The organism is Crocosphaera sp. XPORK-15E, from assembly GCF_034931425.1.
In the GTDB taxonomy this organism is placed as follows: Bacteria; Cyanobacteriota; Cyanobacteriia; order Cyanobacteriales; family Microcystaceae; genus UHCC-0190.
This window is the reverse complement of record NZ_JAYGHQ010000016.1, coordinates 1-53,838: the sequence shown is the minus strand read 5'-3', so window position 1 is coordinate 53,838 and position 53,838 is coordinate 1. Positions and strand designations below refer to the sequence as shown.

Below are 53,838 nucleotides of genomic sequence, written 5' to 3'. Positions count from 1 at the left end.
TTCTGACAATGATTATTAGGCAAGAATAAATGATGTATTTGTATTTCTATTCAATATCAACCAACCAAAACACCCACTGGCCAACCACTCCCCCCTTTCCAAGGGGGGTAGGGGGGGATCTCAGATCCCTTGAGGATGAGATTAGAGCCGATTTTGATACTTTGGAGGGAATGCTGGGATGAAAGCAACTTTTATTGAGGATGCTTGTGAACTAATCACAGACGGAACTCACTACACTCCTCCCGATATTGGTGAAGGGTTTCCTTTTCTAACAGTAAAAGACATGAGTGTGAAGGGTTTGGATTTTGTTCACTGTTCACACATATCGCCTAGTGAATATGCCAAAGCTGATACGGGGAAGTCGTCACCAAAAATTGGTGATGTCCTATTCTCTAAAGATGGGACTGTGGGAAAAGTTCACGTAGTTTCGGAGAATAATGAGTTTGCAATCCTATCTTCTATCGCTATTCTAAGACCTAAGAAGGATGTCTTAGATAGTAACTATTTTGGTTATGTGCTTCGCTCTCCTATTACACTAGACCAAGCAGTTCGGCGAAAAACTGGTTCAGCAATTCGTAGAATAATACTCAAAGACTTGAAAAGGGTTAAAATCCCCCTACCACCCCTCGACGAACAAAAGCGAATTGCTGCAATTCTGGATAAAGCTGATGCTATCCGACGCAAGCGAAAAGAGGCGATCGCACTCACTGAAGAACTTTTGCGATCGACCTTCCTCGATATGTTCGGCGATCCTCTTTCTTGTCATTCAGATTCAATTTCGCTCGGAAAATGTGCTGATGTAATTATGGGTCAATCTCCACCAGGTACTTCGTATAATCGTGAGGGTTATGGAACGCCTCTGTTAAATGGTCCAACTGAATTTGGTAACGTTCATCCTATCGAACAACAATGGACAACGAAGCCAAAAAAGTTATGCTTTGCTGATGATGTTTTATTTTGTGTGAGAGGTGCAACGGCTGGACGTTTAAATGTTGCAGACAAAAAATATTGTATTGGTCGAGGTATTGCCGCGATTCGTCCAAAAGTAGAAAGCACTTATAATGCAAGCTTTCTGTATGCAATCTTAGAGAGATATTACAATTACTTTCAACAACGTGGAGTTGGTAGTACGTTCATTAACATTTCCTACAAGGAGTTAACTGATTTACCTATTCCAAAGTCCAATATCTCTACTTTGAGAAACTTCAATTTAATATATGGCGAAACTCAAAAAAACATGAATAAATTAAATCATCATCTTCATCAGTCTGATAACCTTTTCAACTCATTGCTGCAAAAAGCATTTTGTGGGGAACTCTAATGTAAGAGCAACAGGAGCATTTACATGACATCTAATTTTGATTTTCTCAAAGAGCAGTTCCCCCAACTATTTACCCATGCTACCCATACCGAAAGCATGGCCTATTCTGCTCCCCGTGCCAGTTGCTTCTATGCTCGCTTTACCTTAGAACAAGCGGTTTTTTGGCTCTATGATAACGATGCTTACTTACAACCGCCCTACGATAACAATCTTGCCGCACTCATTCATGAACCAACTTTCAAAGATAATCTAAAACCAGGACTATTCCCCAAGATTAGGACAATTCACAAAATCGGGAATTTAGCAGCCCACAGTTCTAGTCAGATTACCACTATAGACTCACTTCGCATTGTTGAAGATTTATTTCACTTCCTTTATTGGCTTTGTCGCTACTATTCAGTTCCCCCCTTATCAAGGGGAGCTAGGGGGGATCGGGATATCACCTTTAACCGCCAATATATCCCCCACCCCGAAACCTCAAAGGATCTATCCAGAGAACAGCTTACCGAATTAGAAACCCAATTATCTCAAGCTTCGGAGATGAAGCAAATTGCTGAGAAAAGGCAGCAGCAAACAGAAGCCGAACTAAATGCCCTCAGACAAGAAATAAAGACCCTCAAGCAGCAAAATGAGGCAGTAGCGGATACCCATGATTACCATGAAGCCGATACCCGCCGTTACTTACTCGATATTCTCCTCAAAGAAGCAGGTTGGAATATTAACCATCCCGACGCAACAGAATTTGAAGTCCAAGGAATGCCCAATAATTCCGGTAAGGGTTATGTAGATTATGTCCTCTGGGGAGATGATGGTAAACCGTTAGCACTCCTTGAAGCCAAACGTACCAGCAGCAGCCCCACCAAGGGCAAACAGCAAGCCAAGCTTTATGCTGACTGTTTAGAAAAGAAATTCAGCCAAAGACCCGTTATTTTCTACTCCAACGGTTATAATCACTGGATTTGGGATGATTGTACCTATCCACCTAGAGAGATTGATAGTTTCCTCCAGAAAGATGAACTAGAACGGATTATCTTCCGTCGTAGCCACCGCAAAAGCCTTGATCTCGTTATGCCTAACAAAGACATTGCCGGACGAACCTACCAATTAGAAGCTTTAAAGCGAATCTCAGAAACCTTTAACCAGCAAAATGCCCGTAAATCCTTGCTAGTGATGGCAACGGGGACAGGAAAAACGAGAACCGCGATCGCCTTAGTTGATCTTTTAATGCGAGCTAATTGGGTCAAAAGAGTCTTGTTTCTGGCAGATCGTAACGCCTTACTAACGCAAGCTTTCCGTAACTTCAAAACCCATTTACCCACCGTTACCCCTGTTAACTTAATCGAAGATAAAAAGGTTAAATCAGTCAAAAACAAGAATGCAGGGAGTGCTAACGTCATCCTATCGACCTATCCGACGATGTTTAACCGCATTAGTAACCAAGAAGATGCAGAGTTTTATATGAGTCCTGGGTATTTTGATTTAGTCATTGTTGATGAAGCACACCGAGGCATTTATCAAAAATATCAGGCATTATTTCAGTATTTTGATAGTTTATTGGTAGGATTAACAGCCACACCGAGATCAGAAGTTCACCGCGACACCTATAAAATATTTGATTTAGAAGCAGGTGTCCCCACTTTTGCCTACGAATTACAAGACGCGATAAAAGATGGTTATTTAGTCCCCTCTCAAGGTATTACCGTCCCCTTTAAGTTCTTACGTCAGGGGGTTAAATACAGTCAGCTATCAGAAGAAGAACAAGAAGAATATGAAGAAAAATTCAGGGACGAAGAAACAGGAGAACTTCCCAATGAAGTCAACGCAGCCGCTATCAATAAATGGTTATTTAACAAAGATACCGTTGACCAAGCATTGCGGTTACTGATGGAAAAGGGGCTAAAAGTAGAAGCAGGGGACAGACTGGGAAAAACCATCATTTTTGCCCGAAATCATGACCATGCTGAATTTATTGTCAAACGCTTCGATGTTAATTATCCTCATTATCAGGGTAAATTTGCTCAAGTCATAGACAGTCACAATAACTATGCTCAAAGTTTACTCGATGAATTCTCCGAACCCCATAAAGAACCGACCATTGCCGTTTCCGTTGATATGCTAGATACAGGGGTTGATATTCCTGAAGTGGTCAATTTGGTATTTTTCAAACCCGTTTATTCTAGAGTAAAATTTAATCAGATGATTGGCAGAGGAACAAGGCTCTGTCCTGACTTATTTGGGATCAGTCAGAATAAAGAAAAATTCTTGATTTTTGACCTCTGTAGTAATTTTGACTTCTTTAACCAAGAAATTGAAGAAAAAGACCCCAAGCAAGCTGAAAGTATTAGTGCCAAACTGGTAAAAGCCCGTTTAGCGGTGAGTCAAATTCTTCTAGATAAGACTCTCATCACAGATTCCGAAACCTCTGAAACTGACAATAAAGAACTCCGAAACGCCTTATTAGACAATCTACATCAGCACGTTGCGACAATGGAGACAAATAATTTTCTAGTCCGCAGACATCTGCAACAAGTAGAAAAATTCTCAAAACGCGATCGCTGGAATCAGTTAAGTGAAAGTGATACCGAAGAAATAGCCGAATATCTAGCCAATTTACCCAATGGACTACCCAAAGAGGATGAACTAGCGAAACGCTTTGATTTACTTTGTCTCAAACTTCAGCTATCAATTCTCAAAAACACAAAAGACTTTATCAGTTTACGGGATAAACTGAGGGATTTACTCGACCGCCTGGAGGAAAAACAAACCATTCCAATGGTCAAAGAACAGCTTCCCCTGATCGAAGCAGTGCAGAATGAAACCTGGTGGTCGGATGTAACCCCTATGATGGTTGAGTCGATCAGGCTCAAAATACGCGATCTGGTGAAGTTTATCGACCGCAGCCAACAAACCATTGTCTACACCGATTTTAAAGATGAGTTGGGGGATATAGAATTAGTTGATGTTCCCTTACAGCAAACGGGCTTTAGCCCCTACCAGTACCGCAAGAAAGTAGAAGCCTATATCCGAGAACATGAAGATCACATCGCTATTTACAAGCTAAAGCGCAATGTTCCCCTGACCGACGGGGATTTATCAGAACTAGAAAAGATGTTATTTTCGGCTGAGGAGGTAGAAAGTCGCGATCGCTTCGAGCAGGTTTATGGTAAGGATTTGAGCCTAAAACTGTTTATTCGTAAAATAGTCGGATTGGATCGCAATGCTGCTAAGGATGCCTTTGCTCGCTATTGGGAGGATAGTAACTTCAGTGCCAATCAAATCCGCTTTGTAGAGAACATTATCGATTACTTGACCCAGAATGGCGTAATGAATCCAGGTTTACTTTACGAGTCACCTTTTACCGATATTCACCACGAAGGGCTAGATGGAGTTTTTAACGATGATCAAGCTGACGAAATTGTCACTTTAGTGAAAGTATTTAATCAAAAGGCTGATTATTCTCCTAAAGAAATTGCCTAGACTATACTTTAATCGCTTCTGATTTGACGTTGCTGATTGTGAAATTGATCTGCTACGAAATGATCAGGCTTTGAAGGCTAAGAGCAAATACTTATTCAACAACACCGATTTTTTGTCCTGTACTTAGGGCAAATTTATGCTTCCATTAAAAACTCATGGCAAATTTATACTTCTTTTTAACCAAGAGTAGTTTAAGATGTTTAACGTAAAACCGCTATTCTAGACCTTATTGTGGCAAAGTTATGGTTCTTATAATGGCAAAGTTATGGTTCCAGTGACACATAAAAATTCATGCCTGCGATCGCTCTTTTCCTAAACAACAGGATAAGAAACAATCACAGGCATAAAATAAAAGCTCAAGCTTCGTTTTTTTAGAACAGTCCCAAAGTCAAAGACTTGTCAATGGGGAAAGTCGCACCCGCACCTAACCATAAGGTAACAACTGTTCCAAAAAGGAAAACAGCAGTCGCAATAGGACGACGGAAGGGATTTTGAAACTTGTTGACATTTTCAATGAAAGGAATCAACATTAAACCGAGGGGAACTGCTGCTTGACAAGCAATTCCTAACAATTTGTTGGGAAGAACCCGTAAAATTTGGAAAACGGGATATAAATACCATTCCGGTAGAATTTCTAAGGGAGTGGCAAAAGGATCAGCAGGTTCACCAATTAAGGCAGGGTCAAGAACCGCTAAACCAGTAACTAACCCAATGGTACCTAAAATAACGATGGGGAAAACATAGAGCAGGTCATTAGGCCAAGCAGGTTCCCCATAATAATTATGACCCATGCCCTCGGCCAACTTGGCCCGCAGTTTAGGATCGCTTAGATCTGGCTTTTTTTCAGTAGCCATGATGATAGATTTCTCCTTATCGAAACAGCGAATCAGCAGGATTTTTATCTGAATATTCGGTGATCAGTGTTTAATTATCTAAGATTTACCGATAATTAACTGTTCACTGATCACCCTTGACAAGCTTTACAAGGGTCCAGAAATCCCTTGTTTGCGAATCATTAAAAAGTGTGCCAACATGAACACTGCAATCAGCCAGGGGAAGACAAAGGTATGTAAACTGTAGAAACGAGTCAAGGTTGCTTGTCCTACACTTTGACCCCCTCTGAGCAGTTCTACCATTTGATCACCAACGACGGGAATGGCAGCAGGTACACCGGACACGATTTTAACAGCCCAATAACCCACTTGATCCCAAGGTAAGGAGTATCCAGTTACACCGAAAGAGACGGTAATCACCGCTAAGATGACTCCTGTAATCCAGGTTAACTCACGGGGCTTTTTGAAGCCACCAGTCAAGTAGACGCGGAAAACGTGGAGGATCATCATTAATACCATCATACTGGCAGACCAGCGATGGATAGAACGGATCAACCAACCGAAGTTAACCTCGTTCATGATGTATTGAACGGAGGTAAAAGCTTCTGTTACCGTTGGTTTATAGTAGAATGTCATCGCAAATCCAGTGGCAAACTGAATGACAAAACAAACTAGAGTAATGCCACCCAGACAGTAGAAGATGTTGACATGGGGGGGAACGTATTTACTGGCAATGTCATCGGAAATCGCTTCGATTTCCAGACGATCATTAAACCACTGATAGACTTTGGAATCTGTGACTTGTTTAGTGAACATTGAAGCTATAATTCGCTATCGAATGAACGGATGGATGATTTGATGGAGTCTGACTCCTCCAGATTAAGACATCTGATGTTAGGAGTCAGGGTTGGCTTATATCAAGCGTACTATGCCATAGCTGTTTTTACTGTGTTTTCGCTACCACAGGATCATAATCTTGGAAGACTCACAAGGCTGTGGCCAGGGTGAAACCCCAAGAAATTTAACCCTTTTCATTTTAACTTGTTTTCTGCTTGTTAATGCAATGTGCTTCTCAAAGGATAAAATTAGAACGATTTTTATGACTCCTCCTACACCTGCACCCTTACAAGTTGCTCTAAAGCGTTACAAAACGGCTCTTAACCCTTTAGAAACTTCTAATATCTCTCTTAATAAAGAACAAATTTTAGAAATTCTGGCTGCTAGAGATGCGCTTCAAAAACAACTGGAAGCTGAGGCAAAAATTTCCATTAATATGTGGTCAAAGTTAATTGAACAAGATACCAGGTTAAAACAAAAAACTTACAAGATTACTCAAGTTATTGATTTGGCTGAATATCGAGAGTCTTTACCTATTTCTGAAGAAGCTTGGTGGTGGTATTTGGACAGTAGGGAATCTTTACACCCTTGCAATCGTTTTGATTGGCTATTTAGGGTTGGTAAACTTGTTTTTTTGGGAGTTAATTTCACTTTGATTGGAACTATTGCAACTCGTTTTTTTAGTGGGGGTTCTGGTTTAGTAGAAATAGGAGGGTTTATTTTTTCGACTTTTATCTCGTTATTACAAGTTGAAAATGCTCTGACAAAGGCGAGAAGTCATGGTTTTGTTAAGATAATGAACTTTTTTAAAATTCCTGAACATTGGTATGAAGAAATACAATTTTCTGTGACTTTCATTATTTTTGGTTTACTATTATCAATTTTGTTAAATTTTTCGTTTTTTTCTGATGTTTATAATAAAGAAGGAAAAAGATTTCAAGATTCTCATAATTTAGTGTTAGCAGAAAAAAACTATTTAAAAGCGATTGAATTAGATGGAGATAATGTAGATGCTCATTATAAGTTAGGGACACTTTATGAGGAGTTACAGGATATTAATAATGCAAAAAAACAATATTTAATTGCTGCTAAAGCGGGTTATTTAGATGCTTATAATAATTTGGCTTATTGGTATATTAGAGAAAATAAAAATGCAGAAGCAGTGGAATTATTAACAACAGCAACTAATTTATTAGCAGAACAAGATAAACAATCAGACCAACTTACTACAGATAAAAAACGTAATTTAGAAGTACAAAAATATAGTATTTATAAAAATTTGGGTTGGGCAAGATTTAAACAAAATCGTTATAAAGATGCAATTCCTAATCTTTTAATTGCTAAAAATATTGCTGACAATAAAGATTATCAACCATATATTCGTAATCCTGGGGCAGCTTATTGTATTTATGCTCAACTTTTACAAAAACAAGATAAACAATCATCTGAAGCTAAAGAAAATTGGTTACAATGTCGTCAATTAATTGAGTCTCGGTTAGCTGCTGGTGAATCAATTAATGCTGAAGAAGATCAATGGTTATATGAAGCTAAAAGAAAATAAAAAATCATAAAAAAACATATAATCTTATCTGATAATTTGATATTTTTTACATTTTTAGAAAAATTGTACTAAAACAATATCGCCTTTTTTTAGTGCCACTGAATAGGTTCTCCATCTTCAATAGTATAAATATCTGGTTCATCGTAAAGGAAATCAAATGCTCCCCCTATTTGAACTAAATTTTCTATTTCTTTAGCTGATGGATAGGAAATTTCCTCAGCTAATTTTTGTTCTAATAGTGTTCTTTCTTCTTCTGAAAGAAATTGAATAATTTGTATGAGAGATACCACTAATTTTGTATTCATTTGTGATTAATCCTGTTTGATTGAAAGTTCTGATGATGAATCATTCTCTTGGTTATTCTCTTAGTAAAGCACTAAATCCTTCTTGCTGAAAATGCTTATCAAAGGTTAATATTTCATTGATTTCTAGTTGTCTCATGATTTGCATTGAGGCACAATCTGTTAAACTGTAACCTTTATCTAAACGTCTTTGATAAAAATCAAAAGCTTGCTCAAATTGTTCACTGGTTTGAGGAATAATTAGGGTATTGTTATGATTACGTAATTTGCTGGTTAAGCGAATCGCTGATTGACGCAAAAATTGTCCTCGACTGCATAAAGCATTGAGTAATTCTGTGAGAACCATTTCGCTAGTAACACCTCTAAAATTGCCTAATCTTGTTGTCATCAGTGTAATAAACTCATGAGCATTATCTCGCGGATCTGCCAGAGCTTGTAGATAAAATGTATCTAGGAAAATTTGTCTCATTCTTCCTCATCTTCTCTCGGTGCGCCATACATATAATGTTCCGCATTACGCGCAAAGTCTGTAGGAAGATGTTTCCGCCATTCTGATTGAGGAACAACATTACCAATCGCCGCAATTCGCTCCCAAAAGGGTTTTTTTTGAAATTCTGGGTCATTTTCAAGAGCATCCCATTTAGCATTGAGTTCTTCCATTGATAACTCATTAGTATCGGTATTATAACGATCATTTAAGCTAGTCATAATTAGGTTTTAGTTTTGTAATTAATACCACAAATTAATTATAACAAAAATTCTCTTTATAGATGAAATCTATCTAGAAAAATTGGTTTTATTCTTCCTCATCTTCTCTCGGTGCGCCATACATATAATGTTCCGCATTACGCGCAAAGTCTGTAGGAAGATGTTTCCGCCATTCTGATTGAGGAACAACATTACCAATCGCCGCAATTCGCTCCCAAAAGGGTTTTTTTTGAAATTCTGGGTCATTTTCAAGAGCATCCCATTTAGCATTGAGTTCTTCCATTGATAACTCATTACTATCGGAAGTTGAACGATCATTTAAGCTAGTCATAATTAGGTTTTAAACTCTTGAGAAATGCCATCTTGCTCAATTTGCTTGATAACATCTCGTACCTTCATTGTATAAGAATAATAATGATTTTAACTGTTATTATAAGCTGATGCGGTTCTTAAGATAATTATTATGTTAAATCAACGCCTACAGACAGACAGACTAAAGTCTGATACTATAAAAACTAAGCATCCCTTCAGAGGCTAAATTAAACCCGCGTAGGTGGGTTTTGTCTTTATAGCTTAACCCTTTAGGGTTTAAGCCTATAATTTCTAACAGTTATTAAGTTATAATTATCAAAAAAAATCAACAATTCATGATTTTTACTATTATTTAAACTATGAATAAATCCTTAAACAATATTGCTTTTCTTGTCTTAATCTTAATTACTGTAGGATTTCCCGTTAAGCTTTTCTCTGGAAATGTTGGAATTAGTGTTATTTATGATGTAAAAGGTAACGTTATGGTTGAGAAAAAAAGCTGGAAAAAGCCTCAAATTGCTACAGTGGGACTGACTCTTACTTCTGATGATAAATTAAATGTTGCGGCGAATGCTTCTGTTAAGGTTTATTGTAGTAATCAACAGATATGGACTGTTACACCAGGAATTTATAATGTTTCTAGCGGTTGTCCTTCTGGAAACGCTGTTATACGAATACTAAATAGTAATAATGATACCCTTCGTCCACCAGGAATGAAAGAAGAAGCGTTATCAAAATTACCTTATTTAATTACTCCCCGTGAAACCTCTATTATTACTAATACGCCTCAAATTAGGTGGAATAATGTTTCAGGTGCAAGCAGTTATACTGTTAAAATAGATGGGGTTAATTGGGAGATGAAAACTAATAATACTGAGATAAATTATCCTGGTGAACCTCCCCTCAAAGCAGAAGAACGATATCGGGTAACAATAGAAGCTGATAATGGGACATCTTCTAAAAGTGATGCAGTTGTCGGGTTTAATGTGTTAAATGAACAGACTAAAAAAACTGTTTTAGATGCGGTTAAAACTATTCAACAGCAACCCTTATCCTCAGAGGAAAAGGGGTTAATTTTAGCCCATCTTTATCGAGGTTATAAGTTATATGGGGATGCTATTGATGTGTTGGAAGCATTGGTTAAACAAGGAAGTCAGGAGGTGACAGTTTATCAATTGTTGGGGGATATTTACCTTGATATCGGGTTGCCTCAATTGGCAAAAAAACCTTATGAGAAGGGATTAAACTTAGCTACTAATACGGATAATTTGTCAACACAAACAGAGATACAAGCAGGGTTAGGAAAAGCTTATCGTCTGTTGGGGAATGATAGTGAGGCGGTACAGTTGTTGAAGAAGGCAAAGGCTGGTTATATTAATTTGGGAGATGAGATAAAAGTACAGGAATTAGATAAAGAAATTAAGGCTATTTTGGGAGTGTAGGGGCATAATGAAGATTGAGGGTTTAACAGTGTTAAACCCCTACGAAAATATTATCGGCGTAGGGGCATAACACCGTTATGCCCTTCTCATTGGTTGAGGGTTTAAAACCATTATGACCTTCCCATAGGTTAAGGGTTTAACAGTGTAGGGACATAATACCGTTATGCCCTTATCATTGGTTTAACTTCCATAGCGCAATAATAAGATTTTGATGCGGAATCGTGATGATTGAATTTGTAGTGCTATAAATAAGTAAAGATAATGCTTTTGGATGGGTTATGAAAAGGTTGCTGAAGTCGGGGATAACAGTTGTTGCAGTTGCGGGAATATTAGGGTTAGGAATGGAAATGCCACCCCCAACGGTGGGACAAATTATCTCTCAGGTTTCAAGTCAAGATAAAGAAGCTTTAGCGGAAGCAGAAAGGCTAATTCAGCAAGCTATTGAATTGTATCAACAGGGGAAATATAACGAAGCGATACCTTTAGCAGAAAAAGCCTTAGCCATTCGTAAAAAGGTACTGGGAGACAACCATCCCGATACCGCAGGAAGTCTCAACAATTTGGCTGTACTTTACTATTCTCAAGGAAGATATAGTGAAGCAGAACCACTCTACAAACAAGCTTTAGCTATCAGAAAAGCCCAATTAGGTGACAACCATCCTGATACTGCACAAAGTCTCAACAACTTGGCAGGACTTTACAAATCTCAAGGAAGATACGCCGAGGCCGAACCCCTCTTGAAAGAAGCCTTAGCTATCAGGAAAAAACAATTAGGAGACAACCATCCTCATCCCCTTACTGCCACCAGTCTCAACAATTTGGCTTCACTTTACCGTTCTCAAGGAAGATATAGTGAAGCAGAACCCCTCTACAAAGAAGCCTTAGCTATCTATAAAAAACAATTAGGAGATAACCATCCCGATACCGCCACCATTCTCAACAATTTGGCATTACTTTACTATTCTCAAGATGATATCCCTCGCGCCATGGAATATTTGACTAAGGGAATTGAAGTAGAAGAAGTTAATCTCTCAGAAAACCTGAATATTGGGGATGAAAAGCAAAAAAGGGATTATATGGGGACGGTTTCAAAGGCAACTAATTATAGTATTTCCCTCAATCTTCAAGCTGCACCCAATAACCCAGAAGTAACCCGTCTTGCATTCAAAACTATTTTAGAACGAAAAGGACGCATTCTCGATGTCCTCACCAATAGCGCACAAATTCTGCGCCAACAAGTTAATGACCCCCAAAGTCAAGCATTACTAGACCAATTTATTCAAAAACAAACCCAACTCGCTAACCTAACTTTTCAGAAAACCGAAACTATTAAATCTGTTGAAGGTTATCGTCAAGAAGTGGCAAAACTTCAAGAAGAAACCAAAGAACTCGCAAACCAATTAAGTCGCCGTAGTGCAGAATTTCGTAATTTATCCCAACCCATTACCCTCGAAGGTATTCAAAAGTTAATTCCTGCTAATTCCGCTTTAGTTGAAATAGTCAGTTATCAACCTTTTAATCCTAAAGCAACAAAAGATAATGAAAAATTTGGTATTCCTCGTTATGCTGTTTATATTCTCTATCCAAATGGTGAAATAAAAGCCAAAGATTTAGGAGAAGCTAAACCCATTGACGACAAATTAATTTACTTTCGTGATAATCTTGCCGACAAAGAAACCCCCATTAAACAACTCAAAGAATCAGCCCGTCAACTCGATGAAAAATTAATGCAGCCTATCCGTCAATTATTAGGCAATACTCACACTATTTTACTGTCTCCTGATGCTGCCCTTAACTTGATTCCCTTTGAAGCTTTAGTAGATGAAAATAATCAATACTTAGTCGAAAATTATCATATTACTTACCTAACATCTGGACGAGATTTATTAAGAATTAACAATAAATTTGCGAGTCAACAACCCCCGCTTATTATGGCTAACCCACTCTATAATCAAGAAGGTAAAAAAGTTGCTCTTAACCCTAATTCTACCCGTTCTATTAACATATCTGATTACAGTTTTTCCCGTTTACCAGGGACTGAAGAAGAAGCAAAAGAACTTAAAAATATATTACCTCAAGCCACTATTTTAACTCAGTCTCAAGCGACAGAAAACGCCCTTAAACAAGTTAAAAAACCTCAGATTCTCCACATTGCAACTCATGGATTTTTCTTAGAATCACCCAAAATAAATAATAATATAAATGAGGGCGCAAGCGTTGCGCCCCTACAATTAAATGATAATCCTTTGTTACGTTCTGGTTTAGTTTTTGCGGGGGTTAAAGTTAGTCAAAGTGCGGGAAATGACGGCGTTTTGACAGCATTAGAAGCCACTAGCTTAAGCTTATTAGGCACTAAATTAGTTGTGCTTTCTGCTTGTGATACAGGAAGGGGAGATATTAGTATAGGGGATGGAGTTTATGGGTTAAAACGGGCTTTGGTTTTAGCAGGTAGTGAAAGTCAATTAATTAGTCTTTGGAAAGTGTCTGATGAGGGAACCAAAGACTTAATGATTAACTATTATAAACGATTACAAAAAGGAGAAAAACGCAGCGAAGCTTTACGACAAATTCAACTAGAAATGCTCAAAACTGAGAATCATAAACAGGGGTTAATAAAAGACTAGATAACTTAGATTTTACTAATCGCACCATTTTTGTTGCTATTGTTGCCGCACTAATGGCAGGATTAGTTAAGTTATTTTTCCCAAATTTTCCTACTAATCCTTAATTGTTTTTACAATTGATTTAAGTTATGAATAAATTTCTCAAAATCTTGGCCTTTTTAGGTTATTGTTAGCTTATATCCAACTCAGGTTAATTAGCTTTCCTTTGGGCTATTCTTAACTTAGCAGAACGAGAACGGGGATTTTTTGCTTGTTCTTCTGGTTGGGGAATTAGAGGCTTTTTAGTAATAATAATTAACTCAGGAGAGTCCCGAAAAGCATATTTAACAATGCGATCTTCCAGACTATGGAAACTAATAATAGCTATGTGTCCTCCTGGTTGCAACCAATGGGGGGCTTTTTCCAGAAATTTCTCTAATGACGATAATTCATCATTGACGGCAATGCGTAACGCTTGAAAAACGCGAGTAGCGGGGTGAATTCGTCCATAACGATACTTAGGGGGAACAGTTTGAGCGATCGCCTCAGCGAGTGCTGTGGTACTGTTAAAGGGGCGTTTTTGTACCAAATGACGAGCTAGAGGACGCGATCGCCTTTCTTCCCCATAGCGATAAAAGAGATCAGCCAGGTCTTTTTCTGACCAATAATTAATAATATCTTGCGCCGTAAGGGACTGTTGACGATCCATTCGCATATCTAGGGGAGCTTCATGGCGAAAACTAAAGCCCCTCTCTGGTACATCAAATTGAGGGGAACTCACGCCCAAATCAGCAATAATTCCTGAAAATTCCGCTTCTTGTCCTGGATAGTCCGCAAAATTACCCTGCCAAAATCTTAATCTATCTTCCCCGAAATGGCAGAGAGTCCCTTGGGTAGTGGCGATCGCCTCTTGATCTCGATCAATTGCGGTTACTCTGACATCGGGAAACCCTTCTAAGATTAAACCTGTATGGCCGCCACGGCCAAGGGTAGCATCTAAATAATGACCAGTTGGACAAATTTGTAAGCCAGAAATCAGTTCTTGAGACAAGACAGGAAGATGGAGGAATGGAGAGCTTGTAATCACAGAATTTTGAGGGGAAAAAACCCGACTAAGTTGAACCGAACAATTTTTAGGGATCGTAGCGACAAAACTGGCTGTTAACCCTAACTTTTTGAAGTTGTTTTCCAAAATTGTCCCTAACCCCTACCCCCTAACACCCGTCATCGATCTAAATTTTTTTTGGGGATCATAAGGAACTTATAATGCTTAAAATAATTCAAAAAAAAAGAAACCCAGGCGGGGATTTAGTTATTATCATATACTTGGCGGCTCAACGCATGGTGTTTATTCACTGTTCCCTCTTGAATTTGAACAGAACTTTGACTCGTTCTCTAATGTCTAGTTTACTAGCAATTCTCGGTATTCTTCATGGCTGTAATTTTGTTCCCATATTTTCCCCAAGAACTTCGCCGCCAGAGACAAACTTTAGTGATAAAGATATCACCAATTATGCCCAAACTGTCCTGAAGATAGAATCTCAGCGTCAAGCCGCTTATCAGCAAATTGAGGAAATTATCGGTGATCCCCCGCCGGAAATTGCTTGCGATCAACCAAAGACCCTAAAACCGTTACCAACAGATGCCCAAAAAGTTGCGGTTGAATTTTGTAATCAATCAAAAAAGATTGCCCAAGAGAGCGGACTCACTTCAAATCAATTTAATAATATTACGGAAAACGCACAAAAAGACGAAACCCTGAAAAAACGCATTCAAAATGCTATGATCCGTATAAGACAGCCCTAGTAAAGAATCAGTAGAAAATGTTAAAAAAATGTGATTAAAAAATTAAAATATATGAACCTATCCTGATAATTGTAATTAATTGTAAGTTATCAGTCCCTCAGTGTTGAGAATCAAGGGATATTAAAATATAAGATCGTCTTCCCCTTCTCTCGTAACCTATTCTCTCCTCTTAGCTCAATGCTTACCCTCCAACACTTTCTTCACTCAGTCCCCGTCTGTCACCTACCCGTGACTTTCCCTTACCTGATTAGCCAATTTCAATCGGGTCAGCATGATACCGTTGTTTTGGTTAATGAGTATGATATTCCCTTAGGCCTGATTTCCAGTCGTCAGTTAATGCTGAAACTCCTGGAAAACCCCCAAATCAAACCTGATCAACAAGATGGCACATCCTGGAACTTGAGTCAGTCTCAGACTTCCTTCCCGTCTTGGGATTGGGAGAATTGTTTAAGTCCCCTGGTGCTGATTCCTTCCCGTCTAAGTCTAGCTGAGTTTTTTCCCTATATACAAGACCAGGGAACAACAGAAACCAGTCAACCCGTTTATGGTTTGATCGATGAGCGGGGTAAATTTTTAGGGTTATTGGACAGTTGGCAAATTTTAAAAACCCTCTTAGCTCAAAAGAACAGTGTAGGATCAGAGTCATCCTCGGTTCACTCGGCCAAACAACTCCTCAAAGGATTATTGGAAGAATTACCCCTTCCGGTCATGTTACAGACGGAACAGGGAGAGATTATTCAACAAAACCGGACTTGGCGACAAGAAATTGGGGCATTGATCCCCCCAGATGATGCCAGTGCCTGTCCTCTCCCCTCTGAAAAAATGTTATCGTTACAGACTCAGACTTCAACGGTTAATATGTCTGGGGGCCATCAAGAATTTTACTCGGAATTTGTGGCTCAAAAGTCTGTAACGGTGACTCATGCCTCCTGTTCTCACTGGTTTAAGTCAATTCCCCAGGGACTCACAGAATTTGAGTCATCTCCCTATCGAGAAGAAATCTATCCCCCATTTTCCCCAGACTACCAGACTATTCCATCCCAACCCGTTTCTCATAAAGAGCGGGTTTGGCAATTTATTAAGTGTCCTCTGACCACAGACAAATTTTCTTCTACTATTTCGATTGTGGTTGCTACAGATGTTACATCACAACAACAATTATGTCAGGAATTGGTGGCCAAAAATGCTGATTTAGTGCAGCTGAATCGCATGAAAGATGAATTCCTCGCTTGTATCAGTCATGAACTCAAATCCCCCTTAACGGCTGTTGTGGGGTTATCCAGTCTACTCCAAGAGCAAAAAGTTGGCGAACTCAATACTCGTCAAGTTCATTATGCAGAATTAATTTATCGCAGTGGTCGTCAATTGATGACCTTAGTCAATGATTTACTGGATTTAACTCGCTTAGAAACGGGACAACTTCAATTATCATTGGTGCCGTTGACCATTAAAAATCTTTGTGAACGGGCTTATTATTCAATTCAAGAAAAATATCAAGCCAAAACGGATACTCCTTTGTCTTTCAGTTTAGACATAGAACCTGGTTTAAATATACTGATAGCGGATGAATTACGAATCCATCAAATGTTGGTTCATCTGTTGGATAATGCCAGGAAATTTACCCAAACAGGCGGAAAATTTGGACTAAAAGTTAATCGTTGGGAAGATTGGATCGCCTTTACGATTTGGGATACGGGAATTGGTATTCCTGAAGAATGTCAACATTTGATTTTTCAGAAATTTCAACAATTAGAAAATCCCCTGACCCGACAATTTGAAGGAACAGGACTCGGTTTAGTCTTAACCCAAAGATTGGCCCGGGCCCACGGTGGGGAAGTTTCTTTTGTCTCGAAAGCTGGCCAAGGTAGTGAGTTTACCTTACTATTACCGCCGTCTCCTGGACAACAAGAAACCAAACCGAATACACAATCTTGTAATCCCTTAGTATTAATTGTTGAAGCTATTCCCCAGGCGATCGAAGATTTACTAGGTAAGTTGACCCAATTAGGCTATCGTGTGGTAATTGCTCGCACGGGAACGGAAGCGGTGGAAAAAGCCCGACAGTTGCGGCCTTATGCGGTTTTTCTCAATCCTTTATTGCCCTTATTATCGGGATGGGATGTGTTAAGCTTGCTCAAATCCGATCCCCAAACCCAAGATATTCGCATTTTTGTGACGGCTACCCAAGGAAATCAGTCTTTAAGGGAACATAACTACGCTGATGGGTTCTTACCCATTCCTGCTGATTTACTGACCTTAGAGAACATTTTAGAGCGTGTACAGCCCACAACTATACCTCAGACTCGCGCCCTAACGATTTTGCGTCTCAATCCTAATTTTCCTCAAGGTCAAGAACAGACAATGACTTTGGGAGCGCGGTTAGAGTGGACATTAATTGCTCAATTATCCCAGTTTAATCACCGCATTTTGGAAGCGGATGATCTCGAACAAGCAGAGATGTTGATCAATGTCTGGGATATTGATGTGGTGGTGTTGGATGGACAATTTCTCGAAAATCCCACCAGTTATTTGCAGTCCCTCTCTCAACAAACGGAATTAGCGGCTTTACCTTTAGTGATTTTAGATGTTACTACCACAGAAGCAGCAAACCAAATTGAGAATTTATCGGTCTTTCCTTGTTTAATTCCTGAGAATAAACATCAAATTCAACAACTTTGGGAAGTGATTTCAATTGCCACCCAAAGCCAAGTTTAATTTTCTGTTAGTTTACCAGTAGGAGAATAAACCCATTGTCTGTCTTCTGAGTTAAGTTCTGCTTGCACAATTTTTAAGCTGGTGAGATCTTTTAGACAATGTTGTATCATCGAAACGGGACGATTTAAGCGATCGCTCAACCCTTTAACAGTTATGCCTTGAGGGTGAGTTAAAATGAGTTCTAGAATGCGATCGCTTGTGGTTGGCCCTGGTTTGGTGGCAATAATAGTAAATGGCAAGGTTTGATCTTTTAGTTTGTTTAAAGAGGTTAAATTTTAGGACTTATGGAGTTTTAAGATTGTTCCTTATAATTTGAGAAACCTGATAATTTTAGTTTAGGAGACTTAAATATTTATGGCATTTAGTAACTTTAAAAATATTGCTGATGTCCAACAAAAATACAACATTAAATATCAAGAAGATGATTTTATTGTAGCTGAAGATATTACTCCTCCTGAAGTATTTTTGCAAGATTTTAATTTTTATAAAGAAAACATTGATATTTTTACATCAGAAGCATCCCGTAGTGAGATTATTATTTCACCACTATTGAGAGAAATTTATAAACAACATTATCAAAAATACTCATTTTGGATTCAAAAAAGTATAAATTATGATAATATTTTATCGGGAACGCCAGATTATATTCTATCTAAAAAATCTGAACTCGGAAAAACAGTTCTAGAAAACCCAATTATCATTATTGTTGAAGCCAAGAAAAATGATTTTGAACAAGGTTGGGGTCAATGTTTAGCAGAATTAGTCGCTTCTCAAAAGTTAAATAAAAATTCTAACAAACCTGTATATGGAATTGTAACCGATGGTAATTTATGGCAATTTGGAAAATTATTAGAAAACACATTTACCCAAGATAGAGAAAATTTTACTATTGATAAATTGCCCAGACTTTATGGAGCTTTAGCTTATATATTTCAATTAGTAGAATCTGATCATAAAAATTAAATATTTTGACTCTCTAAATATCTTGGTTAAATTATAGCCGTTCTCATACTTGTAATATCAATTTCCTAAATGTAATCTACATATCCTTATCATAAGCTGATTATATTGTCAATGATTAACTTTAGAAAACATCGGAAACTTGGTTAAGTATTGATCAATATAAAAGCATTTATCTTCTATTTGTTTTTGAAGTTTATCGCTAACTCTGTTTTCTCTGATATTGTGAATAAATCGAGAATAATTATGAATAGCAAAAACAATATTACCATCAGCCATTTCCTGATATTCTTGATTGTCCAATTCCCCTAAGTCTCTAATCATTCGGCCAATTTCTTTCATCCCTAAAGCAAGATTAATTTCTGATGACTCTAATTCTGAATAAGATAATCGAATTACTCCTCTCAAATAATCTCTATTTAAAAGCTTCTCTGGTTCAATGTTTGGCTGAAGTTCAATATAAGCTCTAACAATACGTTCAATTACTTTTTGGAGAAGCTGCTGATTTAAAATAAGTTGAGATTGATAAGGAATTAAGATAGGTAAAGGAGGCATTTTAAAATTTTCTTCTAATTCCAGTTTATCTACTTTGGGCGATAAAAAATAATCGAGTTTTAATTCTTCATTCATCACTTGATTAATTTCTTTAATTCGCTCAATGGAAAATAAATCCTTCATTCCTACTCTTTCCTAGGACAACTTATATTTGTTTATAAGGTTAGCATAGATAATTATCCTGTGGCCAATATTCTCAAATTGTTACACCAAGAGGATGATCGCTGACAGCAATTCCTCATGATCATCCTCTTTCAGAAATTTTTAAATCATCTCTGATTATGTGTATAGTCAGAGTATAGCACCTTGAAAAAAGAATATCATCACTAAAGATTATAGGGTTCTGCCAATGGACGCTGAGTAAGACCAAAGCTAAGACGGCTTAGTAGAGGCATCGGCGGTTGAAGTTGGAAGCCCCATCCCTCTATAGGGTGGGGTAGTTCACACTAATAGGGCTGCCTCAATTTGTTCTAACCACCCCTGCCAACATTTTTCTCCTTGCACTTCCAATGATTGAGAATATTTTTCTGTCTCTTGACGTAACTCAGCTACCGTTACCCCAGGAGCATGATTAATCTCACAAGCATGACCAATAAACCATCTTTCTAAGCCATTTTTCGTCACTTCTGGATGAAATTGTAAAGCCAGTCCACAGTTACCCCAAGCAAATGCTTGATTAGGATATTTCTCACTAGAGGCTAAATGGGTTGCGCCTTGAGGTAGATCAAAGGTATCGCCATGCCAATGTAATACCGTTTCTCCCGGTTGGGCTAAATATCTCAGAGAAGATGCGGCCCCAGCTGCCGTTAGTTGAATCGGAAACCAACCAATTTCTTTTTCATTCCCTGGATAAACTTTCGCCCCTAAAGCTCTGGCCATCAGTTGCGCTCCCAAACAGATCCCCAAGGTAGGTGCATCAACCTTTAAACGTTGTTCCAAGAGGTGCAATTCATCTTGAATAAAAGGATAATCTTGGTCATCATAAGCACCAATGGGGCCGCCAAGAATAATCACTAATTCGGGTTCAAGTGGGTTAATGTGACTTAAATCATTAGATCCTGCTTCTAAGTAGGTGATCTCATAACCTTTTGCTCGTAATACGGGAGCTAAAGAACCGAGATCCTCAAACATTAAATGTCTAATAACCAATGCTTGTTTCATGTTCTTATTTCCTGTAACTTAATGTAATCATCAATGAGATCAGAATAGACAAAGATTAATTAAGAAGTCCCATTTTAGCTAGACTTTCTGCACCACCTTGATAGTCTAATTCTTGTACCAATTCAATGACTTCGCTGTAATCAATGTTTTGCAAGTTACTGGTATTGGTGGCACTACAATCATTATAAATAGCTTGGGCCCCGGCGAAATCAATTTGCTCTAACATGGACTTCCAAACTTCTAGTTCAAGATCAGCAAACCAGTAGACAGGTTTGGGAAGAACACTGATAAAGAATTCTTTTTGTTCGATGGTTAATTCGGAGTAAATACACTTGACTAAATTCTTGAAAATGCAGCTATGAGCATCTTCATCTCTACGGTGAGTATCCACAACCACACGGTTGAAGGGTTGAATGGTTTGGTCGGAGGAAAGCAGTTTTAAATAATCACTGACAAAGACTTCAGAAACAACAGATGTAGCCAGTTTAATTAACAGTTTTTGCCAGTCTTCTTGATACAATTCTTGTTCCCGTTGCATATTGAGAACTAGATTAAATTCGGGAGATCTCAAAGATTGTAAACCCCGTTGTTGACGAGTAATGCTGCAAGCTTTATTGACTAATTGAACGTGATAAGATTCGTCTACTAAGGTATCAGTTGCTACTTCTTGGACAATGGCATCACTTACCCCAGGAAACATCTGATAAATGATATCTTGACAAACAGGGTTCACTACTTTTAGTTCAATGGCAACAGTTTTCCAATTGTATATTAACCAACCACAAGATAGAATTTTGTCCTTTGTTTCTTGAGAAGCTTCTAAGAAAGCAGGATGGTTTTTAAAGGGTAATAAATCAACACGAAAATCAGGTCTAGTGCGATCTAACAAGGTTGTAGGGTCTAATTCTTGCTTCTTCACTTGAGAACGCTTTTCCCAAACATTATTCATTCTTTCAAGTAAGGTGCGGCACTGAGCAATGGTTTCCATAAGATTATTCTCCGACGGTGTGTGAGTTTTGTTTCTTTGCTTGTTTATGTCTACAAAAGACTAACATGAGATTCTTGAAATTTTTCCCAATTAATTTTTAACTTTTAGGTTTTTTTAAAAAACCTAAAAGTTAGACAGTATCAGGCTTCTACTCAATATTATAAGTACCTAGGCAAAATTAATTACTTAATTTTGCTTCTGTCTTTTGATGAGCAAAGACAGACCACCAACTGTCAAAAGTCCAAGTAAGGTGCTAGGTTCAGGAACAGAGGTGATAGTAATTCTGAAAACAGGAGAAGGAAGATTAGTAGGACTGGGAAACCCTAATTGTTCCAAATTACCACCCGGAATGTATCCAGGATGAACCGTAACGACCCCATTTTCAGTAATTCCTGCACCAGCAGTAAATGGTTGACCAGGAATAGCTGCATTAGGACTGGTTTCGTCATTAAATTCTGTTCCTGCGTCCCAAATTTCTGAGGCAGGAACATCAATTATTTGAGAGATAAATTTCCCATTAATATCAAAAATTTGATATTCTGTCGGGTCATCATTGCCGATAAATGCGTCATTACTGGGGACAAACATTGCCGCAAAATTAAAATAACGTCCAAGACTTGGATTAACTTCAAAAATCCTCGAAACAGTCATTCCTGTAAGAATAGGCCCTGTTCCGACACTTCCTGCTACAAAACCACTACTAATTGCATCAGCATTTAAGAATGATCCATCTCCATCTTCAGCAGTTCTTTCAATACCCAGAGAAGCAGCTTCATCTAAATTAAAATTGTCAAAGCTACCATCATGAAAAATGCTACTGACAGGACTAAAGTCTTCATTGTTATTAGTGAGATTAGTGACAGTTACTTGAATCCTCGCTGCTTTGGAGGGTAAAGTCAGAGAAAACAAGGAACTGAGTGCAACTAAACCACCAATGATAATTTTATTCATCTTCTGATTCTCTTAGTAAAAGCGGTTAACAATGATATTCATTGACCCACAAGTATCTGAGAATTATCTGAGAATTACATTAAAAATAAATTTATTATTGATTCACAGATTGAAAAAATCTGCTCTCCTGAAATCTGAGGGTAAAATGTACAACAAGATACGATATCCTGTATATTGAGTCTTCATTCATCTAAAAATCTATGAAAAACATCAAAATAATTGTAGAAAAACACATTGATGGCTATATTGCTTATCCTTTGGGAGTCCAAGGAATTGTCGTTGGAGAAGGAAATAGTTATGAGGAAGCGTTAGCAGATGCTAAATCTGCCCTTCGCTTTCATATCGAAACTTTTGGAGTAGAGGTATTAGAAAATGATTCACCTGTGTTAGAAGCATCAGTTGTTGAAATGAGTATCTAAATGACTAAATTTCCCGTGGATTTACCTAAAGCTAAAGTTTTACGAACCCTTGGATACTTGGGTTTTAAGTTAGTAAGAGAAGCTGAACACATTGCAATGGTAAGAGAGAATAGTGATGGAACAATCACCCCCCTAACATTACCGAATCATCGTCAGATTAAAGGCTCAACTTTAAGACGTATTTGTACTCAATCTGGGATCAGTCGTCAGGAATTTTTAGATGCTTATAATCGATAACAATTGTTTTTTTTCTCAATTTTAATCATGAATCTTCTAGAAATCATCAAAAAAGACTATCAAACATTCCCTTTAAACCAAAGCTACTCAATTTATGCAGAAAATGTTTACTTTAAAGATCCCATGACTGAATTTACGGGAATTAAACGTTATCAAACCATGATTCAATTTATGTCTACTTGGTTCCAAAATATTGATTTAGAATTACACAATATTTATCAATATGATAACATCATTCATACAGAATGGACACTCCATTGGACAACCCCTTTACCCTGGAAACCCTCTATTTCTATCCCAGGAAGCAGCGAATTAACCATTAATGACCAAAACCTCATTATCTCCCATATTGACTACTGGAATTGTTCTAAGTGGGACGTGGTGAAGCAACATTTTTTCCCAAATCCTTCATAATAAAAATAAGTAATGTAAATTTTTCTGAAAAAATCATGCGCGTAATCCTCATGACTGGTAAAGGAGGGGTTGGTAAAACCTCCGTCGCTGCGGCCACTGGCCTGAGATGTGCGGAATTAGGATATAAAACCTTAGTCTTAAGTACCGACCCGGCCCATTCCCTTGCCGATAGCTTTGATCTAGAATTAGGTCATGATCCCCGTTTACTGCGTCCCAACCTTTGGGGGGCCGAATTAGACGCATTGATGGAATTAGAGGGTAATTGGGGGGCAGTTAAACGCTATATAACCCAGGTATTACAAGCTAGAGGCTTAGACGGGGTGCAAGCGGAAGAATTAGCCATTTTGCCAGGGATGGATGAAATTTTTGGCTTAGTTCGCATGAAACGCCATTATGATGAGGGAGAATACGACGTTTTAATTATAGATTCTGCCCCCACGGGAACAGCTTTACGCTTGCTGAGTCTCCCTGAAGTGGGGGGCTGGTATATGAGAAGATTTTATAAACCGTTACAAGGGATGTCCGTTGCGTTGCGTCCCTTGGTAGAACCATTTTTCCGACCGATCGCCGGATTTTCTTTACCGGATAAGGAGGTAATGGACGCACCCTATGAATTTTACGAGCAAATTGAGGCATTAGAAAAGGTTTTGACGGATAACAAGCAAACTTCTGTCCGTTTAGTCACTAATCCTGAAAAAATGGTGATTAAAGAATCTTTACGGGCCCATGCTTACTTAAGTTTGTACAATGTTTCTACAGATTTAGTAATAGCTAATCGTATTATTCCTGATACTGTGACTGATCCTTTCTTTAAAAAATGGAAGGAAAATCAACAGATTTATAAGCAGGAAATTTATGATGATTTTCATCCTTTACCTGTTAAAGAAGTGCCATTATTTTCAGAAGAATTATGTGGCATGGCAGCTTTAGAAAGACTGAAAGAAACTCTCTACAAAGATGAAGATCCTGCGAAGGTTTATTATGAAGAAAACACAATTAGAATTGTTCAAAAAGATCAGGAATATAGCTTAGAGTTGTATTTACCAGGAATTCCAAAAGAGCAAGTTCAACTCAATAAAACTGGAGACGAATTAAACATCAGAATTGGTAATCATCGCCGTAATTTAGTGTTACCTCAAGCTTTAGCAGCGTTGAAACCTTCAGGGGCAAAAATGGAGGAAGATTACTTAAAAATTCGCTTTAGTAGTAACGTTGAAACTAAAGTTTAACTTATGTAGGGGTTTAACACTGTTAAACCCTGATACTGTTAAACCCTGATACTGTTAAACTCTGATACTGTTAAACCCTGGAAATTATGGAACCCCAGAGGACATAATGGTATTATGTCCCTACTTAATATCTATTTGCTCTTAACATTCTATCTTCTATCCCTTCCCAAGTTTTAGGGGAAACATTAACAGCCGCTTTTTGACAATTAACCATTAACAAATTTATATAAAAATAATTATTATCAATTTCTTCTAATTCTTCTATTCTTAAATTAACTAATTCTGGGGTCAGATGAAAGGCATTATTCCAGGTTTGGGAAAGCTTATTAATGAATTTTTTCGGATAAGCTGTTAAGCATTCAAATAACGTATAATAGAAACAGGAATACAAGAATGTTTATAACTGCCTTTTCTTCCTTTTAATACTTCTAACCCCGTCTTCCGTAAAAAGGTTGATTTTCCTGCTCCTGGTTCCCCTATTACCATTAAATATTGTTCTTCTACGTTTACTATAATTTTCAACATATTGTTTTGATGCGTTATAAATTAATTTTTGGGTATTTTCATTTACCCCTTGTCCGAAAAAAGATAAAAATTTACCGCCACCATCCCATGCTGTTTTAACAACAATTCCTGCAATACTTTTTTCGGCAATATCGATTAAAAAAGGTTCTAATCCAGTAATCATATTATCCTATATTTAAAAATAAGTAAGGTGGGCAATGCCCACCCTACAATTAATCAAACCAACCAATCTCTTGATTAGTTAATTCTTTTTGTTGACTGGCAGAAGGTGGAGAAGTATATGCTTCTAACTCTCTTGCTTGTCTCGCTAAAACAGATTCTTGGGCTGCTTTTTTCGAGGCAACAATTTGCTGAGATTTAGGAGCAGGTTGTATCGTTGTTTTTGCTTGATTTAGTTCAGCTTGCAAAGATTCAATGATTTGTTCCTTTTCTGCTAATTGAGCCGTTATTTCATCTTTTTGTTGCAGTTGAGCGTATAATTTCTCGACTAACTGTTTTTGTTCATTAACTTCAGTTTTATGTTGCTCAGCTTGGGTTAATTGCTCTTGAAGATGACTGACTAATTCATCTTTTTGTTTAACATCAGTTTCTAAAGCATTTATCTGAGTTTGTAAAGTATTAACCCGCTCTTTCTCAGCATCTAAAGTAGTTGTTAATTCAGTCACAAGCTCATCAAGTTGTGCTTTCGTCATACGACTGCGACTGCTGGCAGAACTTGTAGAAATATCAATAGTTTCTAAGGTTTCCTCAACCGTTTCAGAAGCCAAAGTTTCAAGTTTAGGATTTTGTGTCGCTTCATTGCGAATTAAATCAGATAATCGTTGTTTTGTCATAATTTATTCCAATCTCGTTGTAATTCTTCCACGACACGGCGATAGTCTGCTTGAGCTTCCTTAGCATTTTTGCCGTGCCATTCTGTAATAGGAACCCCGTCTAAAACAGCCCGTTCATGAGCTTTATATTGACGTACAAAAGCATGACAAGCGGGAATACCTAACTCTAAGAGGGTATTTTGAGCCTCTAGGGTTTCCTTTAAACTGCGGGAGTCCACCTTAGTTAATAATACCCGATGGGCAATCTTAAAAGGCATTACTGCTGTTCTCACCGTCTCAATGAGTGCCGTTAAATCCATCGCTGCGGGAGGTGTGGGCAAAACCAAGTAATCAGCAGAAGAAATAACCGCCTGTAGAGCTTCTGAACGCAATGCTGGAGGCGTATCAACCACAATTAAATCATAATCTTGTATTTGACGGAGTTTTTCTAATAGTTTTGGGTTAGTTTCTTCCGTTAAATCAAAATTAACCCCATCTTTATGCCGTTGTGTCCACCAAGTCGCTGAAGCTTGGGGATCAGCATCTACAAAAAGAACGTTATGTTTCTCCGCTAAAATAGCCGCAATATTAACAGCAGTCGTCGTTTTTCCTACTCCACCTTTCCCATTGATAATGGCGACAACCGTTGTTTGTGATGAATCTGATGCGATGGTATTTTTTCCCTGACTCATGCTGCCTCTCAACCCATGAGTGAATTATCTCACCTTATCACAAGGATTCACCCTTATTGTGGAAGATTGCTATAGCATAGAAAAATGTGAGTGCTAGAAATCAGCAACCTGGGAGAGCATCGTGAATAATTATCCCCCAAAACTATTATGGCTAAATAACTCTGGTTTAGGCTGTTTATTAAATTTAATTGTCTTAGGACTATTATTCGGGGCAGTGGGTTTAGGTTGGGTGGTCAACGGGTTTTTAATTCTGTTAGGGATTATTATTGTTACCCCGGCGATCGCCTTTTGGGTATTGCGCTGGTGGGTACAAAGGAACTTAGTGGAAGATCAATGTCCTGTCTGTAGTTATGAGTTTACGGGGTTTAATAACACAGAATGCCGTTGTCCGAATTGTGGGGAAGCCCTACAAATTCAAGACCGCCATTTTCAGCGTATTACCCCGCCAGGCACCATTGATGTCGAGGCGATCGATGTCTCGGTTAAGCAAATAGAAGATCGGGGATCGCCCTGATCTTCCGTCCAACTGTTACATAATTTAAAGTTCTGTGACTATTTTCATAAGTATCTCCTACCTGTGCGGTAAACTAACCCTTAATCCCGACTGTTTTAAGTAGGAGAACACTCGGTTTAAGGAGCCGAAAACTCAATGTCACACAAAGTTAACATCTACGATACCTGCATTGGTTGTACTCAATGTGTCCGCGCTTGTCCCCTGGATGTCTTAGAAATGGTTCCTTGGGATGGTTGTAAAGCTGCCCAAATTGCCGCTTCCCCTCGCACAGAAGACTGTGTGGGTTGCAAACGCTGCGAAACAGCCTGTCCTACCGATTTCTTAAGCATCCGTGTTTATCTTGGAGCGGAAACCACCCGCAGTATGGGACTGGCTTACTAACAAACTTGGAATTAAGCTGGTCATCATTAACACACTTTTAAGTACCTATTAAGTTCAAAATCATGAGGGAGTTCTTTATTCCCTCTTTTTTTTTTGTTTTTATAGGAGGACTGGAGATTCTTGCTAGAATTAAGTCATAAAAATCATAATTTTTCAATGATCAATGAAGTCAAGTCTCAAAATACAAAACAATTGTCACTTTTTCCTGGTATCAATCATCGAAAAGTCATTAAACCTTCTCCTGTCCTAAAATGGGCGGGCGGAAAAACCCAATTATTACCAGAAATTCAACAGAAATATCCTGTTAAACTTCAACAGGGAAAAATCACGACTTATTTAGAACCTTTTTTCGGTGGTGGGGCCGTATTTTTTGATGTTTATTCTCAGTTTAAAATTGAGAAAGCTTATCTATTTGATAAAAATCCAGAATTGATTATTCTTTATAAAGTTATTCAAAATGATGTTGAGCATTTAATTGATAAATTATCGATACTAGAAAAAGATTATCTAAGTTTAACGCCTGAAAAAAGAAGTGATTTTTATTATCAAGCTAGAAAATCCTATAATATTTTTGATAAAAATACTGATGCAAATTATTATAATCGAGATTGGATAGAAAGGGCTGCTTATACTATTTTTCTCAATAAAACTTGTTTTAATGGTTTATATAGAGTCAATAGTAAAGGTCATTTTAATGTTCCCATAGGTCGTTATAAAAATCCCAAAATACTCCATGAGAATAATCTAAAAGCAGTCAATCAAGCGTTTAAAATTGCTGAAATTCAACACAAAGATTTCTCTGAAGTGCTTAACTATGCTAATAAATCTACTTTTATTTATTATGATCCGCCCTATCGTCCCATTAGTCAAACAGCGAGTTTTAATGCTTATAGTTCCTTAGATTTTAATGATGATGAACAACGGCGGTTAAGAGATGTATTTATCACAGCTTCAAATAAAGGAGCGTTACAAATACTCAGTAATTCAGATCCGACAAATTATGTAGATGATCCTTTCTTTGATGAATTATATCAGGAGTTTAATATTAATCGCATTGCTGCTTCAAGAATGATTAATTCTAAAGGAAATAGTCGAGGCAAAATCAGAGAAATTCTTGTAACCAACTACTAGGAATATATGAAATATAGTTATATCTTTTCTGAAATACTTAATTGTCAGACTTCGGAGCAAGTATTTGATTATCTTATCAATAACTTAAAGGAGTCTATCTTAAAATGGGATTATTTTGTTAACTGGGAAAAAGTTAATTGTAATTTCCGTGATGTAGAAATCAGTCTCAATCTTTTAAACTATTTAATTGGCAAAGAAAATATAGAACAAGAAGCTAAACGTCTATTTCAAGAACACCCTAAATTAGTGTATATTGTTCCCGCTTTAATTGCCTATCGAGATAAATCTGTCAAAATTTTAACTGAGTATAAATCTGGCCAATTTCAGTATCAAGGATTTGATTTTAACAATAAGACAAAAATAACTGATGAAGTCATTGAGAAAGCAATTATTTTTTTGAGACAAACAGGATTTTTAAATCAAATAGAATCTCAACAAATAAAATCACTTCCTGATTATTTTTTAGGCGTAGAAGTTGGACTTGATACTAATGGAAGAAAAAATCGTAGTGGAAAAGCAATGGAGGAAATTATAGAATATTTTATTGATTCAATTTGTCAGCATCATGACTTTGAATATATTTCTCAAGCAACATCTGACAAGATAAAGAAAAAATTTAATAAGCATCTAACGGTTAAAAATTCAGCTAAAAAGATTGATTTTGCTATCAATACACCTAATAAACTATTCTTAATTGAAACTAATTTTTATGGAGGAGGGGGATCAAAACTAAAAGCAACAGCAGGAGAATATAGTGACATCTTTATTCAATGGCAAAATGATGGTCATCAATTCATTTGGGTAACAGATGGAGTCGGTTGGTTAACGGCTAAAAAACCTTTGCGGGATGCGTTCAATAAAATTGATTATATTCTCAACCTCAATATGATTCAAGCAGGAGTTTTAGAAGCATTAATTATAGAGAAACGTTAGAAAAATGAATTTATAGGGCCCCTTTCATGACTCAATCCTTTGATGTAGGGGTCAACAACTGTTAACCCCTCCTTACCTAAAAATCAATTTAAGTCGTTAAACCAAAGTTGTTAAACATTGGAATAGACGGTATTGCGTAAAATAGTGTAACCTTTGATTAATTCTCGAATACCCCGACCTAAAGGCCATTCAGGTTCAAATCCGGTTTTGAGAATACGAGCATTAGAAACAATATAATCCCGTTTATCAGGATCTTCCCCAATGGGAGCTTCTAAATACACAAATTTGGGTAAATACTTTTTAATTTCAGCGCACAATTCCAACTTAGATAAATTGGCATCCTCTAACCCCACATTATAGGGTTTACCCTTCATGGTTTCAAAATTTTCTATCCCATGAACAAAGGCTTTTGCCACATCCCGAATATGGATATAATTGCGCTTAAAATGCCCTTCAAAAATGACTACTGCCCGATCATAAAAAGCACGGTAAACAAAATCATTAACCAATAAATCAACCCTCATCCGAGGGGACATCCCGAAGACTGTAGCGAGTCGGAAAGTGATACTATTTTCCCGCTCTAAAACCGCCTTTTCTGCGTCAACTTTTGTCGTACCATAGAGAGAAATAGGACGTAACGGAGACTCCTCTGTACAGAATTTCCCTGCTTCCCCAATACCATAACCACTATTGGTAACAGGCATTAAAATTCGTTGCTCTGGACTTGCCAAATCACAAATCATTTTAACCGCTTCATAATTAATAGTTTTGGTGCCAATTTCATCCCGACTACAAAGAGGCGCACCGACTAACGCGGCCAAGGGGATAATAATATCAGCGTCTTTGAGTAATTCTTTGATCAAAGACTCCTTACGACAGTCGCCCCGTACCACATTAAAGGTATCGTAATGACAGCAATCAGCCAAACTATTTTGACCAAACATAAAACTGTCTAAAACCGTTACTTCGTAGCCCTTAGCTAATAAGGTTGGGGTTAAAATTGAGCCAATATAGCCGGCCCCGCCTGTGATTAAAATTTTCATCGGAAATTTAGGTAGAAACCCCGTCCTTCTTGCCTCAATCGCTCTACTTAGGGAGACCCCAAGACCGCGTTGAGCCGATTTTAGGACGGCTTTATATTTTTAACCTAACATATTCACACAAACCATGCTAGTATGTGAGGTATGACTGAACGTGCTTACAAGTTTCGCTTTTACCCAACCACCGAGCAAGAACACCTTTTGCGACGGACAATGGGGTGTGTCCGATTAGTCTACAACAAGGCTTTAGCGACACGCACCGCAGGTTGGTATGAAAAGCAAGAACGAATAGGCTACGCTCAAACTTCGAGCTTGTTAACTGAGTGGAAAAAGCAAGAAGACTTAGATTTTCTCAATGAGGTTAGCTGTGTCCCATTACAGCAGACCTTGAGACATCTTAATACTGCTTTTACTAATTTTTGGGCGAAAAAAACCAAATATCCCAACTTCAAGAAAAAAAGAAATGGTGGCAATGCTGAGTTTACTCGTTCCGCTTTTAAGTGGAAGGATGAGCAGCTTTGGCTGGCTAAGTGCAAAGAACCACTTAATATTGTTTGGAGTCGTTACATCCCCAATGATTGTAAACCCTCAACAGTAACAGTTAAGCTCGACCCATCAGGTCGTTGGTTTGTCTCAATATTAGTTATTGACCCAACAATTAAGCTATTACCCAAAACAGACAAAAAAATAGGCATAGATGTAGGGATCACTAGCTTAATTGCTACTAGCGACGGGAAAAAAGTGTCTAATCCTAAGCACTTTAAGAGTTTGTACAAAAAGCTTATAAGAAAGCAAAAGGCATTGAGTCGGAAAACCAAAGGCTCAAATAACCGATATAAAGCTTGTCTTGAAGTCGCTAAAGTTCACGCTCAAATTAAAGATTCTCGTACCGACTTCCTGCACAAGTTAACAACGAAACTTGTGCAGGAGAATGACCTAATTGCCATTGAGGATTTAGCTATCCAAAATATGGTTAAAAACCATAAGTTAGCTAGAGCGATTAGTGACGCTAGTTGGGGAGAATTTAACCGACAACTAGAATACAAGTGTCAATGGTACGGGAAAGAATTAATTAAGATTGATCGCTATTTTCCTAGTAGCAAACGCTGTGAAAAATGTGGTTACATAGTCGAAAAACTGCCGTTAAAGATCCGTGAATGGGAATGCCCCGAATGTGGGGCAAACCATGACCGCGATCTCAATGCAAGTCGCAATATTTTGGCCGCAGGGCTTGCGGTGTCAGTCTGTGGAGCGACCATAAGACCCAAACAGAGTAAATCTGTGAAGGCAGGTGCATTGAAGCAGAAACCCAAATTGTGAGGTTTGGGAATCCGCGCCTTAGAACGGCGCGGGTGGATGTCAAAGATGAGTCTGTAATCCTATGTCTGAACCTTGTTGAACTGCTGTGAGATAATGATGAATGGTTTCATCCGTATTGCCAGCAAAACGAATTTTACCGCGATCTAGCCAAATTGCGCGATCGCAAGATTGTTGAATAAACTCTAATCCGTGGGAAACCACCAAAATAGTTGTATTGTTGCCCCAAAGTTTATCCATCCGTTTTTGGCATTTATTTTTAAAGCTTTCATCCCCGACAGATAAGACTTCATCGAGAATTAAAATATCTGGTTCCACATCCGTGGCGATCGCAAACCCTAAACGGGCTGTCATCCCTGATGAGAGAGCTTTGACGGGGGATAATTCATAGTCAGTCAAATCCGCAAAGTCCAAAATTGAACCGACACGGCCTTTCATTTCTTGACGAGAAAAACCTAACATCACCCCATAGAGAATAATATTATCTATGACCGATAATTCTCCGTCAAATCCTGCCCCTAACTCAATCAGTGGGGCAATTTCCCCTTTGACGCGAATTTGTCCCGATGAGGGCTGTAAAATTCCCGTAATGACTTTAAGCAGGGTGGATTTTCCCGAACCATTGGAACCAATAATCCCGATTTTTTCACCGCAGTTGACCGTTAAATCAATCTTGTCAAGAATTAATTTTTTGGATGGTTGGCGGTACTTTCCCTCCAGCATGGATAAGACAGTTTTCTTCAAATCGTAAGAAAACTCTTCTTGGGTTCTACGCCACAGAGAAACTTGATCCAGTCTAATTACTTCTATCATTTAACCTATTAAAGCAAATCCATAAAATTCTTTTCCCAGGCCCGGAAACAAATCCAACCTAACCCCAAGAGAATAAACCCATTGAACAATGAATGTCCAATTAAATGAAGATCTGGAAAATCCCCTGTAAGGGAAATCTGGCGGATACTTCCAATAATTGGGACTAGGGGGTTGAGGAGTAAAAAGGATTGCACCGCTTTGGGGACAATTTCAACCGGATAAAAAACGGGTGAGCTAATCCACAGCACAAAACAAACTAATTCGTAAAAATAGGGCAAATCTCGAAAGAAAACATACAAAGCACTCACTAAAAACCCCACTCCGGTACAAACCAGACTGAGAGCAATAATAGGAAAAATTAAGGCGATGATATTCAGGGGATTTTTAGAAATAAATAGGGTTACAATTGCTAATAAGGGTAAAGGCCCCATGACAAATTGAAAGACATTAGCCACAACCATAGAGACAGGAAAAATGGTCATGGGAAGGCGAACTTTATTAAGGAGTGACCCATTCCCAACCACACTGGACAAAGCTTGGGTCGTAGCAGATGAGAAAAAATTGATAACAATTAGCCCCGTAAATGCCGCTAAAATATAGTTTAGGGTTGAATTGTCAAAATAACTGGCAAAAGTTGCGCCAAAAATCGCCGTGTAGAGGCCTGTCATAATCAGGGGATTGAGCAATGACCAATAAACCCCTAAAAACGAGCCTCGATAGCGTCCTTTTAAATTTCGTTCTACTAAAATGTGTAGTAGCTCAAGATATCGCTTCATCGACGATCCCTGGAGGCTTGTTTTTAGTGATAAGGTCATAATAGAGATTGATTGATGACAGGTCAGGATTTAAAGGCGTATTGTATTAAATGTCAGGTACATTTGTCGAGTTGTTCCCTCATAGTACGATAAAACTTTCTTCTTCACCCAACCCTCAAAGAGCGATAAGATGAGGCCAGATTCCGCTACACTTAGGAATGATTCATTAGCATATTAGTGTAATTGGGAATGGAAATCGGGCAGAAAGTTCAAGTAATTCGTCTTAGAGATCGTGTCTCCGGTGAAGTTGTCAATAAGCTTGGCAAACAAGGCATCATCAAAGACTTTAAAATGACAGATGGTAGCGGCATTGGTGCCGTGGTTGAGTTTGCCGATAAAACCGCTACTTGGTTTTTTGGGGATGAACTCAAACCCGTTGAATAATCACGAGAACCCTTATTAATTCTCATGGCTTTGATTTTGACCTTTTTAGGAAAAGGCGGTAGCGGTTGCTCTACAGTGGCGATCGCTACAGCTAAAAAGTTAGCATTGGCTGGCTCTCGCGTTCTGCTTGTCTCTCAAGATTCGACTCCGGTCTTAACTACCTTACTCGGTACGTCAGTAGACTCCTCCCCCACGGAAGTCACGAACAATCTTCAGGTGGTTTCCTTACAATCTGCTCAACTCCTATCACAAGGTTGGGAAGATGTCAAGGATCTAGAAGCAAAATATTTGCGATCGCCGACTCTCAAAAATGTCTACGGGCAAGAATTGGGGATTTTACCAGGGATGGATGGGGCCTTAGCCCTTAATTCCCTGCGAGAATACGACAAAAGCGGCAAATATGATGTCATCATCTATGACGGCGATAGTGCCTTAAATACCCTCCGAATGTTTGGCATTCCAGAGATTTTCAGTTGGTATATACGGCGGTTTCGTCAGATATTTACCGAGTCAGATGTGGGTAAAGCTTTATCTCCTTTTGTCCAACCCATTACCAGTGCCATTTTAAATGTGTCCTGGAGTGCGGATGATTTAGCCGATACCCAGGCTAATGACATCCTAGAGGCCGGAAAGGCTGCTTTGGGGGATGGCCAGCGCGTCGCTGCTTATTTAGTGACCACAGAAGATGAACTGGCGATCGCATCAGCTAAATATTTTTGGGGAGGGGCCCAACAAGTGGGCTTAACGGTGAGAGGAGTTATCCTCAACCAAGGGCAAGAAAACAACCCCTTAGCCGCAGAATTTGACCCCTTAAAGGTGTCTAACCTACCTCAAAGGTCGCTTGATAACTGGCAACCTTTAATGGATGCCCTACCGGACTTTTTAGGCGAATCTCAAGTCCCTAAACCTGTGACCATTGATCTTGCGGCCCGCCAAGTCAAGGTATTTTTACCTGGATTTGCCAAAAATCAAGTCAAGTTAACCCAATATGGCCCAGAATTAACCATTGAAGCGGGAGATCAACGGCGCAATATTGAGTTACCCTCTCCTCTCGCGGGACAGTCGGTAAAAGGGGCAAAGTTCCAAAATCATTATCTAATTGTTTCTCTGTAAAGTGTTCTCTAGGGGCATCATTGCCCCTAATATTATTATTAAAATTAATTGCTTATGTCTGACTCCTCTACCACTAATGCGACTGAAAAAGGCGGAAAAACCCGTCAATTATTAGGCATGAAGGGGGCTACCTCTGGGGAAACCTCTATCTGGAAGTTAAGATTACAGTTAATGAAGCCCATCACCTGGATACCCTTAATTTGGGGTGTTGTCTGTGGTGCAGCATCTTCGGGGGGCTATAGCTGGACACCAGAAGATTTTCTGAGGGCTGCGGCTTGTATGTTATTGTCAGGCCCTTTAATGGCCGGATATACCCAAACTCTCAATGATTTTTATGACAGGGAAATAGATGCTATTAATGAACCCTATCGCCCCATTCCGTCGGGTGCTATTTCGGTGCCGCAGGTTGTCACACAAATTTTCGTGTTATTAGGGGCAGGGTTAGCATTAGGCTATGGATTAGATGTTTGGGCTGGTCATGACTTCCCTATTATGCTTTGTTTGACTCTAGGGGGCGCATTTTTGGCCTATATCTATTCTGCTCCTCCCCTCAAGTTAAAGCAAAATGGTTGGTTAGGAAATTATGCTCTCGGTGCGAGTTATATCGCCTTACCTTGGTGGGCTGGCCATGCTTTATTTGGTGAGTTAAATTGGACAATAATTGTCTTAACTCTGTTTTATAGTTTGGCTGGTTTGGGTATTGCAGTGGTGAATGATTTTAAGAGTGTGGAAGGGGACAGTCAATTAGGCTTAAAATCTTTACCTGTAATGTTTGGGGTTAACACAGCAGCTTGGATTTGTGTGATTATGATTGATGTGTTTCAAGCAGGAATTGGAGCTTATTTAATCTATATTCATCAAAATCTTTATGCAGCAATTTTGCTGTTGTTGGTGATTCCTCAAATTACCTTTCAAGATATGTATTTTTTGCGTAACCCCTTAGAAAATGATGTTAAATATCAAGCCAGCGCACAACCTTTCTTAGTCTTAGGTATGTTAGTCGCAGGTTTAGCTTTGGGACACGCAGGAGTTTAACGAAGTCAGTGTTTTGGGGGTTAGGGAAAAATCAAACAAGTTTTGAATTGACCCTAACCCCTACACCCCAAGCCCTGTCCTCCCGTGAAAGCTTGTTGTCACCCCGTGAGGTCTGTTAGCCTTAAGCTACCCAGAATAATTAAATTAACCTTAAGACAAAAAAGAAATAATTGCTTCAGTTTTTAGACAAAATATATTCAGTCCATTATTGACATTTTAGAGAAGCATTTTCATAATAGGGTCTAGAGCCAATTGGCTCTAGTGAATTTTAACAACCCCTTTATTAAAGAGAGGAAACAATGAACGAGAATTTAGCTAAGCATCTTGGTCAAGTTGAAATTGCTGATCTTATTGAGGAATCAGTTGCGAATGCAGCCATCAGAAGACAGCAAGTTATGGAAGATTCTTTGATAGATGTTTCTGATGAAGAAGCCAAAAATGTTGAAGGAGGATTAGCTAATCCTATTCGTATCATTTTAGGGTTGATTTGGGATCTTGTTTAATCCATCGCTACAACCGAAAATTTATGGAGGATGTTGAGGTGCAACATCATCACTCAAATCAAATAACACTTTGCCCCAGTTCTCGACCAGAAATACCTGGCAGTGTTGCCTTTGGTGTTATCAGTGGAACAGTAGATAACCCCCGTGTTGCTTATCTCAAAAAACCTCAACCTGTAACGGAAGAATTAATCGCACTAGCAGCACCTGTAACACCAGCAGAGGTCTTTCGGACTGCTAGTTCTTGTGCTACTAATAAATGTCAGCATTTTGATGGTAGTAACTGTCGTTTAGCCCAGCGAGTAGTTGAGCAATTACCCATTGCTGAAACCCAATTACCTCCTTGTGCTATCCGAAAAGATTGTCGCTGGTTTCAACAAGAGGGAAAAGCAGCTTGTTTTCGGTGTCCCCAAATCATTACTGATAACTATAATGCTTCCAAATTAGTTCGTGAAGTATCAATGCCTACTACCATTGGAGAATAAAATTATGTCTCTCGAAAATGTGAGAGCTTTCTATGAAAGGTTAGCGCAAGATGAAACATTTCGCTCTGAACTTCAAGAACTAAAAAACCAAGGAGAATGTAGCCAATTTGTTCAGGAAGCTGGCTATAACTTCACCAAAGAAGAGTTTGAGAATTATACCTCTGAACTGTTAGAATCGAGTCTAGATGAAGGGGAATTAAAAGATCTCAATGAAAGAGAAATGGAACTCGTATTTGGTGGAGCTAGTGGCAATAAGCCATTGTACCCATTTCCCCCATTTCTTCGAGATCTTTTACCATCAAATGTTCCTTGGCCTCCTAAACCTTTTGAGCCTCCAATTGTTCCCCTTTATGGTGTAATTATTTCACCAGAATAACAGAATGTTTGAATCTCAATTACCTTGACTAATAATAAACAAAAAAGGAGTAAATCATGTCTTTAGCGCACGTCAAATCTTTCTACGAACAGCTTGCCAACGATGAAGCTTTCCGTACTCAAATTCAAAATGTTGAAACTAAAGAACAATGTAGCCAAATAGTTAAAGCTGCTGGCTATGATTTTACTTTAGAAGAGTATGAAGAATATACCTATCAATTGTTAGAATCTGCTGCTGGTGAGGGCGAAATTCAGGATTTAGGTGAAAAAGAATTAGCCGCCGTGTTTGGTGGAATGACTGGACGGCGAACAATTCAACCACTCTATGGTGTTATCTGGCCTCCTAAAGATTTGTATGCTCAGCCTCTTTATGGTGTGGTTATTTCTACAGATGAATAGAAGCATTTTCTGCACATCTTCCTAAGTAGGTAAGTTTGATGAAACAAATAAGGTAACGGTTTGTTGTTGGGCTTTAGCCCTTACACTAATGCGCTGAAGCGCAACAACAAACTATCTTATTTGTGTCAACCTACTTGAATCAAAATCAAAGATTTAGTTAAGCCGTTTAATCAAAAGAATTATGACAGAATATCGTCGAATTAGTTATGCTGTATGGGAAATTACCCTAAAATGTAACCTCGCTTGTCAACATTGTGGTTCCCGTGCTGGACATAATAGAACGGAAGAACTTTCAACCGAAGAAGCCTTAAATTTAGTTGAACAAATGGCTGAAGTTGGTATTAAGGAAGTCACCATAATTGGAGGGGAAGCATTTTTACGTCCAGACTGGTTAGAAATTGCCAAAGCTATTAATAAAGCAGGAATGGTTTGTGGTATGACCACTGGAGGTTATGGTATCACTTTAGAGACTGCTCATCGCATGAAAGAAGCGGGAATTAAGGTGGTTTCTGTTTCTGTTGATGGGTTAGAAGAAACCCATGACTATCAACGGGGAAAACAAGGCTCTTGGCAATGGGCTTTTAAAACCATGAGTCACCTAAAAGAAGCAGGAATTGCTTTTGGTTGTAATACCCAAATTAATCGTCTTTCAGCCCCAGAATTTCCCCTAATTTATGAGCGTCTGCGAGATGCAGGAATCTTTGCCTGGCAAATTCAATTGACTGTTCCTATGGGGAGGGCTGCTGATAATAATCATATCCTTTTACAACCTTATGAATTGTTAGATGTCTATCCAATGATAGCCAAGGTAGCACAACGAGCAAAACAAGAAGGAGTGAAAGTTCAAGCAGGTAATAATATTGGCTATTATGGCCCTTATGAAAGATTGCTGCGCGGGGGTGATGCTTGGTCATTTTGGCAGGGATGTAGTGCTGGACTTTCTACTTTAGGAATTGAAGCAGATGGAGCAATTAAAGGATGTCCTTCTTTGCCCACTACTGCCTATACTGGAGGGAATATTCGAGATTATTCTCTGAGAACAATTATTGAAGAAACTGAAGAATTACGGTTCAATTTAGGGGCAGGAACTCCTCAAGGAACTGATCATCTTTGGGGTTTTTGTAAAACCTGTGAATTTGCCGAATTATGTCGCGGTGGTTGCAGTTGGACGGCTCATGTTTTCTTTGATAAAAGAGGTAATAATCCTTACTGTCATCATCGCGCATTAACTCAAGAAAAACAAGAGATTCGGGAGCGAGTTGTTTTAAAACATCAAGCATCAGGAAATCCTTTTGATAATGGGGTATTTGAGTTAATTGAAGAACCTTTTAATAGTCCCTTACCCGAAGATGATAAACTACAGTTTACAGCCAATAAGATTCAATGGCCTGCTAGTTGGGAAAAAGAGGAAGATAAGACGTTATCTTTGGTAGGTTCTAGTTATTAATTTTGAGGTAAATAATCATGGAAAAAAGTTCAATTGAGTCTAATAATTTAGAAGAAAATTCAGGAAATGAAGAATTAAATCAACCCATTTTACCCCGTTCTGCTTGGAATAGTAATATTGCTTATTTACGGGCTTTATTTAAAGTTAAAAAGGCTTTAGATAAAGTTGAGGAAGAAGCAGGAATTTTAAGAGAATAGTTAGATTAGAAGTAGGGGCAACTCATGAATTGCTCCTACAGGTAGCGTCTGTGCGTAAGTCTTGTTCTATTAATTAGATTTGATATAAATCAAGTTTACTGCATCTGAATTGATCAAAAGCCTTCATGATTTTCCGAAGATAACTCATTCTTTATTGCTTATGTCACTGATTTTAAATTCCCAGAATATTTTTGATTATTTAATTGAACATAGACTTTTTACTGAGTCTGACAAAGCGAGTGCTAAAATTGAGCCAATTTTAGCTAAAAATTTCAATTTATTAATTAGTTTTTCCGATAATGGTAAACTTTTAGTTAAACAAGAAAGACATAATCAAGAAGGAAAAACTGCTGGTGAATTCTTAGGAGAATGGCGATTGCAAAAATTTTTACAAGATTTTTCAGAACTCAATGCTTTATGTCCTTATGTTCCTGAAATTGTCCATTTTGATCAGGATAATTCTATTCTAATTTGTAACTATCTTGAACATTATAGAGATTTAGCTGACTTTTACGCTAAAGAAGACTTATTTGCTCCAGTAATTGCATCTTCTTTGGGAACAATTTTAGCAATAATTCATCGTCAAACTTTCAACAATGAAGAATATAAAACATTCTTCTCTCATGATTTGGGAAGTCCAAATTCTAACCCAATATTAAAATCAATTCAAGGGTTAGAAAAAATTACTCCAGAAATATTTGGTGTAGTTCCCACTGATGGCTTAAAATTCTTTGCTCTTTACCAACGCTATGATAGTTTAGGAAAAGCGATCGCAGAATTGGGACAAGCATTAAATCCTATTTGTTTAACCCATAATGATCTAAAACTCAATAATATTCTCCTCTCAAATGATTGGCAAGAATCCGATAAAAATCTGGTTCGTTTAATTGATTGGGAACGATCAGGATGGGGAGATCCAGCTTTTGATTTAGGAATGTTAATGGGAGGTTATATACAAATTTGGCTCGGAAGTTTAGTAATTAGTCAATCTTTAACGATTGATGAATCTCTCCGTTTAGCAACAACTCCTTTAGAATTATTACAACCTTCTATTGCTGCCTTATACCTTGCCTATTTTCATACTTTTCCCGAAATTATAGAACATAAACCTGATTTCTTAAAACGAGTGATTCAATGTGCTGGTTTTGCTTTAATTGGACAAATTCAGGCAATGATTCAATATCAAAAATCTTTTGGAAATACAGGAATTGCAATGCTTCAGGTTGCTAAAACTTTGCTAAGTCGTCCCACCCAATCAATACCTACTCTTTTTGGTAGTGCTACCTCCCAATTACCTCAGCCTAATTCTGTTATTATTTAACTAATACTTTGGAACCTAAATAATTATGCAATCCCTTGATTCTCTCCTCGTTCAACAGTCTAATAAAATCGGTGATAAATTACTTCAAGTTCTCACCGATATTGTTAACAAGGTTGAAATTAAACCTAATTTTTCTATTCGTCACCCTAATTATAAACCCTTTGAACTTCCTGCTGAAGTCGTTTGTCGTTTTGAGAATCTTCCTGAACAAATTAAACAAAAATATTTGAGTTTACAATTACAAAGTTTTTTGTATGGAATCTATTATAATGGCTCAATGCGAACGGACTTAGCACTGGATAAAGAAACAGATAATAGACCCATTAATTTAGAAAATAATACCTTCTTAGGGGTGGATTTAGAATTTTATGATCAATTACATCAAAGTAATCAAGGAGAGGGTTATTTTGACTCAGGTTGGTTGATTTTAAAAGAGGAAGAAGATGGGGGATTAACTGTTAGTAAAGGAGATTTAAACTTATATATTGAGCGAGATAAATATTTACAAACCTTTGAAAAATCGGCGGTAGTAGGTGATTTAGTGGCGATAAAAATGCCTAAAAATTTGGTACAAAATGGCTTTTATATGGCAGTAGGAAATGAAGGTCATCAAACCATTAAAACGTCTCCCAATGAATCGGTAATTGTTCGCATTTATTTTAATTTAACTCCTCCAGGATCTATTAAGGTAATGGCAAGTTTAACGCAACAGTTAAATAACCTAAAAATACCCTTTAGTTTTAAGGTTTTATATAATCCCGAAGATTACCAACGTTATGATTCAGGAGTCTTATATTTTGACAAGGAAAATTATCAGAAAATCAAAGTAATTTTAGAGAACATTTATCACGAACATCAAGGCTATTTTAAGCCAGAAATTCCCTTGTTTACCTTGGAAATTGCACCAGGTTTAGGATTAGCAGAAGAACCTGATAAAAAGTTTTTTCAAAAGGAAAGTTTTGGGATGAACCGTTGTCAGATAATTGCCAATGGGTTACTAAAAGCTTGGTATAATGGAGATAATTCTCCTGAAGGACGAATGAAAGCAATTTTTGAGCAGTTTTCTCAACTAAGCATTGATTTACAATATAGCTATCTTAATAGTGAATCTGAGAATATATATGATCAAGTTTCTATGTTAGACTAGCATAGTAAATCGGAAAAAAAGATTTTTTGTCTGAATATCTCTATTAGTAGGAGAAACCTAATGTCACAATCTATTACTATTAGCTCTGAGGATATCCTGAATGAAGTTAAGCTATCATTAAAAACCCCTGAGCTAGTAGAAGGAATTATCCGTCGTAAAGTAATAGAAAATGCAGTAAAAGAAGTTGGTATTACGATAGAAACTGAAGAACTTCAACAAATTGCCGACAAGTACCGAATAATGTATGGACTTCATAGTGCCGATGACACCTATGCTTGGATGGAAAAAAATAATCTGTCTCTAGATGATTTTGAAGAATTGGTTTACAATTTTACGCTTTCTTCAAAATTAGGTGTTCACCTGTTTTCAGATAAAATTGAGCCATATTTTTATGAAAATCAATTGAATTATGCTGGTGTGGTGATGTATGAAGTTGTTTTAGATGATGAAGATTTAGCCCTGGAATTATTCTATGCTATTGAGGAAGGAGAAACGACTTTCTATGATGTCGCTCATCAATATATTGAGGATAAAGAGTTACGTCGCAAAGGGGGATATCGAGGAATATTGTATCGTAAGGATTTGAAGCCTGATATTTCTGCTGCTGTTTTTGCAGCTAAACCTCCCCAGGTTCTTAAACCGATTGTAACTTCTAAAGGGGTACATTTAGTTTTTGTGGAGGAGATTATTCAACGAGAATTAGATAATTGGCTTCGTAATAAAATCGCTAATGATTTGTTTAATGAATGGATAGATAGAACCCTTACACAATTCAAATCTGATAACAACATTGAGATTATTTAACTCACTATTACTAAGAAAATAAATGCTTTTTGAGCAGGTAAATAAGTTTATATACAGTCTGAGTTAAATACAGTTATGAGATAATTTTTCAGGTTATCTCATAACTAACATTTTTTATTTATAGTTAAAAGGGATAAGGAATAGAAAAAATCAATTCTCCTCTAAATATCTTATCCCTAACAGTGATTTCTTACCACTCGACGCATAAACCAGTCCAGAGAATCCAGACGCGTCCACCACCTAATGTATTACCCATTTCTTGTTCGGTCAAATCTTGGAGGTAGCTTTCAGAATCAGAAAATAAGTCAGCACCAACAGTGTGTAAGTCAGAGATTTTAATGTTAGACATTTTTCAATTCCTCATTGAATAAAATTGCTTGAACTGGAATTAGACTTGTTTCTGTCCTTTCCTGTTAATATTATGCCCTAAGTTTTTCGAGCATGGCAAGGTATAAAACAACTTAAAAAGGAAATAATTAATACACTTAAATTATGATTTTCACCAAACTAGCTGTCTGAATTGATTAAAATGACACCAAAATTCAGTCAATTCAATATAAACACATGATTTTTGAAGAAATAACTATAACATTTATTTCCTTTTTTTTCTGGACAGCAATAAGTCGTCGCATATAAACAAACGACTCTGTATGAAGAAATATTAAGACAGCTTGGCGTTAAATTTGGTAAGTGGCTAAAAAAAATAACTTCTGCGATCGCTGATTAAATAATGGTATTTTTTCCTTGAAATCTTCCTATTTAATAGGAATATAAATTCTGACTTTAAGTTAAGTCATTATCAATATTTTCCCTAAGCCAATTTTTAAAGTTTCTGATGGCTTCACTTCTACCAAGCTGTTGACTTTGCCGAACATATTGATTGATTAATTCAACAATAGGGATATTGGGAAAATTCGGACTGGTTAAAGACTCAATATATTCCCCTTCTTGTAACAAATTAATTTGTAAACCACTTTGAGTATAACGCCAAAGTTCAGGAACACCTAAAAGTCGATAATTATCTAAATGGGTACGGGAAGTAATATCAATTTCTATGACTAAATCTGGAGGAGGATCAATTTCTAAATTCAGTTTATTTTTGCCAATAACAGCTTGATAGTTTTTAATATAAAAACAAGCATCAGGTTCGACTGCTTGATTCATAAGCTCGTTTTTAAATGTAGTTGATCCTAGGGGTTCAAAATTAATGTTTTGTGCATCTAAGAGAATTTTAATAATATCTCCAATGATTTCTTTATCCTTTTCATGTTCAGGTAAAGGTACCATAATTTCTAAGAATCCGTTACTGTAGGATAATCTTGAAGCACGACTTTCTCCTAATTCTGACAAGATTTCCTCAAATGTTTGCCAGTCAAGCTCTTTTAAAAGTAATTGTTGACCGGGATTTACGATAATTTTTTCTAAGGCTAATTGCATGGCTTTAGCTGGAAATGTTTATTTCTTAATTTAATTATATCAGAACCAGATGAACCCAGGAAAAATAAATTGAAGATACTTTTTATAATCAAAAAAATTGATGTACTAATATTTGATTTTAATTTAAGTCATGATCAATATTTTCCCTAAGCCAATTTTTAAAGTTTCTGATAGCTTCACTTCGACCAAACTCTTGACTTTGTTCAACATATTGATTAATCAATTTAACAATAGGGATATTGGGAAAATTCGGACTGGTTAAAGACTCAATATATTCCCCTTCTTGTAACAAATTAATTTGTAAACCACTTTGAGTATAACGCCAAAGTTCAGGAACACCTAAAAGTCGATAATTATCTAAATGGGTACGGGAAGTAATATCAATTTCTATGACTAAATCTGGAGGAGGATCAATTTCTAAATTCAGTTTATTTTTGCCAATAACAGCTTGATAGTTTTTAATATAAAAACAAGCATCAGGTTCGACTGCTTGATTCATAAGCTCGTTTTTAAATGTAGTTGATCCTAGGGGTTCAAAATTAATGTTTTGTGCATCTAAGAGAATTTTAATAATATCTCCAATGATTTCTTTATCCTTTTCATGTTCAGGTAAAGGTACCATAATTTCTAAGAATCCGTTACTGTAGGATAATCTAGAAGCACGACTTTCTCCTAATTCTGATAATATTGTCTCAAATTTTTGCCAGTTAAGCTCTTTTAAAAGTAATTGCTGGCCGGGATGAACTATTATTTGTTCTAAGACTAATTGCATGGCTTTAGCTGAAAATTTTGATTTCTTAATTTAATTATATCAGAACCAGATAATCTAGACTCCAACCATAAGCTTGAGTAGTCGGTTGGGTTAAACTATATTAAACCCAACCGCATTTTTCTTAGTATTAAAGTATGTTTTTTGACTCAACCTACTGTAGTGATCACCTAAAGTTTAAATCCTCCATTCTGCAACTTCTTAAAGGGATCAAGAACAAAATCAATTAGGCGACGTTGACGCACAATAACTTCTGCGGTTGCTGTATCTCCAGGACGTAAATTAATACATTCTTTAGGGGTTGGCATACAAGTTTTGTTAAGTTCAATTTTCAAGTCATAAGCTAAAACTTTACCATCAGGAGTATCTATCTCTGACGTAGTTGGAGAAACCTCGATTAATTTCCCTTCAATAATCCCAAAATCTTGAAAAGGAAAAGCATCAAACTTCATTTTAACAGACATTCCTTTAGTAACAGAACCACTTTCCGTTGTGGCCATTTGCGCTCGTAAAATCAATGCTGTTCCTTGGGGTGCAATCTCTAAAAGTCGATTTCCTGGTTGAACAACTGCCCCCTCAGCTTCAATCGGTAAATGAAAAACTGTACCTGCAATGGGAGATTTAACCACCCGTTGACTTAACTGAAACTGTAAGCTTTCTAGTTGACTTTTAGTTTGTTTTATGTCTGATTTTAAGGTACTTATTTCCGTTTGCAGATTATTGATTTCTTCTTTATTTTTAAGCAAAGAAAGTTCACCTGAACCCATCAAACTATCAGAACCATTTTCTTGCTCTTTTAGCCTTAACTCAGCTTCTTTGATGTCAGCTTTTGCTTGTTTAAGGGTGCGTTCATAACTGCTTATTTGCTCCGCTAAACGGTGTTTTGATTGTTGAATATCAGACTTTGATTGCTCATAAACTTTTTTCCTTTCTTGTACAGAATCTTCTCTTTCCACTACCTGAATTTGTGAAACAATACCTTCTTCAACTGCAGACTCATAACGATCTTTGACTCCTTCCGCATTTTTTAACTGAATTTCCGCTAATTTAATTTCTCCTAGATTATGTGCTAAATCCTGTTTAGCTTGATTAACTTGTGCTTGTTTTTCTTCCTTCTGTAACCCATAGGCATTTCTCAACATATCAAGGTTCTGTTTAGCTTGATTAACCTGGGCTAATTTTTCTAATTTTTGAGCTTGATTTTGTTGTTGTTGAGTCTGATAAACTAACTGTAATTGTTTCTCCAGAATCTTTAATTGATGTAACCTTTGTTCTTGTCCTTCGAGTTTATTTTGTTGTTGTTTTAAATCAGCTTGGATTAACTCAGATTCAATTTCAATTAAACTTTGTCCTGGTTTAACAATATCTCCTTCTTTTACATTAATTAAAGATACCTTTCCCGTCACAGGAGCATCTAATTTTAGGGTTGTTCCCTTGGGTTCCAATTTACCGATCGCGGTTCCGGTTTCATCCACTTTAGCTAACATGGCCCAAGGTAAAACAATAGTAACAAAAATAACCAAAAAGTAGAGTAGTCCCCTTGTCCAAACACGAGGTAATGTCTCTAGGAGATCTTTCGTTGAATTAGACCAATCATCCTGATAATTAGTTTCAGTTTCCGTAACTTGAGAGATTAACAGATCATCTTGAGATAACTCATCTGGAGATTCCTGGGGAATGTGTCCATTATTAACTGCGTTAGTCATAAGGTTAGTCCAAAAATAAAAAAACAATAAGGTAAAATTTAAGCAACTGTATCTAATTGTTGTTGATTAAGGTAATGATAATGACCCCGTTTAGCCATTAATTTTTCGTGGGTTCCACTCTCAATTAATATCCCTCTATCCAGCACTAAAATTAAGTCTGCTTTACGCACCGTAGAAAGGCGATGAGCAATAACTAAAGTGGTTTGATGACTAAGAATAGAGTTAAGATTAGTTTGAATAATGCGCTCTGATTCTGCATCTAAATGAGAGGTCGCTTCATCTAAAATTAAAAGGCGAGGGCTGCCTAATAAAGCACGGGCGATCGCTAACCGTTGCCGTTGTCCTCCTGATAGCATTCCTCCCCCTTCTCCGATTTGGGTTTCGTACCCCATTGGTAGTTTTTTAATAAACTCATCAGCCCCTGCTAAGTTAGCCGCCTCCATAATTTCTTCTAGGGTAGAATCAGGATGGGCTAAACTAATATTGTCTCGAATTGTTCCCCCAAAAAGAAAGGTATCTTGATCCACCACACCAATTTGTTGTCTCAAGGAACTTAGGGACAAACTATTGAGATCTTGTCCATCAATTAATATTTTACCATCTGTAGGGGGATAAAGTCCTAAAACTAGCTTAGAAATGGTGGTTTTACCCGAACCACTGCGCCCCACTAAGGCCACCGTTTGACCAGGTTTTATCTCAAAACTAAGATTTTCTAGGACGTTTAAATCACTTTCTGGATGATAACGAAAGGTGACATTATCAAAGCGAATATTCCCTCTGATTTTTGGTAATATTTGTCGTGATTGGTTTTGTAAATCTTCTTCGGGTTCGTAGTCAAGAACATCATTAAGCCTTTCAACCGCAATCATAACTTCTTGTAATTGTTCCCATAATACAGTCAGTCTTTGGAAGGGACGAATAACATTACCAAATAGCATATTAAATGCCACTAATTGCCCAATAGTTAATTGATTTTGAATGACTAACCATGCACCATACCAAAGTAACCCTGTGGTTGCTAAAGCTTCAATACCATTACTAAAAATTTGGAGACGGTTGCCAATAACTTGCCCAGAAAATTGCGTGGTAATTTCTTTATGTAACAGTTCTTCCCAATGCCAACGAACAGTTCTTTCAACGGCACTCGATTTGACAGTACGAATCCCGCTAAGGGCTTCAATCAAATAACTTTGTTCTTTGGCCATTTCTCCAAATATTTCTCTCGAAATCCGCTTTAAAAACGGGGTAGCAATTAAAGCTAGTAAGAAAAAAGGTGGAACAATGGCTAAGGACAAAAAAGCCATTTTCCAGCTATACCAAAACATTAATCCTACATAGATAAAAACTGTTATTAAATCTAGAAGAATTGATAAGGCTTCCCCTGTTAAAAATCGTTGTATTTTGCGATTTTCCTGTACACGAGAGATAATATCTCCCACATAACGAGACTCAAAAAATCCCAAAGGTAAACGCAAAGTATGGTTAATAAATGCCACGATTAAGGTAATGTCTATTTTATTAGCAGTATGATCTAATAAATATTGACGTAATCCCATCATAGCAACTCGAAATAAGCTAAAAATGATTAACCCTAACCCTACTGCGAATAAGGTAACACCTGATCGCTGAACTACCACCCGATCTAAAATAAGTTGGGTAAAAATGGGAGTAATAAGTCCAAATATTTGAATAAATAAAGAGGCAATGAAGATCTCAAATAAGACCAAGCCGTGAGGTTTAACTAACTCAAAAAATTGCCAAAATGGGGTGGTACTTTCTTTTGTATCTTTTAAGGAAACTGTAGGTTGTAATAAGAGGGTATAGCCTGTCCAATTTTCCTTAAATTCTCCGTGACTAATAGTTTTTTGTCCAACAGCAGGGTCAGCTATTACTACCTCTTTTTTGGTAATTTCATAGACGACAACATAATGTTTTCCGTCCCAATGAACAATCGCCGGAAGTTGTTGTTGAGCTAATTTATTTAAACTAGCTTTAACGGGGCGAGTGCTAAAACCTATGCTTTCTGCTGCGTGGCAAAGTCCTCTTAAAGATGCCCCATTTCTATCTACATTGGCAATATCCCGTAAACGGTTTACACTGAGTTTTTTGCCCCAATAACGAGCTACCATAACTAAACAAGCTGCCCCACAGTCAGAGGCACTTTGTTGAGCATAAAAAGGGTAGCGTCGCCACACTTTTTGTAACAGGTGACTAACTCGTTGGGTGGGACTAGGAAAGTAGGCTTTATTGATTATTTTTTGAGAAGTTGGTGCTGATTTTTCGGCGGGTAATTTAAGTGGAATATCAGTTTTTTGTTGAACTAATTCTGCGGGTTTTAATTGGTTATTTCGTTGTTGGGCTTGCTGATAAAAATGTTCTCGTATTTGAGGATATTGAATAATCAGAGGAAACAATAATTCAGGAGAAAGATAGCAAAGTTTAGTTTTTAAACCTGCCCTCACTCCATAGTTTTCAAAGTCTTCATTAGGAAAAAATTGACATTCTCCAAAGGTATCTCCGATTTCTAGGGTGCAGATTTTCTCATTTGATTGATTAACCAATCTAGATTTACCAGCCATGACAATATAGAGTCCAGCTTCTGCTTTGGTAGTTTCCCAAAATAAGCCAACTTGGGGTTCAATAATTTTAATTTGTTGCTGTAACTTGGCAAATTCTTTCTCAGATAAAGAGTAGCCTAGTGCTTTAGTAAGTTGCTGACGGGAAATAACAGGATTATGAATTTGCACCATGATTTTTATTCGGCTTTAAGTAAATTAAATGACAACAATTTTTCTTGTTGAATTTGGTTATGATTGGGGAGATCTTGAATAAGCAAGTTTTTACTTTTTGATAAAGTAGAATGATTGCTATCAATTTTATTGGGTTTCGGTTTAGTAGATAACCCCATCTGTTTAAGAAGCTGATTAATGTAGCGATCGCTAACTTGAATCTCAAATTCTTTGGCTAAATGTCTTCTTAACCATTCTGCTGTCCATCGCTTAAATGAATAACCATAATCACCGGGACTATGGCTAACTAATTCTTTTAAACGGTCTAAATATTGTTCATTAACTCTTTTAGGACGACCAATTTTACTATCTTTCCAGCAATGAGCTTGACCACTACGTGCTATCATAATCCAATGTCTAGCTGTGGCTTGACAACACCCTAATAACTGACAAATTTCTGTTTGACTTTTTCCTTCATCAGCTAATAGCATAATTTTAATTCGTTGACGATACTTGTTCTCAATATCCCCTTCAAGGGTTTTTTCTAGAGTTTTTCGCTGAAATGAAGTTAAGTAATTTTTTCGCGGCTGATTTTGATGCCCCTGGTACTCATTATGGAAGTACATAGATTTTTAATCCTTTTTTAAGCCGATTATAGCTGTTTTCCCTGACTAGAATAACAGTATATTCACCAGTATGTCTTACCCATTTGAACAATACTATTCCTGAAAAACTTTACAAAGCTTAACATTACTTAACCAAAAATCCGATTTTTTGCTTAAATTTAAACGAAATAATCAGGGTTTCACCGTTGAAAAATCGGATTTTTTTAGCTTTTCGGTATTGGTGCAAGATCTAAAAAAATTTAATGATGATGTGGGTTTAACAGTGTTAAACCCCTACAATAGAATGATTTTTAAAAAGTTAAGTTGATCGAAAAAATTGTTAAACTTTGCCAAACCGTCGTTCCCGTTGTTGATAATCTAATAAAGCTTGATGTAATTCTTCCCGATTAAAATCCGGCCAAAGAGTTTGGGTAACATAAATTTCCGCATAAGCTAATTGCCATAACAAAAAATTACTCAACCGCATTTCGCCACTGGTACGAATTAATAAATCAGGGTGAGGAATACCTGTGGTGTATAAATACTTCTCAAATAAAGCCTCATCAATATCATCTAGATTAATCAACCCTTGTTTTACCTGATCGGCGATCGCCCGACAACTCTGAACAATTTCTTGACGGCCCCCATAATTAGTCGCCACAGAAAATTGAATTCCCGTATTATTTTCCGTATCCTTCATCGAACGGTCAATTTCCGCCTGTAAAGAAGAAGGTAAGGCCGCCAAATTACCCACAAAACGGATTCTGACATTTTCTGCCATCATCTCCTCTAATTCACGGCGTAAAACCCGTTCAAACAGAGTCATTAAAAATTCCACTTCTTCCAGGGGTCGCCCCCAATTTTCCGTCGAAAACGCATAAGCAGTTAGGGCCGGAATACCCCAATCTCGACAACAGCGCAGTAAATCTTTAAGGGTATCCACACCCCGTTGATGGCCCATAATACGGGGCCGGCCACGACGTTTGGCCCAGCGTCCATTGCCATCCATAATGACAGCAATATGTTGCGGTAGGCAAGTTGAATCAAGATCAGGAGGTAAGTCGTTTAACACAATAGGCTGTTTAACAGTCATTTCTTCTCTTTTGGTGAGTTCGATGACGAGACACGAAAGATAGATTCCCAAAAGCGTCTTCCTTGGGAGCCAAAAGTGCGGCTGAGAAGACCCCAACCTGGTGCAACAGATTCTCGCTCAACCAGTGAGGAAAATCGTTGATCCAGTAGCTCTTTTAGTTTACTGCTAGTTAGGGGACGATCCAAGATACCCCTTTCCGCTAAGGAAATAGAACCAGTTTCTTCAGAAACTACAACACAAATACAATGGTCTACCCTTTCCGTAATACCCATAGCGGCCCGATGTCGTGTACCCAATTGACGGGAAGCGGTTTTATCCGATAGAGGTAAAATCACTCCAGCCGAGACAATGCGAGATCCCCGCATAAAGACTGCCCCATCATGAAGCAGGGTTTTCGGTTGAAAAATCGTCTGTAGGAGTTCTTTGGAGATTTCGCCATTGACAGTGACTCCAGGATTAACAAATACCCTTGTATCGATCGAAGCCGAGGTTTCTATCACAATTAAGGCCCCAGTTCGGTTTTGAGAAAGTTCTCGAATTGCTTCCACCAGTTCATCCACCACATTTTCCGGTTTAACCGTTGTTACCCCTCGTCCCCCTCGTTTAAATAATTGCATAATTTTTCCCTGTCCCAATAATTCCAAGAAGCGTCGAAACTCTCCTTGGAAAATGACAGCCATGGCCACTGCTGCCCCTAGGACTAATTTTTCCAGGACAAACTTCAGCAGTGTCAATTGGAGCTTTTCGCTGATCACTGCTGCCAGCATTAACATAATTAGCCCCCGAACCATCCACAAGGTACGACGCTCCCCAATGGCGAGAAGCATCAAATAGGTCAACAACAACACTAAAGCAATATCAAGGCCGTTATGAATTAGCCCAGGGGGTATCCAGTGATGGTCAGGAGGCTCACCCGACATAATGGAGGATGGCAAGATGAATGATGAATCAAAAACAAGGACAACAATCGGAACTAAGTTAGGCCAGAAGCCTTTGGGGTAAACAATCTTGTCGAATTAGATCCTCATAGGTTTCCCTCTGTAGGATCAGGTTAGCTTCTCCGTTTTTAACTAAAACGGCAGCCGGCCGGGACAAACGATTGTAGTTAGAAGCCATACTATAGTTGTAGGCTCCTGTCCCCATTACTACCAGGATATCCCCTGGGTGAGTTTGAGGCAACTGAGCATCTTTAATTAAAATATCTCCTGATTCACAATGTTTACCGGCCACTGTGACAGTTTCTGTGATGGGGGCTGACATTCTATTGGCAATCACCACACGATAAATTGATTCATAGGTGATGGGCCGAGGATTATCTGACATTCCTCCATCCACTGCAATATAGGTACGCAGTTGGGGAATTTCTTTGCGACTGCCTACGGTGTAAGCGGTGACACAAGCGGGACCAACTAGCGATCGCCCTGGTTCGGCCATTAGTTTCGGTAAGGGCATTTTCTGCACATCACAAGCCTTCATGACGGCTTCACTGACGGCTTTGACCCATTCTTCGATACTGGGGGGATCATCGGCTTCTGTGTAGCAAATTCCTAAGCCTCCGCCAATGTTTAATTCTGTCAAGGGCAACCCGTAATCTTGGCCTTTTTTGAGCCATTCCACCATCACACCTGCTAAGTCTTGATGGGGTTGACGTTCAAAGATTTGGGAACCAATATGGGCGTGTAATCCTCGACAATTAAGACAAGGGTATTGGGCCACATAGGTAAATACTGCTTCAATTTGATTGGGATCAAAGCCAAATTTACTGTCAAGGTGTCCGGTGCGGATGTATTCGTGGGTATGACATTCAATACCTGGAGTTAGCCGCAAGAAAATGGGAATGGTGACGTTTGGGGTGGCATTGCCTAATTTGACTAGGGTTTCGAGTTCTAGCCAATTATCCACAATAATTGTGCAACCGATGGCAATGGCTAATTGTAATTCTTCTAAGGATTTATTATTGCCATGAAAGTAAATAGTTTGGGCAATTTGTTGAGGAGAATAACCCATTTTTTCTAAGGCTTTTTGGGTGGTATATAGTTCTCCTCCTGATACCACATCAAAGCCTAATTCTTCACTGGCAATTACACTTACTACGGCGAGACTACTCCAAGCTTTTGAGGCATAAATGACTTGAGAATCTCCTTGATAGTAGGTTTTAAAACTGTCTCGATATTGTTCACAAGCAGTTCTGAGGGTGACTTCATCCAGAATATATAAAGGTGAGCCAAATTGTTCGACTAGGGTTTTTAGATCACAGCCCCCAATTTCTAAATTATCGTTATCTTTGATCTTGGCTGTTAGGGGAAGTAAAGACTGGTTAGGCGATCGCCTCGGAGATTCTATCGTGCTTTTCTCCAAATAATCTTGTCCCGAATGGGGCGTTCTGATCTCTGTAGATATCATGGTTTACCCTTGGTCTTAGGTGATGAGACGGGTGACATACCCACGCATTCCGCGTAGCGACCTACGGGGCTTCCTCTTTCAACGG

At 37.9% G+C, this 53,838-nt stretch carries 57 protein-coding genes; 29 read left to right on the top strand and 28 right to left on the bottom strand.

The genetic code is table 11. The features are described from left to right. Window positions 1–178: 178 nt before the first annotated feature. Together VB691_RS17765 and VB691_RS17760 are read left to right on the top strand one after the other, a co-directional pair. Window positions 179–1,321 (top strand): restriction endonuclease subunit S, encoded by a 1,143-nt coding sequence (locus tag VB691_RS17765; protein ID WP_323292854.1) that lies wholly within the window; start codon window positions 179–181, stop codon window positions 1,319–1,321. Window positions 1,322–1,345: 24 nt separating this feature from the next. Further along, window positions 1,346–4,798, top strand: a complete 3,453-nt coding sequence (locus tag VB691_RS17760; RefSeq protein WP_323292853.1) for a DEAD/DEAH box helicase family protein — start codon at window positions 1,346–1,348, stop codon at window positions 4,796–4,798. A 371-nt stretch (window positions 4,799–5,169) separates the two neighbouring features. Here the strand turns inward: VB691_RS17760 and petD are convergent, their stop codons facing one another. Together petD and petB are read right to left on the bottom strand one after the other, a co-directional pair. After that, window positions 5,170–5,652 (bottom strand): cytochrome b6-f complex subunit IV, encoded by a 483-nt coding sequence (gene petD / locus VB691_RS17755; RefSeq protein WP_323292852.1) that lies wholly within the window; start codon window positions 5,650–5,652, stop codon window positions 5,170–5,172. Window positions 5,653–5,778: 126 nt separating this feature from the next. Then, the gene (petB, locus tag VB691_RS17750) at window positions 5,779–6,447 is read right to left on the bottom strand and encodes a cytochrome b6 (RefSeq protein WP_323292851.1); all 669 of its coding nucleotides are present in this window, start codon (window positions 6,445–6,447) and stop codon (window positions 5,779–5,781) included. Window positions 6,448–6,730: 283 nt separating this feature from the next. Between petB and VB691_RS17745 the strand changes: the two genes are divergently transcribed. Then, window positions 6,731–8,029: a tetratricopeptide repeat protein gene (locus VB691_RS17745; protein ID WP_323292850.1), complete on the top strand. Its 1,299-nt coding sequence runs from the start codon at window positions 6,731–6,733 to the stop codon at window positions 8,027–8,029. An 89-nt stretch (window positions 8,030–8,118) separates the two neighbouring features. On the opposite strand, the gene VB691_RS17740 is transcribed toward VB691_RS17745, so the two are convergent. The 4 genes from VB691_RS17740 to VB691_RS17725 all read right to left on the bottom strand — a co-directional run bounded on the left by VB691_RS17740 (window position 8,119) and on the right by VB691_RS17725 (window position 9,370). Beyond that, on the bottom strand, window positions 8,119–8,334 hold the full coding sequence (locus tag VB691_RS17740; protein WP_323292849.1) for a hypothetical protein: 216 nt from the start codon (window positions 8,332–8,334) through the stop codon (window positions 8,119–8,121). A gap of 52 nt (window positions 8,335–8,386) precedes the next feature. After that, window positions 8,387–8,800: a type II toxin-antitoxin system VapC family toxin gene (locus tag VB691_RS17735; protein ID WP_323292848.1), complete on the bottom strand. Its 414-nt coding sequence runs from the start codon at window positions 8,798–8,800 to the stop codon at window positions 8,387–8,389. Then, a complete protein-coding gene (locus VB691_RS17730; RefSeq protein WP_323292847.1) occupies window positions 8,797–9,039 on the bottom strand; it encodes a hypothetical protein in 243 nt (80 codons plus the stop codon). The genes VB691_RS17735 and VB691_RS17730 overlap by 4 nt, the downstream gene beginning before the upstream one ends. An 88-nt stretch (window positions 9,040–9,127) precedes the next feature. Next, entirely contained in the window at window positions 9,128–9,370 is a 243-nt protein-coding gene (locus VB691_RS17725; RefSeq protein WP_323292846.1) for a hypothetical protein, read from the bottom strand. A 340-nt stretch (window positions 9,371–9,710) separates the two neighbouring features. Here VB691_RS17725 and VB691_RS17720 point away from each other — a divergent pair, with 340 nt between their 5' ends. After that, entirely contained in the window at window positions 9,711–10,793 is a 1,083-nt protein-coding gene (locus VB691_RS17720) for a tetratricopeptide repeat protein (RefSeq protein WP_323292845.1), read from the top strand. Window positions 10,794–11,071: 278 nt separating this feature from the next. After that, on the top strand, window positions 11,072–13,417 hold the full coding sequence (locus tag VB691_RS17715) for a CHAT domain-containing protein (RefSeq protein ID WP_323292844.1): 2,346 nt from the start codon (window positions 11,072–11,074) through the stop codon (window positions 13,415–13,417). Between the two features lie 190 nt (window positions 13,418–13,607). Here VB691_RS17715 and rsmH read toward each other — a convergent pair whose 3' ends face one another. Then, a complete protein-coding gene (gene rsmH / locus VB691_RS17710; RefSeq protein WP_323293033.1) occupies window positions 13,608–14,480 on the bottom strand; it encodes a 16S rRNA (cytosine(1402)-N(4))-methyltransferase RsmH in 873 nt (290 codons plus the stop codon). 299 nt (window positions 14,481–14,779) lie between these two features. On the opposite strand from rsmH, the gene VB691_RS17705 reads away from it, so the two are divergent. Beyond that, window positions 14,780–15,202 carry a DUF4168 domain-containing protein gene (locus tag VB691_RS17705; RefSeq protein ID WP_323292843.1) on the top strand — a complete coding sequence of 141 codons (423 nt, stop codon included), beginning with the start codon at window positions 14,780–14,782 and terminating at the stop codon, window positions 15,200–15,202. A 177-nt stretch (window positions 15,203–15,379) separates the two neighbouring features. Further along, entirely contained in the window at window positions 15,380–17,917 is a 2,538-nt protein-coding gene (locus tag VB691_RS17700) for a hybrid sensor histidine kinase/response regulator (RefSeq protein WP_323292842.1), read from the top strand. On the opposite strand, the gene VB691_RS17695 is transcribed toward VB691_RS17700, so the two are convergent. Further along, entirely contained in the window at window positions 17,914–18,156 is a 243-nt protein-coding gene (locus VB691_RS17695; RefSeq protein WP_323292841.1) for a winged helix-turn-helix domain-containing protein, read from the bottom strand. The genes VB691_RS17700 and VB691_RS17695 overlap by 4 nt on opposite strands. A 115-nt stretch (window positions 18,157–18,271) precedes the next feature. Between VB691_RS17695 and VB691_RS17690 the strand changes: the two genes are divergently transcribed. Beyond that, a complete protein-coding gene (locus VB691_RS17690; RefSeq protein ID WP_323292840.1) occupies window positions 18,272–18,880 on the top strand; it encodes a hypothetical protein in 609 nt (202 codons plus the stop codon). Between the two features lie 108 nt (window positions 18,881–18,988). Here the strand turns inward: VB691_RS17690 and VB691_RS17685 are convergent, their stop codons facing one another. The 4 genes from VB691_RS17685 to VB691_RS17670 form a co-directional block, all read right to left on the bottom strand. Then, complete coding sequence (locus tag VB691_RS17685) at window positions 18,989–19,555, bottom strand: hypothetical protein (protein WP_323292839.1); 567 nt, start codon at window positions 19,553–19,555, stop codon at window positions 18,989–18,991. 318 nt (window positions 19,556–19,873) lie between these two features. Next, a complete protein-coding gene (locus VB691_RS17680; RefSeq protein ID WP_323292838.1) occupies window positions 19,874–20,593 on the bottom strand; it encodes a glutamine amidotransferase in 720 nt (239 codons plus the stop codon). Between the two features lie 55 nt (window positions 20,594–20,648). Continuing rightward, window positions 20,649–21,581 (bottom strand): diiron oxygenase, encoded by a 933-nt coding sequence (locus tag VB691_RS17675; RefSeq protein WP_323292837.1) that lies wholly within the window; start codon window positions 21,579–21,581, stop codon window positions 20,649–20,651. 186 nt (window positions 21,582–21,767) lie between these two features. Beyond that, complete coding sequence (locus tag VB691_RS17670; protein ID WP_323292836.1) at window positions 21,768–22,532, bottom strand: PEP-CTERM sorting domain-containing protein; 765 nt, start codon at window positions 22,530–22,532, stop codon at window positions 21,768–21,770. A gap of 200 nt (window positions 22,533–22,732) precedes the next feature. Here VB691_RS17670 and VB691_RS17665 point away from each other — a divergent pair, with 200 nt between their 5' ends. The 4 genes from VB691_RS17665 to VB691_RS17650 are packed head-to-tail and all read left to right on the top strand — an operon-like array spanning window position 22,733 to window position 24,831. Then, window positions 22,733–22,951, top strand: a complete 219-nt coding sequence (locus VB691_RS17665) for a type II toxin-antitoxin system HicB family antitoxin (protein WP_323292835.1) — start codon at window positions 22,733–22,735, stop codon at window positions 22,949–22,951. After that, window positions 22,952–23,188 carry a type II toxin-antitoxin system HicA family toxin gene (locus tag VB691_RS17660; protein WP_323292834.1) on the top strand — a complete coding sequence of 79 codons (237 nt, stop codon included), beginning with the start codon at window positions 22,952–22,954 and terminating at the stop codon, window positions 23,186–23,188. It begins immediately after the preceding gene. Window positions 23,189–23,215: 27 nt separating this feature from the next. After that, the gene (locus VB691_RS17655; RefSeq protein ID WP_323292833.1) at window positions 23,216–23,602 is read left to right on the top strand and encodes a DUF2358 domain-containing protein; all 387 of its coding nucleotides are present in this window, start codon (window positions 23,216–23,218) and stop codon (window positions 23,600–23,602) included. Window positions 23,603–23,637: 35 nt separating this feature from the next. Continuing rightward, entirely contained in the window at window positions 23,638–24,831 is a 1,194-nt protein-coding gene (locus VB691_RS17650; protein ID WP_323292832.1) for a TRC40/GET3/ArsA family transport-energizing ATPase, read from the top strand. A gap of 124 nt (window positions 24,832–24,955) precedes the next feature. Here VB691_RS17650 and VB691_RS17645 read toward each other — a convergent pair whose 3' ends face one another. From VB691_RS17645 to VB691_RS17630, 4 genes are read right to left on the bottom strand one after another with little or no spacing between them, the layout of a single operon-like run. Continuing rightward, on the bottom strand, window positions 24,956–25,222 hold the full coding sequence (locus VB691_RS17645; protein WP_323292831.1) for an NACHT C-terminal helical domain 2-containing protein: 267 nt from the start codon (window positions 25,220–25,222) through the stop codon (window positions 24,956–24,958). Between the two features lie 6 nt (window positions 25,223–25,228). Continuing rightward, window positions 25,229–25,519, bottom strand: coding sequence for a hypothetical protein (locus VB691_RS17640; protein ID WP_323292830.1), 291 nt, complete (start codon window positions 25,517–25,519; stop codon window positions 25,229–25,231). 49 nt (window positions 25,520–25,568) lie between these two features. Further along, the gene (locus tag VB691_RS17635; protein WP_323292829.1) at window positions 25,569–26,189 is read right to left on the bottom strand and encodes a hypothetical protein; all 621 of its coding nucleotides are present in this window, start codon (window positions 26,187–26,189) and stop codon (window positions 25,569–25,571) included. Beyond that, window positions 26,186–26,860, bottom strand: coding sequence for a ParA family protein (locus VB691_RS17630; RefSeq protein ID WP_323292828.1), 675 nt, complete (start codon window positions 26,858–26,860; stop codon window positions 26,186–26,188). The genes VB691_RS17635 and VB691_RS17630 overlap by 4 nt, the downstream gene beginning before the upstream one ends. A gap of 121 nt (window positions 26,861–26,981) precedes the next feature. On the opposite strand from VB691_RS17630, the gene VB691_RS17625 reads away from it, so the two are divergent. The 4 genes from VB691_RS17625 (at window position 26,982) to VB691_RS17610 (ending at window position 29,819) form a co-directional block, all read left to right on the top strand. Beyond that, window positions 26,982–27,374: a hypothetical protein gene (locus tag VB691_RS17625; protein WP_323292827.1), complete on the top strand. Its 393-nt coding sequence runs from the start codon at window positions 26,982–26,984 to the stop codon at window positions 27,372–27,374. A gap of 135 nt (window positions 27,375–27,509) precedes the next feature. Next, the gene (gene psaC / locus VB691_RS17620) at window positions 27,510–27,755 is read left to right on the top strand and encodes a photosystem I iron-sulfur center protein PsaC (protein ID WP_124972588.1); all 246 of its coding nucleotides are present in this window, start codon (window positions 27,510–27,512) and stop codon (window positions 27,753–27,755) included. Between the two features lie 156 nt (window positions 27,756–27,911). Beyond that, window positions 27,912–28,886, top strand: coding sequence for a DNA adenine methylase (locus VB691_RS17615; RefSeq protein WP_323292826.1), 975 nt, complete (start codon window positions 27,912–27,914; stop codon window positions 28,884–28,886). A gap of 6 nt (window positions 28,887–28,892) precedes the next feature. After that, complete coding sequence (locus VB691_RS17610) at window positions 28,893–29,819, top strand: type II restriction endonuclease (protein WP_323292825.1); 927 nt, start codon at window positions 28,893–28,895, stop codon at window positions 29,817–29,819. Window positions 29,820–29,929: 110 nt separating this feature from the next. On the opposite strand, the gene VB691_RS17605 is transcribed toward VB691_RS17610, so the two are convergent. Beyond that, the gene (locus tag VB691_RS17605) at window positions 29,930–30,862 is read right to left on the bottom strand and encodes an NAD-dependent epimerase/dehydratase (protein ID WP_323292824.1); all 933 of its coding nucleotides are present in this window, start codon (window positions 30,860–30,862) and stop codon (window positions 29,930–29,932) included. Window positions 30,863–31,003: 141 nt separating this feature from the next. Between VB691_RS17605 and VB691_RS17600 the strand changes: the two genes are divergently transcribed. Then, window positions 31,004–32,179: an RNA-guided endonuclease TnpB family protein gene (locus tag VB691_RS17600; RefSeq protein WP_323292823.1), complete on the top strand. Its 1,176-nt coding sequence runs from the start codon at window positions 31,004–31,006 to the stop codon at window positions 32,177–32,179. Between the two features lie 39 nt (window positions 32,180–32,218). Here the strand turns inward: VB691_RS17600 and VB691_RS17595 are convergent, their stop codons facing one another. Both VB691_RS17595 and VB691_RS17590 read right to left on the bottom strand, forming a co-directional pair. Continuing rightward, complete coding sequence (locus tag VB691_RS17595) at window positions 32,219–32,989, bottom strand: ABC transporter ATP-binding protein (protein ID WP_323292822.1); 771 nt, start codon at window positions 32,987–32,989, stop codon at window positions 32,219–32,221. A gap of 8 nt (window positions 32,990–32,997) precedes the next feature. After that, window positions 32,998–33,804, bottom strand: a complete 807-nt coding sequence (locus tag VB691_RS17590; RefSeq protein ID WP_323292821.1) for an ABC transporter permease — start codon at window positions 33,802–33,804, stop codon at window positions 32,998–33,000. A gap of 189 nt (window positions 33,805–33,993) precedes the next feature. On the opposite strand from VB691_RS17590, the gene VB691_RS17585 reads away from it, so the two are divergent. From VB691_RS17585 to VB691_RS17530, 12 genes are all read left to right on the top strand, one after another. After that, window positions 33,994–34,188 (top strand): DUF2862 domain-containing protein, encoded by a 195-nt coding sequence (locus tag VB691_RS17585; RefSeq protein ID WP_323292820.1) that lies wholly within the window; start codon window positions 33,994–33,996, stop codon window positions 34,186–34,188. A 24-nt stretch (window positions 34,189–34,212) separates the two neighbouring features. Then, on the top strand, window positions 34,213–35,301 hold the full coding sequence (locus VB691_RS17580) for an ArsA family ATPase (protein WP_323292819.1): 1,089 nt from the start codon (window positions 34,213–34,215) through the stop codon (window positions 35,299–35,301). A gap of 54 nt (window positions 35,302–35,355) precedes the next feature. Then, the gene (chlG, locus tag VB691_RS17575; RefSeq protein WP_323292818.1) at window positions 35,356–36,336 is read left to right on the top strand and encodes a chlorophyll synthase ChlG; all 981 of its coding nucleotides are present in this window, start codon (window positions 35,356–35,358) and stop codon (window positions 36,334–36,336) included. A 299-nt stretch (window positions 36,337–36,635) separates the two neighbouring features. Next, entirely contained in the window at window positions 36,636–36,839 is a 204-nt protein-coding gene (locus VB691_RS17570; protein WP_323292817.1) for a hypothetical protein, read from the top strand. Between the two features lie 23 nt (window positions 36,840–36,862). Next, complete coding sequence (locus tag VB691_RS17565; protein WP_323292816.1) at window positions 36,863–37,321, top strand: nitrogen fixation protein; 459 nt, start codon at window positions 36,863–36,865, stop codon at window positions 37,319–37,321. Window positions 37,322–37,325: 4 nt separating this feature from the next. Next, the gene (locus VB691_RS17560; RefSeq protein WP_323292815.1) at window positions 37,326–37,697 is read left to right on the top strand and encodes a Nif11-like leader peptide family natural product precursor; all 372 of its coding nucleotides are present in this window, start codon (window positions 37,326–37,328) and stop codon (window positions 37,695–37,697) included. A 56-nt stretch (window positions 37,698–37,753) separates the two neighbouring features. Beyond that, the gene (locus VB691_RS17555; protein ID WP_323292814.1) at window positions 37,754–38,095 is read left to right on the top strand and encodes a Nif11-like leader peptide family natural product precursor; all 342 of its coding nucleotides are present in this window, start codon (window positions 37,754–37,756) and stop codon (window positions 38,093–38,095) included. A gap of 181 nt (window positions 38,096–38,276) precedes the next feature. Then, entirely contained in the window at window positions 38,277–39,542 is a 1,266-nt protein-coding gene (locus VB691_RS17550) for a nif11-class peptide radical SAM maturase 3 (RefSeq protein ID WP_323292813.1), read from the top strand. A 17-nt stretch (window positions 39,543–39,559) separates the two neighbouring features. Further along, entirely contained in the window at window positions 39,560–39,739 is a 180-nt protein-coding gene (locus VB691_RS17545; protein WP_323292812.1) for a hypothetical protein, read from the top strand. Window positions 39,740–39,899: 160 nt separating this feature from the next. After that, window positions 39,900–41,060, top strand: coding sequence for a phosphotransferase (locus VB691_RS17540; protein WP_323292811.1), 1,161 nt, complete (start codon window positions 39,900–39,902; stop codon window positions 41,058–41,060). Window positions 41,061–41,085: 25 nt separating this feature from the next. Continuing rightward, a complete protein-coding gene (locus VB691_RS17535; protein WP_323292810.1) occupies window positions 41,086–42,207 on the top strand; it encodes a T3SS effector HopA1 family protein in 1,122 nt (373 codons plus the stop codon). Window positions 42,208–42,267: 60 nt separating this feature from the next. Then, window positions 42,268–43,011, top strand: coding sequence for a peptidylprolyl isomerase (locus VB691_RS17530; protein WP_323292809.1), 744 nt, complete (start codon window positions 42,268–42,270; stop codon window positions 43,009–43,011). A 190-nt stretch (window positions 43,012–43,201) separates the two neighbouring features. On the opposite strand, the gene VB691_RS17525 is transcribed toward VB691_RS17530, so the two are convergent. The 9 genes from VB691_RS17525 to lysA form a co-directional block, all read right to left on the bottom strand. Continuing rightward, window positions 43,202–43,360, bottom strand: a complete 159-nt coding sequence (locus tag VB691_RS17525) for a hypothetical protein (protein WP_323292808.1) — start codon at window positions 43,358–43,360, stop codon at window positions 43,202–43,204. 434 nt (window positions 43,361–43,794) lie between these two features. Then, on the bottom strand, window positions 43,795–44,448 hold the full coding sequence (locus VB691_RS17520) for a Uma2 family endonuclease (RefSeq protein ID WP_323292807.1): 654 nt from the start codon (window positions 44,446–44,448) through the stop codon (window positions 43,795–43,797). Window positions 44,449–44,566: 118 nt separating this feature from the next. Next, the gene (locus tag VB691_RS17515; RefSeq protein WP_323292806.1) at window positions 44,567–45,220 is read right to left on the bottom strand and encodes a Uma2 family endonuclease; all 654 of its coding nucleotides are present in this window, start codon (window positions 45,218–45,220) and stop codon (window positions 44,567–44,569) included. A 167-nt stretch (window positions 45,221–45,387) separates the two neighbouring features. Then, window positions 45,388–46,923: an HlyD family efflux transporter periplasmic adaptor subunit gene (locus VB691_RS17510; RefSeq protein WP_323292805.1), complete on the bottom strand. Its 1,536-nt coding sequence runs from the start codon at window positions 46,921–46,923 to the stop codon at window positions 45,388–45,390. Window positions 46,924–46,961: 38 nt separating this feature from the next. Then, window positions 46,962–49,673: an ABC transporter transmembrane domain-containing protein gene (locus VB691_RS17505; RefSeq protein WP_323292804.1), complete on the bottom strand. Its 2,712-nt coding sequence runs from the start codon at window positions 49,671–49,673 to the stop codon at window positions 46,962–46,964. 5 nt (window positions 49,674–49,678) lie between these two features. Beyond that, entirely contained in the window at window positions 49,679–50,278 is a 600-nt protein-coding gene (locus tag VB691_RS17500) for a helix-turn-helix domain-containing protein (RefSeq protein ID WP_323292803.1), read from the bottom strand. A 319-nt stretch (window positions 50,279–50,597) separates the two neighbouring features. Next, entirely contained in the window at window positions 50,598–51,350 is a 753-nt protein-coding gene (locus tag VB691_RS17495) for an isoprenyl transferase (RefSeq protein WP_323292802.1), read from the bottom strand. Then, window positions 51,347–52,270, bottom strand: coding sequence for a diadenylate cyclase CdaA (gene cdaA, locus VB691_RS17490; protein ID WP_323293032.1), 924 nt, complete (start codon window positions 52,268–52,270; stop codon window positions 51,347–51,349). Before cdaA ends, VB691_RS17495 begins: the two co-directional genes overlap by 4 nt. A 58-nt stretch (window positions 52,271–52,328) precedes the next feature. Continuing rightward, window positions 52,329–53,753: a diaminopimelate decarboxylase gene (gene lysA, locus VB691_RS17485; protein WP_323292801.1), complete on the bottom strand. Its 1,425-nt coding sequence runs from the start codon at window positions 53,751–53,753 to the stop codon at window positions 52,329–52,331. Window positions 53,754–53,838 lie beyond the last annotated feature (85 nt).

What these genes read in the sequence shown, in the direction of transcription:
- VB691_RS17715 (WP_323292844.1), top strand. Translation starts at nt 11,072, where the DNA reads ATGAAAAGGTTGCTGAAGTCGGGGATAACAGTTGTTGCAGTTGCGGGA.
- VB691_RS17590 (WP_323292821.1), bottom strand. Translation starts at nt 33,804, where the DNA reads ATGACCTTATCACTAAAAACAAGCCTCCAGGGATCGTCGATGAAGCGA.
- VB691_RS17665 (WP_323292835.1), top strand. Translation starts at nt 22,733, where the DNA reads ATGAAAAACATCAAAATAATTGTAGAAAAACACATTGATGGCTATATT.
- cdaA (WP_323293032.1), bottom strand. Translation starts at nt 52,270, where the DNA reads ATGTCGGGTGAGCCTCCTGACCATCACTGGATACCCCCTGGGCTAATT.
- VB691_RS17555 (WP_323292814.1), top strand. Translation starts at nt 37,754, where the DNA reads ATGTCTTTAGCGCACGTCAAATCTTTCTACGAACAGCTTGCCAACGAT.
- VB691_RS17760 (WP_323292853.1), top strand. Translation starts at nt 1,346, where the DNA reads ATGACATCTAATTTTGATTTTCTCAAAGAGCAGTTCCCCCAACTATTT.
- VB691_RS17515 (WP_323292806.1), bottom strand. Translation starts at nt 45,220, where the DNA reads ATGCAATTAGTCTTAGAACAAATAATAGTTCATCCCGGCCAGCAATTA.
- VB691_RS17655 (WP_323292833.1), top strand. Translation starts at nt 23,216, where the DNA reads ATGAATCTTCTAGAAATCATCAAAAAAGACTATCAAACATTCCCTTTA.
- VB691_RS17600 (WP_323292823.1), top strand. Translation starts at nt 31,004, where the DNA reads ATGACTGAACGTGCTTACAAGTTTCGCTTTTACCCAACCACCGAGCAA.
- petD (WP_323292852.1), bottom strand. Translation starts at nt 5,652, where the DNA reads ATGGCTACTGAAAAAAAGCCAGATCTAAGCGATCCTAAACTGCGGGCC.
- VB691_RS17500 (WP_323292803.1), bottom strand. Translation starts at nt 50,278, where the DNA reads ATGTACTTCCATAATGAGTACCAGGGGCATCAAAATCAGCCGCGAAAA.
- VB691_RS17535 (WP_323292810.1), top strand. Translation starts at nt 41,086, where the DNA reads ATGCAATCCCTTGATTCTCTCCTCGTTCAACAGTCTAATAAAATCGGT.
- lysA (WP_323292801.1), bottom strand. Translation starts at nt 53,753, where the DNA reads ATGATATCTACAGAGATCAGAACGCCCCATTCGGGACAAGATTATTTG.
- VB691_RS17505 (WP_323292804.1), bottom strand. Translation starts at nt 49,673, where the DNA reads ATGGTGCAAATTCATAATCCTGTTATTTCCCGTCAGCAACTTACTAAA.
- VB691_RS17605 (WP_323292824.1), bottom strand. Translation starts at nt 30,862, where the DNA reads ATGAAAATTTTAATCACAGGCGGGGCCGGCTATATTGGCTCAATTTTA.
- VB691_RS17680 (WP_323292838.1), bottom strand. Translation starts at nt 20,593, where the DNA reads ATGAAACAAGCATTGGTTATTAGACATTTAATGTTTGAGGATCTCGGT.
- VB691_RS17550 (WP_323292813.1), top strand. Translation starts at nt 38,277, where the DNA reads ATGACAGAATATCGTCGAATTAGTTATGCTGTATGGGAAATTACCCTA.
- VB691_RS17615 (WP_323292826.1), top strand. Translation starts at nt 27,912, where the DNA reads ATGATCAATGAAGTCAAGTCTCAAAATACAAAACAATTGTCACTTTTT.
- VB691_RS17640 (WP_323292830.1), bottom strand. Translation starts at nt 25,519, where the DNA reads ATGATTACTGGATTAGAACCTTTTTTAATCGATATTGCCGAAAAAAGT.
- VB691_RS17675 (WP_323292837.1), bottom strand. Translation starts at nt 21,581, where the DNA reads ATGGAAACCATTGCTCAGTGCCGCACCTTACTTGAAAGAATGAATAAT.
- VB691_RS17685 (WP_323292839.1), bottom strand. Translation starts at nt 19,555, where the DNA reads ATGAAGGATTTATTTTCCATTGAGCGAATTAAAGAAATTAATCAAGTG.
- VB691_RS17745 (WP_323292850.1), top strand. Translation starts at nt 6,731, where the DNA reads ATGACTCCTCCTACACCTGCACCCTTACAAGTTGCTCTAAAGCGTTAC.
- VB691_RS17565 (WP_323292816.1), top strand. Translation starts at nt 36,863, where the DNA reads ATGGAGGATGTTGAGGTGCAACATCATCACTCAAATCAAATAACACTT.
- VB691_RS17610 (WP_323292825.1), top strand. Translation starts at nt 28,893, where the DNA reads ATGAAATATAGTTATATCTTTTCTGAAATACTTAATTGTCAGACTTCG.
- VB691_RS17735 (WP_323292848.1), bottom strand. Translation starts at nt 8,800, where the DNA reads ATGAGACAAATTTTCCTAGATACATTTTATCTACAAGCTCTGGCAGAT.
- VB691_RS17765 (WP_323292854.1), top strand. Translation starts at nt 179, where the DNA reads ATGAAAGCAACTTTTATTGAGGATGCTTGTGAACTAATCACAGACGGA.
- VB691_RS17595 (WP_323292822.1), bottom strand. Translation starts at nt 32,989, where the DNA reads ATGATAGAAGTAATTAGACTGGATCAAGTTTCTCTGTGGCGTAGAACC.
- VB691_RS17720 (WP_323292845.1), top strand. Translation starts at nt 9,711, where the DNA reads ATGAATAAATCCTTAAACAATATTGCTTTTCTTGTCTTAATCTTAATT.
- VB691_RS17740 (WP_323292849.1), bottom strand. Translation starts at nt 8,334, where the DNA reads ATGAATACAAAATTAGTGGTATCTCTCATACAAATTATTCAATTTCTT.
- VB691_RS17580 (WP_323292819.1), top strand. Translation starts at nt 34,213, where the DNA reads ATGGCTTTGATTTTGACCTTTTTAGGAAAAGGCGGTAGCGGTTGCTCT.
- VB691_RS17540 (WP_323292811.1), top strand. Translation starts at nt 39,900, where the DNA reads ATGTCACTGATTTTAAATTCCCAGAATATTTTTGATTATTTAATTGAA.
- chlG (WP_323292818.1), top strand. Translation starts at nt 35,356, where the DNA reads ATGTCTGACTCCTCTACCACTAATGCGACTGAAAAAGGCGGAAAAACC.
- VB691_RS17700 (WP_323292842.1), top strand. Translation starts at nt 15,380, where the DNA reads ATGCTTACCCTCCAACACTTTCTTCACTCAGTCCCCGTCTGTCACCTA.
- VB691_RS17560 (WP_323292815.1), top strand. Translation starts at nt 37,326, where the DNA reads ATGTCTCTCGAAAATGTGAGAGCTTTCTATGAAAGGTTAGCGCAAGAT.
- VB691_RS17730 (WP_323292847.1), bottom strand. Translation starts at nt 9,039, where the DNA reads ATGACTAGCTTAAATGATCGTTATAATACCGATACTAATGAGTTATCA.
- VB691_RS17635 (WP_323292829.1), bottom strand. Translation starts at nt 26,189, where the DNA reads ATGACAAAACAACGATTATCTGATTTAATTCGCAATGAAGCGACACAA.
- VB691_RS17495 (WP_323292802.1), bottom strand. Translation starts at nt 51,350, where the DNA reads ATGACTGTTAAACAGCCTATTGTGTTAAACGACTTACCTCCTGATCTT.
- psaC (WP_124972588.1), top strand. Translation starts at nt 27,510, where the DNA reads ATGTCACACAAAGTTAACATCTACGATACCTGCATTGGTTGTACTCAA.
- VB691_RS17690 (WP_323292840.1), top strand. Translation starts at nt 18,272, where the DNA reads ATGGCATTTAGTAACTTTAAAAATATTGCTGATGTCCAACAAAAATAC.
- VB691_RS17630 (WP_323292828.1), bottom strand. Translation starts at nt 26,860, where the DNA reads ATGAGTCAGGGAAAAAATACCATCGCATCAGATTCATCACAAACAACG.
- VB691_RS17530 (WP_323292809.1), top strand. Translation starts at nt 42,268, where the DNA reads ATGTCACAATCTATTACTATTAGCTCTGAGGATATCCTGAATGAAGTT.
- VB691_RS17585 (WP_323292820.1), top strand. Translation starts at nt 33,994, where the DNA reads ATGGAAATCGGGCAGAAAGTTCAAGTAATTCGTCTTAGAGATCGTGTC.
- VB691_RS17525 (WP_323292808.1), bottom strand. Translation starts at nt 43,360, where the DNA reads ATGTCTAACATTAAAATCTCTGACTTACACACTGTTGGTGCTGACTTA.
- VB691_RS17520 (WP_323292807.1), bottom strand. Translation starts at nt 44,448, where the DNA reads ATGCAATTAGCCTTAGAAAAAATTATCGTAAATCCCGGTCAACAATTA.
- VB691_RS17725 (WP_323292846.1), bottom strand. Translation starts at nt 9,370, where the DNA reads ATGACTAGCTTAAATGATCGTTCAACTTCCGATAGTAATGAGTTATCA.
- VB691_RS17545 (WP_323292812.1), top strand. Translation starts at nt 39,560, where the DNA reads ATGGAAAAAAGTTCAATTGAGTCTAATAATTTAGAAGAAAATTCAGGA.
- VB691_RS17510 (WP_323292805.1), bottom strand. Translation starts at nt 46,923, where the DNA reads ATGACTAACGCAGTTAATAATGGACACATTCCCCAGGAATCTCCAGAT.
- VB691_RS17570 (WP_323292817.1), top strand. Translation starts at nt 36,636, where the DNA reads ATGAACGAGAATTTAGCTAAGCATCTTGGTCAAGTTGAAATTGCTGAT.
- VB691_RS17670 (WP_323292836.1), bottom strand. Translation starts at nt 22,532, where the DNA reads ATGAATAAAATTATCATTGGTGGTTTAGTTGCACTCAGTTCCTTGTTT.
- VB691_RS17650 (WP_323292832.1), top strand. Translation starts at nt 23,638, where the DNA reads ATGCGCGTAATCCTCATGACTGGTAAAGGAGGGGTTGGTAAAACCTCC.
- VB691_RS17660 (WP_323292834.1), top strand. Translation starts at nt 22,952, where the DNA reads ATGACTAAATTTCCCGTGGATTTACCTAAAGCTAAAGTTTTACGAACC.
- petB (WP_323292851.1), bottom strand. Translation starts at nt 6,447, where the DNA reads ATGTTCACTAAACAAGTCACAGATTCCAAAGTCTATCAGTGGTTTAAT.